Source organism: Pandoraea sp. XJJ-1, assembly GCF_026802345.1.
Classification (GTDB): Bacteria; Pseudomonadota; Gammaproteobacteria; order Burkholderiales; family Burkholderiaceae; genus Pandoraea; species Pandoraea cepalis.
Genome location: NZ_CP113827.1, coordinates 4,859,677 through 4,915,815, shown reverse-complemented (window position 1 = coordinate 4,915,815; position 56,139 = coordinate 4,859,677). Strand labels below are relative to the sequence as shown.

Sequence of the window (56,139 nt, the reverse complement as noted above, 5' to 3'; positions counted from 1 at the left end):
CCGCTGGCCGATCCCGCCGGGTGGATCGACGTCGATCAGGAGACGCTGCAGCACAAGCACTTCAGCAATATCTTCGGACTGGGAGACGCCAGTAATTCGCCCAACGCGAAAACTGCTGCGGCCGCGCGAAAACAGGCGCCGGTGGTGGCGCACAACGTGCTCTTCAACCTTGGCCTCAAACGCGGGCAGGCACGCTACGACGGTTACGGATCGTGCCCGCTGACGGTGGAGCGCGGCAAGATCGTGCTGGCCGAGTTCAAGTACGGTGGAAAGCTCGCGCCCAGCTTTCCTTCCTGGCTGATCGACGGCACGCGCCCCTCGCGTCTGGCGTGGCTGCTCAAGGAGCGCATTCTGCCGCCGCTCTATTGGGAAGGCATGCTCAAAGGCCATGAGTGGATGGCACAGCCGGAAATGGTCGGCTGATGCGCGCTCGTTCCATGACAACCCATCGAGATCCTTTGCCATGACTGTCAGTCTGTTGCTGGGCGCCATCGTCGGCTGCATCATGGGCCTGACCGGCGCCGGCGGCGGTATCCTCGCGATTCCGCTGCTGGTGTTCGGCCGGCATCTGAGCGTGCCGGAGGCCGGTCCGATCGGCCTGCTGGCCGTGGGCATCGCGTCTGCCATGGGCGCATGGATGGGCGTGCGCGCCGGTATCGTCCGTTATCGCGCGGCAATGCTCATCGCCACCATTGGCATTGTGCTCACGCCGTTGGGTTCATGGTTGGCGCATCACATGAATACCCGCTATCTGACGCTATTGTTCGCGGCAATCATGATTTGGGTGGCGCTCAAGGGGTTATGGGAAGCCCGCCGCGGCAAGTCGCTGGCGCCGGTGCAGCCCGATTGCCCTTGTTTGCGCGACAAAAGCGGCCGCTTCGTCTGGACGCCGCGCTGCGCCAGCCGGCTCGCGGTGATGGGCGGCGTGGCGGGGGTGCTCTCCGGTCTGCTCGGTGTGGGCGGCGGATTCGTCATGGTGCCGGCGTTACAACGCTTTACCGATCTGGCGATGCACTCGGTCATCGCGACCTCGCTGGCTGTGATCGCGCTGATCTCGCTGGTGAGTGTCGGAACCAGCATCTACGGCGGCCATTTCGATCTCACGATCGGATTGCCGTTCTCGGCAGGTGCGGTGGCCGGCATGCTGGTCGGCGGCAGACTGCTGACTCGATGGCATCCCTCCCATCTCAAGCAGGCGTTTTCCGTGGTGTGCATGATTGTCTCGATCGGTCTGATCGCCAAGTCGATCTGAGCGTTGCCCCGGTGTTCCGCGAAGATCCGTCGGAGCGCCTCTTTCGGAATCCGGAAAACAGTGGTGCGTTCTGCACTGGCGGCCTCAGCGCGACGTGGCGAAGCCGATACGTTGAACGTGGCGGTTATCGGGAGCGTAGCGAGCCAGTCAACTGAACGTCGGGCATCGGGTACCGCTGTATCGCCTCATCGCACTCAGGCCGCCTGCTCCGGCGTCTCACGCCGGTGCCAGTGCGGCGGCGCGTCCAGCGGCTCCAGGGCGCTTGTCTCGTCCAGATGAAACACTGCATCGAACTGGTGGGCGAGTGATGTCCAGAAATAGTGACTTTCACGTTCGCTCTGAGGCAGATAGATCACGCCGATCGCCCGTTCAAGCATGGCTTCGCAAAGCGGCTCCGCCGCAACCTCGTTGAGTGGCAGGAAAAACCGGTCTAGCCCGGTGCTGTGAAACAGGTATTCATAGCTGTCGTGCAATGCCGGACGCACCCACTTGTGCTCGACGTCGCCGTCCCATTGAGACGCGGCCGACACGTGTCCCGTGTAGGTGCTGAAGCCGACCAGCAGCGCTTTCGCACCGGCCGCTTCACGCACCAGTTGACCAAGATTCCACTCGCCGCGCCAATGGGAGTCCGTCGCGCGTGCATCGCCCAGGTGCGAATTGTGTGCCCAGACGACAATTCGCCCCCGTCCACCACGCTGTAGACGATAGCGGGCGAGGGCGGATAGCGTGCGGTACATGTGCGCATCACGCAGATTCCAGGTGTTCAGGCGCCGCCCGAACATCGACCGATAGTAATTCTCCGCGTCGACGACAACTTCAGCATTCTGTTGCGCAAAGAACTGCGCATCGAGCGCTGCGAGGCCGTCCTGCAAGAGATGGAGGCGCGCGTCGGCCCGCAGTTGCAGTAACTGGGCGACCACGCCTTCGCGGGCATCCGGCCGGGCGCCGACCGCAGTGGCGTACCCATACGCCTGAGGCTCGCGCACGTGATCGAGCGCCGCGTACCGATCGCGCGCCATGGCAGCCTGCTCGGGATCGACCCGCTCAAGATAGCGGATCACCGCATCCGCCGACTGGTACATGCTGTAGAGGTCGAGTCCATAAACGCCGACCCGTGCTTCGGGCGACAGCGAGGCGTTGTGCTCACGTAGCCACAGGATGAAGTCGCGCATCTCACGATTGCGCCACATCCAGGTAGGGAAGCGCTTGAAATCCGCAAGTGCGGCCTCCGCATCGGCATCGCCTTCGCCTTGCACGAAACAGTTCACGCGCCAGGTATCCGGCCAATCGCCTTCGATGGCGACAGCGTCGAATCCCCCCTCCACGATCAAGCGGCGGGTGATCTGTGCTCGCATCCGGTAGAAGTCTTGCGTGCCGTGCGTGGCTTCGCCAAGCAGCACGAATTCGCGATCGTGCGCCATCTCCAGCAACGCATCGTAATCGCCATCGTTGTCATTGAGCCGTTGCGCGAGCTCGCGCACGGCGAGAAAGGGTGTTGTGGCGGGATGCATCATTGAACATCCTGATGTGCGCGGGCGAGGAGCGCGCGTACTTCGGCGTCGCTCGTCTGCCCAAAGTCCCGATAGAACCGGCCAACGCCACCGAACTCGCGCTCGCTGTGCGGGCAAACGAATTCATCGGCGAGCCCATCCAGTCGTTCCGCTGTGCCCTCCGGTGCGACCGGCACGGCAACAACGATCCGCGCCGGCTTGCCAGTACGCAACGCCTCGATGGCGACGCGCATCGAGGCGCCGGTGGCGATGCCATCGTCGACAACGATGACGGTGCGCCCCTCTATTTTCAATGGTGGTCGATGCCCGCGGTATAACGCTTCCCGTCGCGCCAGTTCGCGGCGCTCATCGCTCAGTACGGCGACGATCTCCGGCTGGGTGATGCCGGCGGTCCGGATCGTTCGTTCGTCGAGGTAAAGTACTCCGCCAGACGCGATCGCGCCCATTGCCAACTCGGGATAGTGCGGCACGCCCAGCTTGCGCACGACCAGCACGTCGAGTTCGACCCCCAGCGCGTGCGCGACCTCATAGCCAACCGGCACGCCACCGCGCGGCAGTGCCAGTACGATCACGTCGCTGCGTCCCGCATATGGGGCCAGTTGTCGTGCAAGCACGCTTCCGGCCTCGGCGCGATCGCTAAATCGCGGCGCGTTACCCACCCGGTACGAATTCATGAGATCACCGCTTCGGCTGTGGACCTTGCTCCGAGGGGAGCGTTCGCCACGTTGGCGCTCCCTTTGAGGTACGCGGTTCGGCACGAAGCTCGATGCGATCGCCGAGAGCGCGATTCCCCATAGGCGAATTGTGGGCGTCCGGTCGAGGCAATCGTTGAGGTTGATCAACAAAGTGGTACAACGAGGCGCCCCTGCCGACGCTGAATGCAACCTGGGGCAATCTCGACCCCCGTCGACGATCGTGTGAAACTGGATCGCTAGCGTGCCGCCCAGCAAGCCGTGACACCGGCGACCCGTGGGGCATCGGGAATGGAAGCGGCCCACCGCATCGGATGGGCCTCGACCTGAGCTATCTCACCAATCGGGGTTTCTCGCCCCGTTTTGCCGAGTGAAGAATGACGCAGGGGCGCATTACGCGATTCGCCGCGACCATCGCCTCCGCGAACCCACCAAAGTAAATCGCGTGGTCGGGGCTGGGCACGTGGGCCCGCTGCGCCCGTCGATCCGACCATGAAGCGACCCGCTTCGGGAGATCGGTAGATCGACGTCGTGTGCGCTCTAGGGACCGAGGTGAACTCCAGTGCAGGAACGACGCGAATGGTTTCGGTCAACGTCTCTGTTGTATCCACGCACGCCCCCGACCTTTGACAGGGTTTTCGGGTAAACGCGTATGCAAGATCTTGCACCCCGGCCGTAAACAGCAAGTGCAAGGGGCAATGCCTTGATCGCGTTTCGAAATATCAGGCCTGTATGGACTGATCTGAAGGCCGAACCCCCTGCATTCCGGTAAAACAAGCGCGCGCGACATCACGTCGAAAAGCATCAGCCTGTGCCGTACGGCCTCCCTTGGCGGTACGTTTCATGGCGCTGCCGCGTCGCCACTCACGAAGGAAGAGAAGTGCAGCGATTTGTCTTCACGATCCGATTCAAGTTGATGCTTGCCTTCGGCGCCTGGGCAACCCTGATGTTGGTCGTCGGACTGGTGGCGCTCACCTCGCTCTGGGGCCTCGACGCGAACGCGGCGTCGTCATACCGCCTGTCGCTGACCAGCCTGATCGCCGTGGCGTCGATGGGCGGTGCCGTCGCGATCTATTGCGGTGTGCATCTGAACCGCGTGGTATGCGGTGGGTTGAACCGCATGGGCAAAAAATTCGAGGACATCGCGGTCTCCCTTGACCTGTCAAAGCGCTCATCCAGCCCGCGCATGGACGAGTTCGGCCGCGCCGCCGTGGCGTTCGACAAGTTGATGCGTCGTGTCGAAGCGACTGTGTCCGCCGTGAATGTATCGACCGAATCGGTCGCCACCGCGACGCGCGAAATCGCGGCCGGAAATCTCGACCTTTCCGCGCGCACGGAAGAGCAGGCCGCGTCGTTGGAGCAGACCGCCGCCAGCATGACGCAACTGACCGAGACGGTGAAGCAGAACGCCGACAATGCACGCCAGGCGAACGTACTGGCTACGAACGCCACGGACATCGCCGGTACCGGCAGCAACGCGGTGCAAACCATGGTGGCCACCATCGAGCGAATCAACGGCAGCTCGAACAAGATTTCCGAAATCACGAGCGTGATCGAGGGGATTGCGTTCCAAACGAATATCCTCGCGCTGAATGCCGCCGTGGAAGCGGCGCGGGCCGGCGAGCAGGGACGTGGCTTCGCGGTGGTGGCCAGTGAGGTGCGTAGCCTGGCCCAGCGATCGGCGTCGGCGGCAAAGGAAATCAAGGACTTGATTTCCTCGTCGGTCGCCACGATTCAGGATGGCTCGCAACAGGCCGTCGAAGTCAGCGCCGCGATGGACGAGATCAAGAGCGCAATCAAGCGGGTGACGGAAATCGTCGGCGAAATCGCCGGGGCGTCGGAAGAGCAAAGCCGTGGCATCGAACAGGTCAGCCAGGCCGTCACGCAGATGGACCAGGTGACGCAGCAGAACGCCGCGCTGGTCGAGCAGGCGGCCGCGGCGACCCACTCGCTCGAAGACCAGGCGGCCAAGCTCAAAACCGCGGTCTCGTCATTCAGGATTACCGAGTCAGCGCACCTCGCGGTTGCCATCGCCGCATAGCCGCGTGTAGCCGCGTCGTCGCGAACGTCACCATTTCGCCGGTGCGGGCACGGCGCACGGCCCCTCGACGCCCACGCTGGTGAATTCCGCAGGGCCCACCACTTCCAGGTATTCCATATCCGGCGAATAGTCGAAAAGGAAGTGGCGGATGCCGGGTCGTTGATGCACGCAATCGCCCGCTTCCACGAGCGTTTCCTTGTCTTCATACATGAACTTGGCCCAGCCTTTGAGCATGTAGACGATATGGAAATCGGCACCGTGGATATGCCACCCCGTACCCGCCTCGGGTGCCTGATTGGCGCGAACCAGATGCGCGATGACTTTGCCGCCGGTGGCGTCGGCAATGCCAAGGTCGCGATACATGAAGAAGTCGCGCAGACCGCCGCTCACAAATGCGGTGTCGCCCGGCTTGACGTGGGAAAAATGGCTTTCGTTGCTGTTCATGATGTCGATGACAAATCAATGAAAACTGCGGGTTAGGAATACGAAGTCGCCGTGCCTTGTACTCACGTCACAGCACGTGGGCCCATCGCGCCTCTCGGTCTGCGAGGGCCCGTACCACCGGCCAAGCCTATTGCGCGGTCCAGCCACCATCCGCGGCCCATGTGGCGCCGCGCACCTCAGACGCCAGAGGCGAACAAAGCATCAAGGCAAGGTTGCCAAGCGCCTCGGGCGACACGAATTGGCCGGACGGCTGCTTTTCCCCCAGCAGGCGAGCTCGCGCGTCGTCGGGAGAAAGGCCGTCGCGCAGCGCCAGGTCGTCGATCTGTTTCTGCACCAGCGGCGTCAACACGAATCCCGGGCAGATGGCGTTGCATGTCACGCCGGTCCTCGCGGTTTCCAACGCCGTGACTTTCGTCAGCCCCACCAATCCGTGCTTTGCGGCCACATAGGCCGACTTGCCCGCGGAGCCAACGAGGCCATGCACCGACGCAATGTTGATGATGCGCCCCCAGTTGCGAGCGCGCATGTCAGGTAACGCGTGGCTGGTCGTGTGGAACGCCGAACTCAGGTTGATGGCGATGATGTCGTCCCATTTGTCGAGGTCGAACGTCTCGATGGGCGCCACGTGCTGAATGCCGGCATTGTTGACGAGAATGTCCACGGTACCGAAGCGATCCCGCGCCGCAGCGAACATGGCGTCGATGGCTTCGGCGCTACGCATGTCGGCCGGATGGTGCATGACCTCGGCACCCTCCGATGCGATCGTCGAGACGGCGGCATCCACATCGCCGAAGCCATTGAGAATGAGGTTGGCACCGGCGTGTGCCAGTGTCCGTGCGATACCCAGGCCAATGCCGCTGGTCGAGCCAGTGACAAGCGCGGTTTTTCCGTTCAGCGTCGTCATGGAATCCATCGTTCACACCAATCCAGTCGTGTAATAGAGCGCGATCACGAAGAACACCGCCATCGTCTTGATACACGTCACCGCGAAGATGTCGCGATACGATTCGCGGTGCGTCAGTCCGGTGACGGCGAGCAGGGTGATGACAGCGCCGTTGTGCGGCAGCGTGTCCATGCCGCCGCTGGCCATCGCCACCACGCGATGCAGCACTTCGAGCGGGATGTGCATCGTTTGCGCCGCCTTGATGAACGTATCGGACATGGCCGCGAGCGCAATGCTCATGCCACCGGAGGCCGAGCCCGTAATCCCCGCGAGCGTCGAGACGGACACCGCTGCGTTCACGAGCGGGTTGGGAATTCCCTTGAGCGCATTGGCGACCACGAGGAAGCCGGGCAGGGCGGCAATGACGCCCCCGAATCCATACTCGGAAGCCGTATTGAGCGTGGCGAGCAAGGCGCCGGACACGGCGGCTTTGGTGCCGTTCGCGAAGCGGTGGCGCACCTTGCCGAAGGCCGTCAGCAGCACGAGCAGAATGCCGGTGAGCAGCGCGCCTTCGACAGCCCAGATCGCCACCACGCCATTGATCGATATCGTCAGCGGGGCATGAATGCCGGGAAGAATGTCCGGGGTCACGTCAAAGCGATCGCCATACCAATGCGGAATCGCCTTCGTGAGCGCGTAATTGACCACGCCCACCAGGACCAGCGGCGTAATGGCCAGAATGGGATTGGGCAGGTTCTCGGTGTTCACGCGCTCGGGCTCGTTGTGCAGCGAATCGCCGTAGCCTTCGCCGTTGGCCGCGGCAATGCGGCGACGCCACTCGAGGTAGCTCAGGCCAACCACAACGATGAAGACCGCCCCGGCAACCCCCAGCACAGGCGCTGCCCAGGCCGTGGTCTTGAAGAACGTGGTCGGGATGATGTTCTGGATCTGCGGCGTGCCCGGCAGCGAATCCATCGTGAAGCTGAATGCCCCCAGCGCAATGGCACCGGGCATCAGGCGCTTGGGGATATTGCTCTGTCGGTAGAGTTCCGCTGCAAACGGATAGACGGCAAATACCACCACGAACAAGGAGACGCCGCCATAGGTGAGCAGCGCACACACCGCGACGATCACGGCGTTTGCCCGTGTGCGGCCAATGTACTTGATCGCAGCGGCAACAATGGACTCGGAGAAGCCGGACAGTTCGATGACCTTGCCGAATACGGCCCCGAGCAGGAATACCGGCAGGTAGAGCTTGACGAAACCGACCAGCTTTTCCATGAAGATGCCGGAAAAGACGGGTGCAACGGCGTCGGGCTGGATCAGCAGCACAGCACCCAGCGCCGCGATCGGGGCAAAAAGAATCACGCTATAGCCGCGATACGCAACAAACATCAGAAACGCCAATGCGGCGAGCACGATGAGAAACGACATTTTGTCTCCAGTATGTTTGCCTGCACGTTGTTGTGCAGGCCGAAGTTCTTACGACCGGCAGCCGCTTACGCAATAACCGTGCCTTCGTTGCTTAAGTCCTTGATCGGGAAGGACTCCGGCATGTCGTGGCCTGCGTTGCACAAGGCATCGACCGACGAAGCGCGATGAATTGGCGTTGGATTGTCTCGATTTGGAGACGGATGGCGAGCGTCGTTTGCCCAATGACGGCTGAAAATTGCCTGGCGTGATTGCCGGGAAGGCGTTTTCACGGATGGAGTTGGTGTCTCTGTTCGTGGAATAATCGTCTCGAAATATGGACAAATGACGATTTCGAGATGACTGATACCAACAATCCGGACGCCATCGCGGTCGGTAAGGCGCGTGGCTTGCTTTCCGATTACGGGTTCGTTCGCAAGCAAGCCATGCAGTCGCTGTTCGAGACGCTGGACAATTCCAGCGAAGGCACTGTCGTCGTCGACAGCGACGCACGGATTGTCTGGATCAATCGAAGTTACGCGGCCCGCTTCGGGTTCACCAATCCAGACGAGGTGATCGGCCTGGATTGCGAAACCGTGATTCCCAATAGCCTGATGCGCGAAGTCGTGGCGACGGGCCGGCCAATCTTGCTCGATATTCTCGAAACCGGGCAGGAGCCGCTGGTGGTCACGCGCCTTCCAATCCGTGACTCGCAAGGGGGAACGATTGGCGCGGTGGGGTTCGCGCTATTTGACGAGCTGAAGGCGTTGACGCCGATGTTCAGCAAATACTCGCGACTGCAGTCGGAACTCGTTGCGACTCGTCAATCGCTGGCGCAGGCGCGGCGGGCGAAATACAGCTTTTCGAGTTTTGTCGGCACCAGTGCGGCAAGCCTGGAGACCAAGCGCCTCGGGCGTCGCGCCGCGCAGCTCGATTCGCCGGTGTTGCTGTTGGGGGAAACGGGTACCGGCAAGGAGTTGCTGGCCCATGCGATTCATGGCGCATCCGCGCGCGCGGACAAGCCGCTGGTCACAGTGAATGTCGCCGCGATTCCCGATGCGCTGCTCGAAGTGGAGTTCTTCGGCGCAGCGGCCGGTGCCTATACCGGAGCGGACCGTAAAGGCCGAACGGGCAAGTTTGAACTGGCGCACGGCGGAACACTCTTCCTTGACGAAATTGGCGACATGCCGCTATCCCTGCAAGGCAAACTGTTGCGGGTCTTGCAAGAGCGCGAATTCGAGCCGATAGGGTCGAACCGTGTCGTCCAGACGGACGTGCGCATCATCGCCGCCACGTCGGCGGATTTGCCGAACCTGGTCGCACAAGGGAAGTTCCGGGCCGACCTGTACTATCGCCTCAACGTGTTGATGATTCGGGTTCCGCCGCTGCGCGAGCGTCCGTCGGACATCGAGGCCATGTCATATGCGATTCTGGACAAATTGAGTTCGCGCCGCGATGCGGGTCATCTGGAATTGAACGAAGACGCCATCGGGCGACTCAGGGCCTATCGCTGGCCGGGGAATGTCCGCGAATTGCACAACACGCTCGAGCGCGTGGCGTTGCTCTCCGAGGGGGGGCGCATCGACGCGCGTTCATTGGCGCGCTTCATTGGCGACGGCGTCGGCGCGCAAAGCGAACCCGATGGGGCAGCGGATGCGGAGACGGTCGTCGGTCAGGCGAACGGCGATCTGGGCGCGGATGACGTGCCGCGATACGACGAGGCGATGAAGGCGTTCGAGCGTCAGCTGTTGATCGACGCGTTGCGTGCCGCAGGCGGGCGGGTCGCGGAGGCTGCCGCGCGATTGGGTATCGGGCGCGCCACACTGTACAAAAAGATGGCACTCCTGGAGATCGGCGCGTAGCCGCGCCAGCCGAACGACGATCGTTCAATGTCGGAACGTGTGAAAGCCCCGCCGGCAGTGACGCCGGCGGGGCTGTTTCCAACGTATCGCAGGGGACGTTGCAATACGATCAGAAAATGACGGCCATGCCCAGCATGCCGACGAACTGGCCGGACGTGCTCGACCCGGTCAGGTTCTGCGAGTCGCCGACGGCCGGCGAGGCGGCGATGATGTTCCCCGCCCCGTTCTTGCCCAGCGTCTGCCCGCTCGCGTGCTGATAGGCCTGAAGCGCATACAGCACCGTGCGCTTCGACAACCGGTAGTACTCACGCAGCGAAAACTGATGATAACGCGCGCTGTCTGTCACGCCGTTCGCACTCGTCGCGGCGGTGTACGAATAGCCCGCGCCGACGTCGAAGGCCGGCGTGAGCTTGTACACGCCCAGCACGCCCACCGTATTGAAGATCGCCGAGTCGGTGAAGATCGAACGGCTGCCAGGCAGATACGTGACGTGCGAGATGTTCGCGCCGAGAACGAAGTTGCCGAACGAATAGTTGCCCGCCGCCGCCCACTGCTCCAATGCCCGCGCACTGACATATCCCTGGTTCAACACGGACGTGCCGAAAGAGCCCGTCGACGCACTGTCGAACCCGGTCGTCGTGGCCGCATTGTTCAGGCGCAAATAGCCCGCACCGACGGACACCGGCCCATTGTCGTAACGCAAGGCCGCGCTGATCGTGCTGCCCTTGCCCGTGCTGCCCGCCTGGCCGCCGAACGCATACATCACGCTGGCTTGCAGGCCCGCATACGTTGGCGTCGTGTAGACAATCGAGTTGTTGATGCGGATCGTCGTGTCGAGGCCGTCGATATCGCCCGGATGCGCGCCGGTGGCGCCCGTCAGCAGGTTGCTGCCCGTGAGCGGGCCGACGAACTGGTAATACGGCGTGTACTGACGACCGATCGTCGCCGTGCCGAAATTGTTGTCCTGCAGGCCGACGAATGCCTGGCGATTGAACAACTGACCGGCGCTCGCGGCTGCGCCCGTGTTCAGGTCGAAGCCGGCCTGCACGTCGAAGATTGCCGCGGTGCCGCCGCCCAGATCCTCGCGTCCGCGCAGGCCCCACTTCGATGCGTAAAGATTGCCCTGCCGCAGATAGACGTTCGACGCGCCGTTTTGGTTGTTTACGTAGGTGACCGCGCTGTCGACCATCCCGTAAAGCGTGACGTTCGATTGCGCGGCGGCCGCGCCGGCAATCGTCATCCCGGCCGCAAGTGCGACCGCGCGCCTGCACTGACGTGCATTCCTCATGTGTGTCTCCTTCTTGGTGATTGACGTGGGTGGTGCTTGTTTTTCTGGAACCCAGTGATTGCGCGACGCCGCACTCAGCTACGCAGTGCCGACTGCGCGGCCAACCGCACGGACGCATTGGGGGCGCCGTAGCCGTCATAGCCGCCGCGCCGCTCGACCAGTTCGAAGAAGAAGCGGTGATCGACTTGCGCCGTATAGGCGTGCAGGAACTCGCCGCCGCTCGCATCACGGTCGAACAGAATGTTGTGCTTGCGCAGGGTGTCGACGAACGCCTCGTTCAGGCCGAAGCGCGCGGCAATGTCGTTGTAATAGCTTTGCGGAATTCGCAGGATCGGCACGCCGTCGCCTTCCAATCGACGAACCGCCAGGGCGATATCGTCGGTGCGGAACGCCACGTGGTTCAGCCCGGAGCCCTTGTAAGCGGAAATCGTCTCCGAGTGGATCGTGCGCGGATCGACCGACGCGTTGAGCACAATGCGCACCGATCCGTCATGGCTGCGGATCGCCTGGCTCTGGATCTGCCCGTAAGGATCGTGCAACACGACGCTGTGCTCCGCCTGGAATCCGAACACCGACCGGAAGAACAGCGCCCAACGTTCGAGCGAGCCGCCCGGCACCGACAGCGCCACGTGATCGACCGCCGTGATCGGGCCGGTCTGAGTCGGCCCGTCGATGTCTGTGAGATGGAAGTCGGACTCGAACAGTGTCGGCGCATCGGGCAACTCGTCGACGAGATAGAAGAGGCTCTGGTCAGGGGCGAGCACGGCGGGCACATTGCGCTCGTTCGGTCCCACGCGTCCTTCGAAGCGCGCGTAGCCGACTTGCGTCGCACGCGTCACGGTGTCGTGCGCCGACGGCACGCGAAAGGCCGATGCGCACAGCGATACGCCGTGGTGCATGAAGAACGCACTGGCGAACGAATCGGACTCGGCGTTGAGGATGATGGACGCGCGGCCGTGCTGAAACAGCGTGACATCCTTGGAGCGATGGCGGCCCATGCGCAGGAAGCCGAGCTTTTCGAGCCACGTCGTGAGCGTGGCGCGCGCGTTCGCATCCACCGCAAATTCCAGGAACTGAAGGTCGATGGCCGCCGGGGCCGGGGGCAGGCTCGTCAGCGTGTCGAGTCCGCGCGTCGCCTTGTCGTCGACCAGCACATCGCGCACCTGGGATTCGAGATAGCGCAGCGAGCGAATGCCATCCTTGGCGGTCGACTCGGCCGGGGCAGCCCGGAATCCGTCGTTGAAAATCTCCAGCGACAGCGGACCCCGATAGCCTGCCGCCAGCGCGGTGGCGACGAAGCGCGTCACATCGAGGTCGCCCTGGCCGGGGAAGCAGCGGTAATGGCGGCTCCATTCGAGCACGTCCATCTTGCGCAGCGGCGCGTCGGCGACCTGCAGGAAGGCCAGCTTCTCGCCGGGGATCGATGCCAGGTCGGCGAGGTCGTCACTGATGGACAAGGTGTGGAAGCTGTCGAGCCCGAGCCCGAGGTGCGGGCTGTTCACCGCTTTCACGTACTGCCAGGCGTGGCGATACGAGTTGACATGGGCGCCCCAGGCAAGCGCCTCGTAGGCGATGACGATGCCGGCCTGACGGGCGAGTTCCGCAAGCGCGCCAAGCTGATCGATCGCCAGGCGATCGTCCCGAATCACGTTCGGCGACACATTGCTGCACACCAGCATCGTGTCGACCCCGAGCGCGTGCATCACGTCGAACTTGCGCCGCGCCCGCTCGAGGTTCTGATCCAACTGGGTCGGCGACACGCCTTCGAAGTCGCGAAACGGCTGATACAGAAAAATCGCAAGCCCGAGATCGCTGGCCATCGAGCGCACCGTCCTGGGTGCGCCGTCGAAGTACAGCAGGTCGTTCTCGAACAGTTCGAAGCCGTCGAAGCCGGCGGCGGCAATGGCCGTCAGCTTGCTCGGAAGCATGCCCGACAGCGATACGGTGGCAATGGATGTCTTCATGCGCGGTGCGATCCGATCGCCCCATGGCGGGGCTGAAAGCTACGTGATTCGATGATCGATGATTGGTTATACCCACCAGTTAGATCATGCATAACTAAAGGTAATCCAATTGATGTAACGGTTGTGAGGCAAATTATAGTAACTAACTAGATGGTTAAAATTATAGTTAACCCCAGATGACGCCCGACGTTTTTGTTCTCAGAATCGGTGGCCTGATGAGCGTGAATCGGTGCTGTGCCGCCGAATGGCGACCCGCCCCGACCCTCCCCCCTGAGTGCTGGAGGGTGTCGCGCCAGCAGGTAACGTGAAGAGGAGTGAAGGGATGTCGAATGGAATGAGGCCGTCGGTATGGGTGCTGAACGGGCCAAATCTGAACATGTTGGGAACGCGTGAGCCGACCATCTACGGCTCGGAGACGCTTGCCGATATCGAGGCGAAATGCCGTCGCGTCGGCGACGCACTGGGCGTGGACATTCGTTTCCATCAATCCAACGCCGAGCACCAGATCATCGACTGGATTCATCAGGCCCGTGTCGAAGCGCACGGTATCGTGATCAACCCCGCCGCCTACACGCATACGTCGGTCGCCATTGGCGACGCGTTGCGCGCATCCGATCTGCCTGTCGTGGAGGTGCATCTCTCGAACGTGCACCAGCGCGAGGCGTTTCGCCATCGTTCCTATGTGTCCGCGGTGGCGCGCTGCGTGATTTGCGGCGCGGGCTCCGACGGTTACGAGTATGGCTTGCGCTACCTGGCCAAGCTGCTGGGCGACGCGACGGAGTGAGTATGAAGAACGATCTGCGAGTCGAGCCGAAGTCGTGGCTCATCGGCCTCATCGGCGACGGCATCGGTGCCTCGATGTCCCCGGCCATGCACGAGGAGGAGGCGCGCCGCATGGGCGTGTCGTATGTCTATCGCCGTATCGATATGGCGGAACTCGGGCGCGGCGCCGCGGACCTGCCGGCCACGGTGAAGGCGCTGGAGGCGGCGGGCTACGATGGCTTCAACGTCACGTATCCGTACAAGCAGGCCATCATCGCGCAGCTCGACGAGTTGTCCGAAGACGCGAAAGCGCTCGGTGCCGTGAACACGGTGGTGTTGCGAGGCGGGCGCCGGATCGGCCACAACACCGACTGGTCGGGCTTCTACCGTGCATTCCGCGAAGGCATGCCGGGCGACGTGGCGATGGCGCGCGTGGCGCTGATCGGCGCCGGTGGCGCGGGTTGCGCCGTCGGTCATGCCGCCATGAAGCTTGGCGCGCAGGAGCTGCGTGTGTTCGATGTCGACGCCGCGAAGGCCAACCACCTTGCGCAGGATCTCGCGGGGCGCTTCCCGAAGGCGCGCGTGCTGGCCGTCACCAGCATTGCACAGGCGCTGGACGCGGCCGACGGCGTGATCCACGCGACCCCCACCGGCATGACCAAGCTACCGGGCATGCCGATTCCGGCGACGTTGCTGCGCGCCGCGATGTGGGTGGCCGACATTGTGTATTTCCCGCTGGAAACCGAACTGATCCGTACCGCCCGGTCGGTGGGCTGCCGCACGCTCAACGGCGGCGGCATGGCCGTCTTCCAGGCGGTGGATGCCTACGAGATCTTTACGCGGATGGCACCGGATCCCGATCGAATGCTCAATCACTTCCGAAGTCTGCTGTCGAGCTGATACCCTTTCCCTAGGAGGAGACATGTCTTACCCATCACAAAGCGCCGGATCTCAAGGCGTAGAAGCACGAGCGAAGGGCGGCCCGAACGTGGCGGCCGGTACGAAACGAACCAACGCGCGCTACAAGATTCTCGCGCTGCTGGCGATCGGCACCATGATCAATTACCTCGATCGCACGGTGCTGGGCGTTGCCGCACCGCAGCTGACCAAGGAGTTGGGGCTGTCGGCCGCCGTCATGGGCATCGTGTTCTCGATGTTCTCGTGGAGTTATGTGCTCGCGCAGGTACCGGGCGGCATGTTCCTCGACCGCTTCGGCAGCAAGATTACGTACTACCTGGCGATGACGCTCTGGTCGATCTGCACGCTCGCGCATGGCCTCGTCACCGGACTGTCGGGGCTGATCGCCTGCCGGCTCGGACTGGGGCTGGTCGAAGCGCCTTGCTTCCCGGTCAACAGCCGCGTCGTTGCCACATGGTTCCCGCAGACCGAGCGCGCGATGGCGACCGGCACCTATACCGTTGGCGAATACATCGGCCTGGCGTTCTTCTCGCCGGTGCTCTTCGCCATCACGGGCGCCTTCGGCTGGCGCGTGTTGTTCATCACCGTGGGTGTAGCGGGGGTGTTGTTCGGGCTGGTGTGGTGGCGTTTCTACCGTGAACCGCAGGATCACCCGGGGGCCAACGCCGCCGAGCTGGCCTACATTCGCGGCGATGAAGCGGCCACGCCGGCGGTTGCCGTCGAACGGCAGCCGTTCAGTTGGAAGACGGTCGGTCAGCTGATTCGTCGCCGCCAGTTGCTCGGCATCTGTATCGGCCAGTTCGCGGGCAACTCGACGCTCGTGTTCTTCCTCACCTGGTTCCCGACGTACCTGGCGACCGAGCGTCACATGGGCTGGCTCAAGATCGGCTTCTTCGCCATCCTGCCGTTCATCGCGGCATCGGTGGGGGTGATGTTCGGCGGCTCGCTGTCCGACTGGTTGCTGCGTCGTGGCCTCTCGGCCAACGTGGCCCGCAAGCTGCCGATCATCGCAGGGTTGCTGGGCGCATCGAGCATCGTGGCGGCGAACTATGTCGACAACAATGCCGTCGTCATCGCGATTCTGTCGGTAGCGTTCTTCGCGCAAGGCATGGCGGCGCTGGGCTGGACGCTGGTCTCGGACATCGCGCCGAAGCACCTGTTGGGCCTGACGGGCGGTATCTTCAACTTCGCGGCGAACCTCGCCGGTATCGTGACGCCGCTCGTGATCGGCTTCATCGTCGCCGCAACCGGATCGTTCGTCTGGGCGCTCACGCTCATCGGCGCCATCGCGATCATCGGCGCGCTGTCCTACATCTTCGTGGTGGGGGACATCAAGCGGATCGATCTGGCAAGCTGATCGACGTGGCACGCCAATGAAACGCCCCGGCACGCCGTCAAGGCGTCCGGGGCGTTTCGCATGTCTTCGACCACGGATCGAATCGAGCGAGTGCGCAATTGGCGTCGTGTGATTCGCGCGATGGCCGGGCGATTAACTGTACGCGCGATGCTACCGCTCAGGCGGCGACGTAACGCTGCACGACGTCGACGAGCGTGTCGCGATGCTGCGTGCGCAAGCGCGCGTGAGACGGGTCTCGCCCGAAGGCCGCCGCCCATGTGTAGCGGTTCGAAATGCGATGGAAGCAGAACGAGCTGATGATAAGGTGCAGGTCGACCGCGTCGATGCCCGCGCGGAACTCGCCGGACGCGGTGCCGCGCGCGAGCAACGATTCCAGCGTGTTGATGATGGTGGCGTTGCGGTTCTTGAACGTCTTGAGTTGCTCGACGTACTTCGCCTGATGAATGTTTTCGATGGCCACGAGGCGCACGAAGTCGCGATGCTTATCGTGGTAATCAAACGCGAACTCGACCAGTGTGCGCATGCCCTCGGCGGGATCCATGGCATCGACGTTCAGTGCCTGCTCGAGTACGCGGATGTCGCTGTACACCTTCTCGAGCACGGCTTCATACAGCTTCTCCTTGCTCTCGAAGTAGTAATAGATCATGCGCTTGGTCGTGTGCGTGCGCTCGGCGATCGCATCGACGCGCGCGCCCGACAGACCCATCGTGGAAAACTCGTGCGTCGCGATATCCAGAATGTTCTGCTTGGTCTGTTCGGCATCGTACTTGCGCCGGCCGTCGGCGGCGGGCGCCGCCGCGACAGACCCCGGACTCTCAGATTTCACCGCGCGCTTCATAGCTATTGGCTGGCAACGAAAATGAGAATGTTAGCACGCAACAATCTCGGCCAACGCCCCGTGTCGCCAGCGTCGTCGATGCCTGCAATCCCTTGAGCGTCCGGCACAGCGGCGCCTCGATCGCTGCCTGTTCTGCCGGCTCATCGCATGGCGCGCGGGTCAGCGCGCCATGCGTCGCACATCGCCCGATGACTCAGAAGAAGCCGAGCGGATTGACGTCGTAGCTCACCAGCAGATTCTTCGTTTGCTGATAGTGATCGAGCATCATCTTGTGCGTCTCGCGGCCGATACCGGACTTCTTGTACCCGCCGAACGCGGCGTGCGCCGGATAGAGGTGGTAGCAGTTGGTCCACACGCGTCCGGCCTGAATGCCGCGGCCCATGCGATACGCGCGATTGATGTCGCGTGTCCAGACCCCGGCGCCCAAGCCGAACTCGGTGTCGTTCGCGATCGCCAACGCTTCCGCTTCGTCCCGGAACGTGGTCACCCCAACGACCGGGCCGAAGATCTCTTCCTGGAATACGCGCATGCGGTTATCGCCCTTGAGCAACGTCGGCTGAATGTAAAAGCCCGACGCCAGCGGTCCGCCCAGCGCTTCGATGCCCCCGCCCGTCAACACCTGTGCGCCTTCCTTGCGGGCGAGATCGAGATACGTGAGGATCTTGTCGTACTGCTGCTGCGACGCCTGCGCGCCGACGGCCGTGTCGGTATCGAGCGGATCGCCGCGCTTGATGCGCGCCACCCGCGACATCACCACTTCCATGAAGGGCTCGTAGATCGATTCCTGCACGAGTGCCCGCGACGGACACGTGCACACCTCGCCCTGATTCAGGAAGCCCAGCACGAGACCTTCGGCCGCCTTCTCGATGAACGCCGGCTCGCCGTGCATGATGTCGTCGAAGAAGATATTCGGCGACTTGCCGCCCAGCTCGACCGTGCTCGGGATCAGGTTGGCCGCCGCCATCGACAGAATGTGGCCACCGACCGGCGTCGACCCGGTGAACGCGATTTTCGCGATGCGACGGCTCGTCGCCAGCGCTTCCCCGGCTTCCTTGCCGAAGCCCTGCACGACGTTGAGCACGCCGGGCGGCAGCAGATCGCCGACCAGCTCGGCGAACAGCGTGATCGAGAGCGGCGTCTGCTCGGCAGGCTTGAGCACCACGCAGTTTCCGGCCGCGAGCGCCGGCGCGAGCTTCCACGCGGCCATCAGCAGCGGGAAATTCCAGGGAATGATCTGGCCGACGACACCCAATGGCTCATGAAAGTGATACGCGGCCGTGTGCTCGTCGATCTCGGCGGCGGTGCCCTCCTGCGCGCGAATGCAACCGGCGAAGTAGCGGAAGTGATCGATCGCCAGCGGCAGATCCGCCGCGAGCGTCTCGCGCACCGGCTTGCCGTTGTCCCACGTCTCCGCCACGGCGAACCGTTCGAGGTGCGCTTCGAGCCGGTCGGCAATCTGCAACAGAATGCGCGAGCGCGCCTGCACCGACGTCTTCCCCCATTTGGGCGCCGCCGCGTGTGCCGCATCGAGCGCCAGCTCGATATCCGCCCCGTTGGAGCGTGGGAACTCTCCGATAACACCGCCGGTGACGGGCGATGTGTTGGTGAAATAACGGCCTTCCACGGGCGGAACGAACTTGCCGCCGATGTAGTTCTCGTAGCGCGTCTGCAAAGTCAGCAGGGCACCGGGGGTGCCGGGCGGGGCGTATCGCATGGTGTGTCTCCGGATAATTGTCGTGTCGGTGGCGCGGCGGCCACACAGGGCAATAAGCAAGTCGCGGGCCACCCGGGGCCGGTCGCCGATTCACGGGCCAGACGCCGGTTCGACAACGGGCGATGTGTGCCGAATCCGAGACAGGGTTGTCTCGTGCCATGACACGGTTGTCTCATCCTCATGACAGGCAATCGCCCAATGGCCATCGATTGACATACCGCATTGCAATCGCCTCCGGCATGGGACATGCTTCGGGAACGACTACGAGATCATCCGGCACGGGGGAGACGACCAATGCCAGCCAAGACAGAATCCGCGCACGCGCGTCGTGTGCAGGATGTCGTACAAGGTCACCTGTCGTCCGTCGCGACGGCGACGGACCCGAACATCGCGAGTTCATGGCGCCGATGTCTCGACACCTACGCGCTCGATCCGGGGGCGCGCATGACGCCGCGGGTGTTGGCGTCGTCGCAACTGCGTGAGCGGCGCAGCGCGATGGAGCGGCTGTGTCATGTCTCCATGCCGGTGCTCGAGCGTTTGCAGCGTCAGTTGATGAATCCGCGCCAGGCCGTGCTGCTCACGGCCCCTGACGGCGTGATCGTCGACTCCCGGCTGCACGACGACACGCGCGACGACTTCCACCGCGCAGGCTTGTGGCCGGGCGCCGACTGGAGCGAGTCGTGCGAAGGGACCAACGGCATCGGTACCTGCGTGGTCGAGCGCGCGCCCGTCATCATCTGCCAGCAAGATCACTTCCGCGCGCTGCACACGCCGCTCACCTGTACGGCAAGCCCTGTCTTCGCGCCGCAGGGGGACTTGCTTGCCGTGATCGATGTCTCGTCGACGAGCGCCGATGAGACCCGGCAAAGCCAGTTTCATACGCTGGCGCTCGTGAACCTGTCGGCCAAAGTCGTGGAGCGCGACTATTTTTTCCAGCACTATCGCGACGAGTGGCTGCTGCAGTTGCAGGAACCTGGCGACCATTTGGGTGACTTCGCGCAAGCATTGCTTGCGTTCGACGACGCCGGCCATATTCTCGCTGCCAATCAGAGCGCACTGAATCGCCTCGGCGCGACGCGCGACGCGCTGGTGGGCACGCGCGTGGATCGATGGTTCGCGCAAGCGCTCGACACCCTGCTCGCGCAAGCGCATCCGGCGCCGAGTGCGTGCTGGCCGATTCGGACGCATACGGGCGAGGCGCTGGTGGCGATGGTGCGTTCGCCGTTGCGTGCGGCGCGCCGGGCAACGCGTGCGGTGAGCGTGCCGCATGAGGCGGCGGTCGAGCCGTTTTCCGATCCGGTGCTGGCGCGTGAATTTTCGCGTGCGTGCCGCGTTTTCGCGCATGACGTGCCGGTGCTGATTCGCGGTGAGACCGGCAGCGGCAAGGAAGTCTTCGCGCGCGCCGTGCATGCGGCAAGCGCACGGGCCAGCGGCCCGTTCGTGGCGTTGAATTGCGCGGCGATTCCGGAGTCGCTGATCGAGAGCGAACTGTTCGGCTACGTGGGCGGCAGCTTTACCGGGGCGCGCAAGGAAGGGATGGCCGGAAAGCTATGGCAAGCCAACGGCGGCACGCTGTTTCTCGACGAAATCGGCGATATGCCGTTCGCCATGCAAACCCGTTTGCTGCGCGTGCTCGAAGACCGCAGGGTGTCGCCGCTCGGCGGTGGCGAACCGGTGCCGCTCGATATTCGCGTGCTCAGTGCAACGCACCGAGATCTGTCCGAACGGATTGCCGAGCGGCAGTTCCGCGAAGATCTTTTCTATCGGTTGAGTGGCCTCGAGGTTCGCGTGCCGTCGCTGCGCGAGCGCGACGACAAAGTCGACGTGATGCACACGCTGCTGGCGCAGGCCTGCCCTCAAGGTCCCATCGGCCTGACGGACGCCGCGCGGGATCGGCTGTGCGCGTATCCGTGGCCCGGCAATGTGCGTCAGATGCGCAGCGTGATTCGAACGCTGGTCGCGCTCAGCGAGCGCGGCGTCATCACGCTGGACGACCTGCCGGACGCATTGCGCGACGCATCGGGGCTTCCCCCGGTCGACCCGCCGGCGGAGGCGCCCCTGGAAGCGGCGGAACGCCAGGCGTTGCGCACAACACTTGATGCCTGTCAGGGGCAGGTCAGTGCCGCAGCGCGCAAGCTCGGCGTGAGTCGGAATACGCTTTATCGAAAGTTGAAGCGATTCGGCCTGCTGCGCGGATAACACCGGTCGCGCAGCCGCCGAGCGGGGCATTCACTTCATCGGGATCGGCGTTGCGCGATCCACGGGAACGGCGGTCACGCTGTTCTGCGGGGAGCCGTCGATGAGCTTGTCGGAGTAGGTGAGATAGACGAGTGTGTTGCGCGCCTTGTCGACCATGCGCACGATGCGCAGCTTCTTGAAGAGCGGAGACAGGCCTTCCGAGAAGACTTCTTCCTTCTTGGGCAGTGGCCCTTCGAACGACACCGGCCCGACCGCGCGACAGGCAATCGAGGCTTCCGCCTTGTCTTCCGCAAGCCCGACCAGGCCTTTGAGTCCACCGGTTTTTGCGCGCGACACGTAGCAGGTCACGCCATGTACCTTCGGATCGTCATAGGCATCGACGACAATCTTGTGATCCGGCCCCACGAGCTTGAACGCGGTATCGACGTCGCCGATCTTCTCGGCATGCGCCCAACTCGTGGCGACCATCAGTGCCAGGGCGGCGGCTTTCTTCATGAGAATGTCTTCCGTCAGGAGTCTACGGCGGCTGCGACCGCATCCGCCACGCGTCGCCCGAGTCGGGCGCCGTGCGGCCGATTCTACCCGCGTCGCGCGATCTTCAACATCCTGCCAGGGCGCCTGCCGTGCTGGGGTCGAGCAGTTGCCGGTCGCGATCAAATGCGCTATAGTCACGCCTCTTCGCGCGGGGGTATAGCTCAGCTGGGAGAGCGCTTGCATGGCATGCAAGAGGTCAGCGGTTCGATCCCGCTTACCTCCACCAAACGAATGACGGTTTACGTCCCCTTCGTCTAGAGGCCTAGGACATCACCCTTTCACGGTGAGTACAGGGGTTCGAATCCCCTAGGGGACGCCATCTCACGGCAGCGGTGTGACATCGACACATCGACGCCCGCCGGCGTCAGATTCGGCAAATCGCATCATGAAGCCGGCTGTCTTTCACGACATCCGGCTTCTTGCGTTTACGGACGGTCTTTCGCGAAGGGCGGCAAGATGGCGACGTGCGCCGCCGTGTGCGGCAGGCCGCGGCCGTTGCCCGGTGTCAGGGGATCAGCGGGCGTTGCCGGTACAATACCGGCTTTGCGCACGCCATGTCGACGCGCGCCGTGGTGAATTCCTCATGAGCAAACCTGCCCTCACTCTCAAGTTCAAGTGCACCCAGTGCGCCAAGCCGGTCACGTTGTATCTGCAGAAGACGACCGCGTGTTCGCACATCACGCCGTATCAGGGCTGGTGCAAGTGCGGTCAGTTGATGCGTCATGCCACGGGCGACAAGAGCGCAGTGGCGTCGTTCGTCGACTCGATGGACCCGCTATGGTCGCATCACCATCACCATTGAGCGCTGCGCCCCGCATTGTGCGTGCCGCCAGTGCGGCCCGAGCCGGCGGGGTGTGCCACCCATGACATCCGTGCTCACGCCGTGGCGTCCCGCGCCGAAGGACCCCATGCGCTTCATTGCGGCCTATCCGGCGGGCGTGCTGGCACAAGTGCGCGAACTGATCGACGCGGGCCAGCTGGCCGCGCATCTTGACCGGCGCTATCCCGAGCGCCACACCGTGCAGACGGACCGCGCGCTGTACGACTTCACGGCGCAAATCAAACAGGACTACTTGCGCAGCGCACCGCCCATCCACAAAGTCGCTTACGACGCCAGGATCGACGTCGTGCATCATGCGCTGGGGCTGCACACGGCGATTTCGCGGGTGCAGGGTGGAAAGCTCAAGGCCAAGAAGGAGATTCGGGTCGCCTCATTGTTCCGCGAAGCCCCGCCCGAGTTTCTGCGCATGATCGTCGTGCACGAACTCGCGCACCTCAAGGAAAGCGACCACAACAAGGCCTTCTATCGCCTGTGCGAGTTTATGGAGCCTCGGTACCGTCAACTCGAGTTCGATACACGGCTGTTTCTCGTTCGGCGCGAGATCGAGGCGGCCTCACCCGCTGACGATTGAGCATTGCGCGCGGGTCAAACGACAACGCCCGCCGGCATGACACCGGCGGGCGTTGATTTTGGCGATTGCCGTTGCTATAACGCGCGAGCGATCAGTACGGATACACCATATCGTTCGCGACGGCAGCCCGCTGGCCCTGCTGAACGCGCAGCGGCGGCGCTTGCGTGACCGTCGCGACGCGACCGTCGTCCAGGCGCACGGTAATGCGGTACAGCACGTTCGGCTGACCCATGCCGTTCTCGATGCGATTCCCGGCGATGGCGCCGATCACGGCACCCCCGATGGTGGTCGCAGTGCGCCCACGCCCGCCGCCCATCGTATTGCCGAGCAGGCCGCCCGCCGCGCCGCCGAGCACCGTCCCGAGGATGTTCGGGCTGTTATTGGCGCCGTTCACTTGCTCGATCGATTCGACGCGGCCATACAGTGCTCCCGGAATCTGCTGCTGTTGCGGCTGCTGATACCCCTGTTGGTAGCCCGGCTGCTGCTGATAGCCCTGTTGATACCCCGGTTGCTGATAGCCCTGCTGGTATCCCTGTTGCTGATACCCATACTGCGGGCCCGGTGCAACGCAACCGGCCAGCATGAGGGCGGCCAGTGCCGCGCTGATTCCCGTAAGTGTCTTGATGTTCATTTTGGTTCGTCCTCGTGAGCGTGAGGTAAATGCGCCATCACCGACGTTCGCGGTGACACTGCGCACCCTGTGGTGAGTCTATTGCGACCACGACGCGGAATGTAGGGTTCCGCAGACCTTTGTGCTGTAAGAAAAGGTAAGCGTTTGTAATGGCGTGGCGCGTACCGCGACGACGGTTTCAGGCGCATTGTCGCCCTTTCGGGGCGCCCATCGATTATCGTCTCGCCAGACGAGGCATGCGGGCATGTTCTGCACATGCGTCACGAAAAGTGGGAACTTACTAACGATTTACGATTTGAGCGCTGTTTGAGGTCGTTATCCAACAGGGGGGGCGGCCGCTCCTGACCGCCGAGGCGACGATGCCACGGGCCTGCCCGTGAGCGGGCGGGTGCCGACATTTTGAGGCGCGACCCGAAAAAAGCGCCTCGAATGAGGCGCTGTATCCCTGATTGCGCTGCCGTGATCGTCAGGTCAGCTCGGCCGCGACGGTGTGCGGCCCGCCAGCGCGGCGCCACCTCCCATGATGTAATTCTCCAACTGGTCGATGGTGAACTGCTGTTCAGTGATGATCGCCTTGACCAGGTCGCCGATGGAAAGCAGGCCCATCAGTTCGCCGTCTTTCATGACAGGCAGGTGACGAATGCGATGTTCTGTCATCAGCGACATGCATTCGTCGTTGGTCTGCTCGGGGCCGACGTAACGCACGGCTGAGGTCATGACGTCGCGCACCGGGGTATTGACTGAGGTGCGCCCCATGAGGGCGACTTTTCGCGCGTAATCGCGCTCGGTGAAGATGCCGACGATCGTGTGATCGTCTTCGCTGACCAGCACCGCCCCGATGCGTGCTTCGGCCATCAGGGTCAAGGCATCGAGTACCGAATCGGACGGGCGCACCTTGTACACCGTGTCGACCGATTTGGACTTCAGGATCTGAGCGACTGTTTTCATGGTCATCCTCCTGCGGGCTGCGGGTACTTACAGCATAGTTGAGGGCGGACCGCGCGTCATGTTCGCGTTGTCCCCGAGTGAATCCGCGCGCGGCAGACCCGCGCGGGCGCCACGACCGGCCACTTTTTGTGCATTGCGGAACCCAGCGGTGGCCGGGGCCCTCCAGATTGTTGCCCGAATGCCATTTTTTTCCCACGAGCAACGTAGAAAGGCGTATCCTAGCGGGATCGGCGAAAATTCGTCGATCATCGCCTGACGATCGCGAAAAGCTTTATCGGCGTCGCTGACAACCATGTCTTGCGAGCCGGATCACTCGCTGTGCCGATGGCGCAGACCCCACGGTCTTCGCCCTCCCGACACACACTGCTCGTCATTGTGGCACTGCCGCAATGTGCCTTGCTCCTTCGAACCATCGCCGCGTTTCGGTGCACCGCCATGCTGTCATGGCCAGTCCACCGGGTAGGCTCCTTTTGGCGTTCGATGTGCACCCGGTCACCGCCAGGGTGCGGCGACGGTATTGGCGAACGAACCTTCAGTAACATCGGTGCTGCGCTCTCGCGAGCGGTACCCTCAAGAGGACACGATATTGGCCAAGGAAGAACTGATCGAATTCAGCGGACACGTTTCGGATGTATTGCCGGACAATCGCTTTCGCGTCACGCTCGAAAACGGCGTGGTAGTGATGGCATATGCGAGCGGCCGTATGCAGAAGAACCGCATCCGCATTCTCGCGGGTGACCGCGTGACGCTGGAAATGTCGCCCTATGACCTGAGCAAGGGCCGCATCAACTATCGTCACAAGAATTAAGTCAGCGAAAACGTCTGGCTTTTGCGCGTCGCAAGGCATCGCCTCGACGCGCACGGAAGCGATGCGCGGCGACCCGACGGTCGGTCGCTGCCCATCACTTCGCATTTTCTGCCGAATTTCCCCTCGCGTTTCCCTTCACATTCCCCCTCGGATTTCCCCTCCCGAGTTGTTGCCCGGATAGTCCCCGTATTGCTCGCAGAACGTGCTGCCTGAGCGGCCGCCCGAGCGTCTGCCATTCGCACCCGCCCGACGTCAGCGAGGCATAGGCGAGGCATAGGCGAGGCATAGGCGAGGCCGGCGGTGCGCGGGTGTCGTGCCGTCAGAGTTGCTCGAAGCGGTCGAATCGGCGGCCCGTGTATTCCACTTCGCTTTCGAAAGCCGTCACGCGCGCGCCAGGCGGGCCGTGCCGCATCCATTCGAGCATTTTGTCGACTTGATCGGGCGTGCCTTGCACCAGCGCGAGAATGTCGCCCTCGGGCAGTGCCTGCACCCAACCGCGCACGCCAATCAGGTGCCCTTCGCGCACGGCCGCCTGCCGGTACCCCACGCCTTGAATCTTGCCGCGCAAACGCACGGCAACGGTTTCTAGCGTGGAACTGGGTGAGAGTGACTTCATGGCGGCGAGCAGCGGAAAAAGCAACGACAAGGATTCGAAAGACGAGCCTTCAGGGAAGCGGCGATTGTAGCGCCATCGTTTGACGCTTGCCCGCCCGGTTGTCCGTGCGCGCGCTCAGTCCTTGCCCGTGACCAGCCGCAGACGCGTGATCTCCGACGGGGCGCCGAAGCGCTTGGGTGGCCCCCAGTAGCCCGTCCCCCGACTGACGTAGATGGCCAGCCGGCCGAGCCGGTGCAGGCCATGCACGTAAGGCTGTTGCAGCGGCACGAAGTACATCCACGGCCAGAACTGCCCGCCGTGCGTGTGTCCCGAGAGTTGCAGGTCGAAGCCGGCTTCCTGCGCCGCCGGCGCGCTGCGTGGCTGATGCGCGAGCAACACACGCGGCACGCCTTCGGGGGCTCCGGCCACGGCCGCGAGCGGGTCGCTCGACTTTTCCGGGTCGAAATGGTGCGCGGTGAAGTCGGTCACGCCCGCCACAGTCAGCGACGCGCCTTCGTGAGCGAGCACCACGTGTTCGTTTTCGAGCACCGTCAGGCCGATGCGCCGCAATTCTTCGACCCAGGCCGGCGCACCCGAGTAGTACTCGTGGTTGCCGGTACACACGTAGGTGCCGTGGCGCGAGGCAAGCTGCGCGAGCGGTGCGATATGCTCGCGCAAGGCGGGCACCCCACCGTCGACCAGGTCGCCGGTAATGGCGATGAGGTCGGGCGAGAGGTCGTTGGCCGCCTCGACGATGGCCTCGATATAGCTGCGGCGAATCGTGGAACTCACATGAATATCGCTTAACTGCACGATCGTGAATCCATGGAGTTCGGGTGGCAGGTTGGCGATGGGTACGTCCACGTCGACCACGCGCGCGAGGCGTCGTGCATTGTAGAAGCCCAGCAACGTGGCGATGGCGGTGAGCATCAGCACGATCACCGCCGAGCGGACGACGAGTTGCGCGTCGAGTGCCGAGATGAGCATCGCCACGCCGAGCACGACGTCGCGCAGCACCGTGAGCACGAACAGTGTCGAGAAGATGCCGATGGCCGTCATGCCGGTCCAGGTCAGCAGCGTTGCGAGCGGCTCCCGTTGGATCGCGCGGCTCATCAGGCCGAGCGGAATGAGCGCGACCGAGGCGGCGAGCCACAGTCCGCCCACCACCTTCCAGCCGACGGCGACCGGTAACGGCGTTAGCAAACGCCAGCCAATGTAAGCATGCAACAGCGCGATGAGCGCGAGCATCAACCAGCGCGGACGCGCGGGCAATGTGCGCCGTGGCGATTTACCGTGCGCCTGGGCGGCGTCTGGCGAGGGTCGGGATGCGGTTGAAGCGTGTGGGGTTTGCGACATGGCGTTGACTGTTCGAAATTCGGGGGCGGACGAGCTCACTATCGGGGCGCGCGTCGCAATCGCAAGGGCGGCAGACGAATTACGCAGGCGGTGCCGGGTATTTCTGCGCGTTCATGACGAGCTTGTCTGCCACGGCGCGGTTCAGGTCGACACCAAGGACCGACGACAATCGCACGAGATACATGGCGATATCGGCCAGTTCCTGCTCGACGTGTCGGGCTTCGGTCGTCTGCATGACGGCCCGGGCTTCGGCGTCGGTCTGCCACTGGAAGATTTCGACCAGTTCTGCCACTTCGACGGACAACGCCATCGCGAGGTTCTTGGGCGTGTGGTACTGCTGCCAGTGTCGCGCATCGGCGAACGCCTGCAGAGCCGTTTCCAGTCCGGCCGTCTCGATGAGACGCGCGTGGGGGGCGTCGACGTTACCTTGTGCAGAAGCTTCGTTCAGAGCAGCGGTCATGGGGTGCGAAGTTCGGAGAAGGTCCAGAGGCGACCCACCGGCAGCCGGCGGGCCGACGGCGGACTGGGCAAACGCGACAAAAAGCCGTGCGAACGGAGTATGGTAGCGCGTTGGCGCTGGATGCGCCGTGCACCATCCTCGTTCCTGTCCCTCCCGAGCTCGTCACCCTTGGACCGTTTTACGCCCGACCCCGCGCCATCCGACGCAAAGCCCGAGCCGGTCTCCTGCCGCGTCACGCTCGTGCCGTCGGGCTGGCACTTCGACGCCCCGGCCGATACGCCGATTCTGCTCGCGGCGCAATCCGCCGGCATCAAGCTGCCGAGCCTGTGCCGCAACGGCACCTGCCGCGCCTGTCTCTGCCGGGCCCAGACCGGCGGCGAGCCCGCCCCGGTGGCTTACCGCATCGCGTGGCCCGGGCTGTCGCGCGAGGAGAAAACCGACGGATGGCTGCTGCCGTGCTGCGCCTATGCCCGTGCTGACCTCGTCATCGACGCGCCCGACGCCACGCTTTGTTAAACTTGGCGCTATCTGACGCTCGCCCCCGAGCCGACATAACCGATTCAGGATCAGGAAAGCCGAATGGCACAGTACGTATTCAGCATGAACCGCGTGGGCAAGATCGTGCCGCCCAAGCGTCACATTCTCAAGGACATCTCCCTGTCGTTCTTCCCAGGCGCCAAGATCGGCGTGCTGGGCCTGAACGGTTCGGGCAAATCGACCCTGCTCAGGATCATGGCCGGCGTCGACAAGGAGATCGAGGGCGAAGCGGTCCCGATGCCGAACCTGAACATCGGTTATCTGCCGCAGGAGCCGCAACTCGATCCGGAGCAGACCGTGCGTGAAGCCGTTGAAGGCGGCATGGGCGAAGTCTTCGAGGCCCGCACGAAGCTCGACGAAATCTACGCCGCCTACGCCGAACCGGACGCCGACTTCGACGCGCTCGCCGCCGAGCAGGCCAAGTACGAAGCGATTCTCGCCGCGAGCGACGGCAACAACATCGAACAAACGCTGGAAGTGGCCGCCGACGCGCTGCGTCTGCCGCCGTGGGACGCCAGGATCGGCGTGCTCTCCGGCGGCGAGAAGCGCCGCGTGGCATTGGCACGTCTGCTGCTCTCGAAGCCCGACATGCTGCTGCTCGACGAACCGACCAACCACCTGGACGCCGAATCGGTCGATTGGCTCGAACAATTCCTCACGCGCTTCCCGGGCACTGTGGTGGCCGTCACCCACGATCGCTACTTCCTCGACAATGCCGCCGAGTGGATTCTCGAACTCGACCGCGGGCAAGGCATTCCCTGGAAGGGCAACTACAGCTCCTGGCTCGACCAGAAGGAGCAGCGCCTGAAGCAGGAAGAGGCAACCGAGTCGGCGCGTCAGAAGGCGCTGCACAAGGAACTGGAGTGGGTACGTCAAAACCCGAAGGGCCGTCAGGCGAAGTCGAAGGCGCGTCTCGCCCGGTTCGACGAACTGAATAGCCAGGAATACCAGAAGCGCAACGAAACCCAGGAAATCTTCATCCCGGTGGGTGAGCGTCTGGGCAACGAAGTCGTCGAGTTCAAGCACGTGTCGAAGGCGTTCGGCGACCGTCTGCTGATCGACGACCTGAGCTTTAACGTGCCGCCGGGCGCTATCGTCGGCATCATCGGCCCGAACGGCGCCGGTAAATCGACCTTCTTCAAGATGCTGACGGGCCGCGAGCAGCCGGACAGCGGCGAGATCAAGATCGGGCCGACGGTCAAGATGGCCTATGTCGACCAGAGCCGCGACGCGCTCGATGGCAGCAAGACCGTGTTCGAAGAGATCGCGGGCGGTGCCGACATGCTGACGGTGGGCAAGTATCAAACGCCGTCGCGCGCCTACATCGGGCGCTTCAACTTCAAGGGCTCTGACCAGCAGAAGCAGGTCGGGTCGCTCTCGGGCGGTGAGCGCGGGCGCCTGCACATGGCCAAGACGCTGATTTCCGGCGGCAACGTATTGCTGCTCGATGAACCGTCGAACGATCTGGACGTCGAAACCCTGCGCGCACTCGAGGACGCCCTGCTCGAGTTCGCCGGGTGCGTGATGGTCATCTCGCACGACCGCTGGTTCCTCGATCGTATCGCCACGCATATTTTGGCCTTCGAAGGCGACTCGCACGTCGAGTTCTTCCCGGGCAACTATCAGGAATACGAGGCGGACAAGAAGAAGCGCCTTGGCGAGGAGGGCGCAAAACCGACGCGAATCCGCTACAAGCCGATCGCGCGGTAAGGCACGAGAGGGCGCCGCAAGGCGCCTTTTCTGTTTGAACGACGGTTCGGCCGAGCGCATGACAAGTGCGTGGCAGTAGGCCGGCTGTCATTACCCGTGTTCGACGTGCCATGCCGGCGCCCGGTGCGCCGCATGACCCGCCATTTTGACGAATCAGGAGTGTGCAAATGAGCCAGTCAGTGAATCAGTTGAATGGGAAAGTCGCCGTGGTGACCGGTGCCGCCAGCGGCATCGGCCGCGAAATTGCGCTCACGCTCGCGCGTGCCGGTGCGGCCGTGGCCATTGCCGATCTGAACCAGCAGGGCGCGGACGCCGTGGCGCAAGAAATCGAGGCCGCCGGTGGCCGCGCCATTGGCGTGGCGATGGACGTGACCAGCGAAGAGGCGGTGAACAGCGGCATCGACAAGGTGGCGGCGACCTTCGGGTCGGTCGACATCCTGATCTCGAACGCGGGCATTCAGATCGTCAATCCCATCGAGAACTATTCGTTCGCCGATTGGAAGAAGATGCAGGCGATTCACGTGGACGGTGCCTTTCTCACGACCAAGGCGGCGCTCAAGCATATGTACAAGGACGACCGCGGCGGCATCGTCATTTACATGGGCTCGGTGCATTCGCACGAGGCGTCGCCGTTGAAGTCGGCCTACGTGGCGGCCAAGCACGCGTTGTTGGGGCTCGCGCGCGTGCTCGCGAAGGAAGGCGCGAAGCACAACGTGCGCTCGCACGTCATCTGCCCTGGCTTCGTGCGCACGCCGCTCGTCGACAAGCAGATTCCGGAGCAGGCCAAGGAATTGGGGATTTCGGAAGACGAGGTCATCAAGAAGGTCATGCTCGGCGGTACGGTCGATGGCGTATTCACCACGGTCGACGACGTTGCGCAAACCGCGCTCTTCCTCGCCACATTCCCGACGGCCGCATTCACCGGCCAGTCGTTCGTGGTGAGCCACGGCTGGTTCATGCAGTAACGCGCGGACGGTGCGGGGGGCGCCGGCCGCGTCATGCGCCGGCGCCGTCCCGTTCGGTCGCGCCTCGATTCAGCCTCAGAAAGCTTCAGGAGAACGGTCATGACGGCCAACCCGCCGAAAGTCCCCAAACGTGCCATCGACCTCCCGCCTTACGAGACGGTCGCGCTCGTCTTGCAGGGCGGTGGTGCGCTCGGGGCCTATCAGGCAGGCGTATACGCCGGTCTGTTCGAGGCCGGCATCGCGCCGAACTGGATTGCCGGCATTTCCATCGGGGCGCTCAATACCGCGATCATCGCGGGCAATCCCCCCGAGCGTCGTGTGGCACAGCTCGAAGCGTTCTGGCGCACGATCTGCGAGCCCGCTGTTTTCCCGCCGTTGCCGGCACCGCTGGAGGCGGCCATCCTCAATGGCCCCGAGACGGGACGCATCGCCTACAGCGCATGGCAGGCATGGCGCGCCGTCGCCGAAGGCCAGAAGGGCTTCTTCACGCCACGCTGGCCGCAGCCGTTGCCCGCGGCGATGGGCGACCCGGCGCACGCAAGCTACTACGACACCTCGGCGCTGCGCGGCACGCTGGAGCGTTTCGTCGACTTCGACCGAATCAATGCATGCGAGACGCGCGTGTCCGTGGGCGCCGTCAATGTGCAAACGGGCAATTTCGTCTACTTCGACAACACGCGTGAAAAGCTGCGCGCGGAGCATTTCATGGCATCGGGGGCCTTGCCGCCGGGGTTTCCCGCCGTGGAGATCGACGGACAGTATTTCTGGGACGGCGGCCTTGTGTCGAATACGCCGCTCTCGGAAGTGCTCGGCACGTCGCCGCGCCGCGACACGCTCGCGTTCCAGGTGGATCTGTGGAGTGCGCGCGGGCCACTGCCTGACAATCTGAACGATGTCGCGGGCCGCCAGAAGGACATCCAGTTTTCGAGCCGTACGCGCTTGGTGACCGACAACCTGCAGCGCGCCCAGCACTATCGTCGCGTGTTGCGCGAAGTGCTCGAGCGTGTGCCGGCCGACGTTCGCGCGCACGACCCGTGGTGTCACGCGGCGCAGGAGATCGCCTGCAGCAAGCGCTATAACGTCATCCAGCTCATCTATCGCAACAAGGAAAACGAGGGGCACTACAAGGACTATCAGTTCGGGCTCGCGACCATGCTCGATCACTGGGCAAGCGGACTCGACGACGTGCGCCGCACGCTCACGCATGCCGACTGGCTGTCCATGCCCGACGACACCTCGGGCTTCGTCACGCACGACATCCATCGTCACGAAGTCGTCTGACCCGTCGTTAACGGGCCTCATCCCGTTCGAACTACCCCTGTGGCGTGCCCCCCGACACGCCACAGGGCCCCGCGACCGGCTCGTGCGAATCGCCGGCACTTCGTTGAACCGATCCGCTCACACCGCCGACTGCGCAAGCGCCGTCGCCATCCGCTGCTTGAGCGGTTGCAGATCGAGCAGCATGGCCGTGCGCGCGGTGCCGTCTGCGGCGGGCAGCTCGACGGCTTCGCGCATGTCGTTGCGCATTTCGTGCGTGGCGCGTCCGAGCAGCATGGCGGGCACCGGCAGCTTGTCCGCCTCGTCGAGCGTGACGATGTTCTCGATGGCGTCGACGAGCAGCCCGAGCTTGTCCTTTCCATGTTCGATGACGAGAATCTTGCGCGCCTGCGCATCGTCCGGGGGCGGCATGCCATACAGCGTGCGCAGATCGACGATGGCGACCAGTTCGCGTCGCAAATTGAGCATGCCGCGTACAAAGGGCGGTGCGCCCGGCGCGGGCATGATGTCCGCCGAGTCGTGAATGATCTCGCGCAACTGATCGAGACGCACGGCCAGCATGTGTTGCAGACGGAACGACACATACGCGTGGCGTGTGCCGCGTGACGACCTGGCCCCGGTGCCGCGCCATGCCGAATCGCCTGGCGTCGCGCGCTGTGCGCTGTCCGTCTCCCGGTATAGCTCGCGATGGCCGCGCGTGAGCTCGAGCACCTGCGAATGCGTGAAGAGTTCGTCGGCGTTGAGCAGCACGATGTCGTCGGCTTGCTCGCGCGCGATGCAGCCCGAGAAGAGCTGCGCGTGCGAGGCGCTGAAGGACGGCATGGCGAGCAACTCGTCGGCGAAGTACGTCACGATGCTGTCAACGGCGTCCACCAGCAGACCGAAATGCACGTCTTCCTGCTTGACGATCAGAATCCGTCGCGGGTCCGACGCCGTGCCCGCGATTTCGGGCTCGGGGCGGCAAGGGTGCAGGCCGAGGAAGTGAGCGAAGTCGATGACCGGCACGACGGTGCCGCGCAGATTGAGCATGCCGACGCAAAACACGCTGGCGAGCGCCGAATTCTGCAAGTCGGGAATACGGATGATTTCGCGAATCGCACTCATCGGCAGCGCCAGGCGCGATTGCTCGACCGTGAACGACACGCATTGCAGGCGCTGACGCTGCTGGCGGCGCTGTGGCGCGCTCAGCGCCTGACGCGCGAGCAATTGCGGCATGTTCTCGATGCGCACGAGGGCACGCGGCGCGAGAATCTGCAGGATGCGGTCGCCGTCGTCGAGCTTGATGGCGCCGCAGACGACCTGCGGCGCCGTGTGCGACGGGGCGTATTCGAACCCGGTGCGCTGCGATGCGCGCACGCGCAGAATCTCGCTCGTGGTGTCGAACAGCAATCCCACCCGTACGCCCTCGACGTCGACAATCGCGATCTTCTCGCTCGCGGGTGCTGGCCTGTCCGGCGCGTCGGCGACCATTGCCAGCAGCGGCTTGAGATCGACGATGGGAATGAGCGTGCCGCGCAGGTTGAACAGGCCAAGCAGAAAGGGCGGCGAAAGCGGCACGGGCGTGACGCGCGCCGGGTAGTTCACCACCTCTTGCAATGCCGCGATGGGCAGCGCGAATTCCACGTCGCCCAGATGAAACGAGCCGAAGACTTCGACGTCGTCCGGCGTTGAAGCGCGCGGCAGCACCGTGGTGTCGGCGACGGCGTCGCGCTGCGGGAGCGGAAATTCTGGTGTCGGTGCATTCATGATGGGGGTCCCGGGCGTCAGAGAGCGGGCGAGGTCGGTGCCGCCGCCGCCCCATGGGTACCGATCGTGCGCACATGAAAAGTGTGGTGCGCGCAGTGGATCGTCAGTTGCCGACCGATTTCGCCGCCGACCTCGACGTGCACGATCGGAATGCCGGTCTCGGCCATCAGGGACTGTGCCATCGCGGCGTTCGCCACGCCGATCAGCCCGTGCCGGGCGGGCGGCTGGTGCGGCATCATGTTGCCGCCGCCCGCGATCACCGCCTCGATTTCGCTGCGGCGTGCGCGGTCCGCCCGCATCAGCGCGAGGAGCGACGGCACGGCTTGCGTGACGTACTTCGCCCCGATAGCGAAGGTAGGGTTCGGCGCCTCGGGCAACAGGCAGTGCGCGAGGCCGTAGAGTCCGCGCGCGCGCCACATCAGACCGATACCCACGCACGAGCCGAGGGTAGCGCGCAGCACGTCTTCGCCGCGCCCGATGCGCACCTCGCCCATCAACACCTGGATGTCATGCGACGGCCCCATTCGATGCCCCCTGGTTCCGGTAAATGAGCGGTTGCTCAAACTGGTAGCCGGTCGAGAGCCGCGTCAGCGACTCCGATTCCCCGACAATCAACACGCCATCGGGGGTCAGCGTGTGGCGTACGTTCTCGAGAACGCGTTCCTGATCGGCGGATTCGAAATAGATCAGTACATTGCGCAGCATGACGAGATCGAACGCGTCGCGACGTGGCATGCGCTGGTACAGGTTGTGCTCGGCGAACGTGATGTGCGCTCGCAGTTCGGGGGCGACGGTGAAGCCGCCGGCGCCCGGGCGGAAGTACTTTGCGAGCATGGCCGGACGCTGCTGCTTGAGCCCGTCGATGCTGCGCCCGCTGAAGTTGCCGGCCATGGCCACCGCCAGCACCTGGCTCGAAATATCGGTGGCGTGAATCTGGTACTGAAAGCCGCTGTGCCGCGCGCGGAATTCCTCGCAGAGCATCGCGGCAGAGTAGGACTCCTCGCCGGAAGACGCAGCTGCGGACCACATCCGGAACATCCGGCCGGGATTCGCGGCATGCCAGCGCGGCAGGTAGTGTTGCGCGAAATAATCCCAGACGCGCGGCGTGCGAAAAAACGTGGTCTCGTTCGTCGTGACCAGGTTCACGAAGTTGCGCACTTCGTCGGGCGTGTTCTCGAGCAGCGCCAGATAGTCGCGGTAGCTGCACAGCGAGAGCGTGCGCAGACGCGGGCGAAGGCGGCCCTGCAACATCGTCCACTTCTTCTCGTTCATCGAGATGCCGGTGTGCCGGTGGACAGCGCGCAGAAGCGCCTGCTGGGTACCGGGATCGGCGTCGGCTTCGATTTCCATATCGGCCCCTCGTGGCGGACGTGTGATCCGGCGCGGTACGAACGACCGCAACCGGGAGATCCCGGCGAACCGCCCGGGCCGATGCCCGTGGTGTTCGCCGGATGGGGCTTACACCTTGAATCGCGACACGGTCTGGTCGAGGTCTTGCGCACCGTGGTTGAGTCCGGTGGTCGCCTGCGCGATGGTCTCGCAGGCGCCCGCGGATTTTTCCGTCTCTTCCGCCACGTGCTGAATGGCAAGGCTCACTTCGCGAGCGGCAACGAGTTGCTCTTCCGCCGCGCAAGAGATTTCGGAGATCGCCTGCGTGGTACGCGATACGCCGCCGACGATCTTCTCGAACGCCTCACCTGCCTGTCGCGACACGTCGCTACCCTGCGCCACGCGCTTGGTCGACTCGTTGATCAGCTTGGAGATTTCCTTGGTCGCCTGCGACGAGCGCTCGGCGAGCTTGCGCACTTCGTCGGCCACGACCGAGAAGCCGAGGCCGTGTTCGCCGGCGCGAGCCGCCTCGATGGCCGCATTGAACGCGAGCAGATTGGTTTGCCCGGCGATCTCGCCGATCACTTTCACGATCTCGCTGATGTCTTCCGACGACTTGTTGATCAGCTCCATGGCTTCGACCGACCGCGCGATCGCACGGGCGCCGGTTTCGGCTTCCTGTTGCGTTGCCTTGGCGAGCTGGTCGGCACCCTTGGTGTTGTCCGCAATCGAGTTGATCGATGCCGTCAGCTCCTCGATCGACGCGTTCATTTCCTCTACCGTAGCACCGAGCGCTTGTGCGCCGGTGGCGACGGTATTGGCACGGTCGGCGATATCGCGCGAGGCGCCCGAGAACTCGCCCGCCGATTTGACCACCTTGCCGATCACCCCGCGCAAGTCGTCCATCATGTGGCGAATGCCGTCGGCCAACTGGTCGATGGGGTCGTTGCCCGCCACGGCGATCTCGCCCGTGAGGTCGCCCGCCGCCGCGCGATTGACCGTGTCGAGCAGCAGCGCCACCTTGCGCTGGTCGTCTTCGGCGCGGCGCTTCACGCTCGCTTCCAGTTCGACCTGCTGGGTGATATCGGTGGCGAACTTCACAACCTTGTAGGGGCGGCCGCTCGCGTCGAGGATCGGGTTGTAAGTCGCCTGGATCCAGACTTCCCGCCCGCCGCGCCCGATGCGCTTGTAGCGGCCCGCGTCGAACTCGCCACGATTGAGCTTCCCCCAGAAATCGCGATAGGTCGGCGACGCGGCGTAGTCCGCCTCGCAGAACATGCGATGGTGTTTGCCGCGAATCTCGTCGAGCGAGTAGCCGAGCGTGTTCAGAAAGTTGTCGTTGGCGGCGATGACCGTGCCGTCGAGGTTGAATTCGATGACGGCCTGGGCGAGGTCCATGGCGCGCACCTTACCTTCGAATTCGGCCTGGCGTGCGCGATCCGCCGTGATGTCCGTGGCGAACTTGATGACCTTGTACGCGGTGCCATGGGCGTCGAACACCGGGTTGTACGACGCGCGGATCCACACCTCGCGGCCGCCTTTGCCGATGCGCTTGTATTCGCCGGCGTCGAGCTCGCCGCGGCCCAGCTTGGCCCAGAAGTCGCGGTACGCACCGGACGCCACGTAGTCGGACTCGCAGAAGATGCGGTGATGCTGCCCCCGTATTTCGTCGAGTTGGTATCCGACGGTCTGCAGGAAATTCTCGTTGGCGTGCAGGATCTGACCCTGCAAATCGAACTCAATGACGGCCTGCACGCGATTGAGCGCCGCGCTGACGGCCTGTAGTTCCTGTTGTTCCATCTGTAAATCAGGCGTGGCGATTTCCATGACGTTCTCCCTTGATACGCTTGCCCCGGCGCGTGTCGTGCGGCCGTCACGAAAGGGATGCTGCGCTAACGCTGCGTTGGCGTGCAGTCCTCTATAGACGCGATTACGACAGGGAAGGCGGCAACTTGAGATCGGGCCTACCCGCATGGCGTTTGTTGCCGCGAACGGTGAATTCCGTCGAAAGCCGCGCCAAATAAGACGCTCACGATAAAGCAACCGTGTGAGAAGTCGACGCGCTTATGTCGTCGATACATTTCAAACGCTCAAATGAAGTGGAATTCGGAGGAGGCTTGCACAGTGGGCGATGCAGGCAAGGCGCGCGACCCGGTGTTGGGCTTCCGGAGGCATGCAGGGCGGAGGATCGGGAAAAAGCCCTCCTCCCGCGTCTGAAACGGGAGGAGGGGTAGACGCAAAGTCGCTCTCTTCGGGGCATTTGAAAGAGCGACCTTCAATCTTCACGCAAGCCTCGTGCCAGATGCGCCGACACTGGAAACCCGCGTCGCTATTGATGCGTTGGGGGGGCGCAGTGGGGCGATGTTACGGTGTCCGGTCTGATCTGTTACGTAACAAAGTGCGACGCGTTCGCCGTTTTGGCAACCTTCGCTTACACGGCTTACAGACGTGTGATGGGATTCCTGCCAGCGCGGCGATATAAAGAAGGCGAGCAGAGTCACGTTTCCCCTTCCAGGAGTCAGATCATGAAGTTAGTCGTTGCTGCGCTACTCGCCGTCACGCTTGCCGGGTGCGTTGTCGTGCCGGCCCAACCGTATTACGGCGGGGGCTACGGCCATCGGTGCTGTTATCGCTATTGATCGATGACGCGATTCACGAATGACAAAAATGAAGCCCCGCCGGTTCGACCTTGCGGGGCTTTTTCTATCGTCGCTCGTGATCACGCGGGGCGAGGAAGCTCGCGGGGCGGCGTGGGCGGCGCGACGATGCTGCGAAGTACGAAGGGCGCCGCAAGTCCTGCGTGTCGTTCGGTGAGCGCCAGTAGGGCGTGCGCGGTGTGCCGAGCAGGTCGCCTGGACGATGGGGCGACAGCGGGGGCACCGACGCGGGCCAGACCATCTGACGCCAACGGGCACCGGCAGGCACTACGAGAATCAGCAGGACGAAAACGAGCGTCACGACGGCATAGACGACAACAGGCGAGAGGTGGGTCTCCATCACAAACTCCAGTCGCAAAGATGTCACGCCACGGGAATGCGGTTCGGCAGGCAGCGCGTGGCGCTTTCACTATAGGCCATGGCGGCGCTCACCGATCCTGAGCGTCGGTCTCCCTGCCCAGGCCGCTCCAGCTCGTGGCGACGGGGGGCGCGATCCCGAACAGATCGATCACGCGTGCAACCGTGTCGTCGACCATCGCGTCGAGCGATGCGGGGTGGTTGTAGAACGCGGGAAGGGGCGGGTAGACGATGCCCCCCATTTCCGTGACCGCCGTCATATTGCGCAGATGCGCGAGGTTGAAGGGCGTTTCGCGCACCATCAGCACGAGGCGGCGCCGCTCCTTGAGCGTGACGTCGGCGGCGCGTGCGATCAGGTTGTCCGACAGCCCGTGGGCAACGCTCGCGAGCGTTTTCATCGAGCAGGGGGCCACGACCATGCCCGCCGTGGCGAACGAGCCGCTGGCGAGGTTGGCGCCGACTTCGCGCACGCTGTGATACGCATCGGCCAGTGCCTGCACGTCGGCGCGTTCCAGGCCCAGTTCGTGGCGCAATGTCAGCCAGCCCGCACTCGACACCATCAGGTGGGTTTCGACGCCACCCATCGCGCGCAGTCGCTTCAGCAGGCGCACGCCATAGACGGCACCGGTCGCGCCGGTGATGGCAACGACCAGACGCGTGGGCTGCGAGGCTCCCGTCGACACCATCGTCAATCAGTGGCGTATTACGCCAGGTCGGCGAGGACCTGCTTGAGTTCGCCGCTCTGGTACATCTCCATCATGATGTCCGAGCCGCCGACGAATTCGCCGTTGATGTAGAGCTGCGGGATGGTCGGCCAGTTGGCGAATTCCTTCACGCCTTGACGGATCTCCTCGTCTTGCAGCACGTCCACGGTGAACAGGTTGTCGACGCCGCATGCCTTCAGGATCTGCACGGCACGGCCCGAGAAGCCGCACATCGGGAATTGCGCGTTGCCCTTCATGAAGAGCACGACAGGATGTTCGGTGACGATTTGCTGGATACGTTGCTGGGTGGTCATGGTGGAAAGCCCGTGGAGATACCGGAAAGTCGGCGTATCCGGCATTTTAGCGGTTTTCCGCCGCGTCCGTCGGTGCGCGCTCAGACGCGCCACCCCCCCGTGGTGCGCTCGATACCCGCGAGATCGCGTTCGGAGGTGACGTCGGCCAAGCCTGCTGCTCGACAAAGCGCGCGTACGTCGGCGGCCTGATGGTAGCCGTGCTCGCAGAGCAGCCAGCTGTTCGGCAGCAGGCGCGACGGCGCACCGGCCACGATCGTGCGCAGGGCGGCGAGACCGTCCGCGTGATCGGTCAGCGCATCGACCGGTTCGAAGCGCAGATCGCCTTGCGAGAGATGCGCGTCGTCCGACACGATATACGGCGGATTCGAGACGATGATGTCGAATGGCGCGGCATTGCCCGGCAATGCGGCATACCAATCGCTGGCGAGGAAGGTGACGGAGGCCGCTAGCCCAAGCTGCCGGGCGTTTTCGCGGGCGACGTCGAGCGCGTCGGCCGAGCGGTCGAGCGCCGTGACGTGGGCGTCGGGGCGGCAATGCGCAATGGCCAGCGCAATTGCGCCGCTGCCGGTGCCCAGATCGAGCACGCGCGGCGCCGGCCGGCCTTCCAGACGCGCCAGCGCCAGTTCGACGAGCAGTTCGGTTTCGGGGCGGGGAATCAGCACGGACGCGCTGACCGTCAGCGTCAGGCCGAAGAATTCGCGTGTGCCGGTCAGGTACGCGATGGGTTCGCCCGCCACGCGACGCGCATGCAGCGCACGGTAGACAGCGAGCGTTTCGGGCGCCAGCGGCTCGCGGTCGCGGGTGATCAGCTGCGTGCGGGACCAGCCCAGCACGTGCGAGAGCAGGATGCGCGACTCCATCGGCGGCAATCCCGGCTCGCGCAGCAGCGAGGCCACCGTGGCGACGTCGTGCCCGGCGTCGGGCGCACCCAGCGACATCAGGCGGCCTCGCCCAGCGACGCCAACTGCTCGGCCTGATGCTCGGTGACGAGCGCGTTGATCATGTCGTCGAGATCGCCGTCCATGATGTATTCGAGCTTGTAGAGCGTGAGATTGATGCGGTGATCCGTCATCCGCCCCTGCGGGAAGTTGTACGTTCGAATGCGTTCCGAGCGGTCGCCCGAACCGATCAGGCTCTTGCGCGTGGCGGCTTCCTTGGCTTGCTGGGCGCGCAGTTGGGCGTCCTTGATGCGCGCCGCGAGTACCTTGAGCGCCTTGTCCTTGTTGCGGTGCTGCGAGCGATCGTCCTGGCATTCGACGACGATGCCCGTGGGCAAGTGCGTGATGCGCACCGCCGAGTCCGTCTTGTTGACGTGCTGGCCGCCGGCACCCGACGCGCGGAACGTGTCGATACGGATGTCGGCCGGGTTGATGTCGACGTCGGCGACGTCATCGGCTTCCGGCATCACGGCCACCGTGCAGGCGGACGTGTGAATGCGGCCCTGCGTTTCGGTGGCCGGTACCCGCTGCACGCGATGGCCGCCCGACTCGAACTTGAGGCGGGAATAGGCCCCCTGACCGATCAGCCGAACGATGACTTCCTTGTAGCCGCCCAGATCGGATTCGCTGGCCGACATGATCTCGACCTGCCAGCGGTGGCGCTCCGCATAGCGCGTGTACATGCGCAGCAGATCGCCGGCGAACAGCGCCGATTCGTCGCCGCCGGTGCCCGCGCGGATTTCGAGGAAGATGTTGCGTTCGTCGTTGGGGTCGCGCGGCAGCAGCATGCGCTGCAGCGAGGCTTCCATGTCGTCCATGCGTGCCCGGGCGCTGGCGGCTTCGTCGTCCGCAAAGTCGCGCATCTCGGGGTCGAGCGCCATCTCCTGGGCCGCGGCGACATCGCTCTGGGCCTGGCGGTAGTGACGATACTGCTCGACGACGGGCGCCAACTCGGCATGTTCGCGCGTGAGCTTGCGATAGTTGTCCAGATCGCGCGTGACGTCGCCCTGGCTCAATAGGCCGTCAAGCTCGACCAGACGTTGCGTCAACTGGTCGAGCTTGGCTTGCATGCTCGCTTTCATCTATTTGTCGGCGTTTCCCGAGGTGCGGAACAGTTCGGGAATGAGGTGAAGGATTTGCTCGCGCGAATCGCCGCGCGCCGTGTTCAGCGCGTGCGTCGGGCCGTGCAGGAATTTCTTGGTGAGGGACTGGGACAGCGCTTCGAGCACGGCGGCGGGGTCGTCGCCGCGCGCGAGCATGCGCTGGGCACGCTCGAGTTCGGCGAGGCGCATGGCCTCGGCCGTGCCGTGGATGTCGCGGATGACCGGCACGACGCTGCGGGCGTCGAGCCATTGCATGAAATGCTGAACGCGCGTCTCGATGATGGCCTCGGCCTGCGCGACCGCTGCCTGACGCAGCGCATTGCCTTCGCGCACGACCGCGCCGAGATCGTCGACGGTGTACAGGAAGATATCGGTCAGACGGCCGACTTCCGGCTCGATGTCGCGCGGCACCGCCAGATCGACCATGAACATCGGCTTGTGCTTGCGGGCCTTGATGGCGCGCTCGACAGCGCCCAGACCGATCAGCGGCAACGTGCTCGCCGTGCACGACACCACGATGTCGAATTCATGCAGGCGCTGAGGCAGCTCGGACAGGCGGATGGCCGAGCCGCCCAGCCGCTCGGCGAGCTTCTCGCCGCGCTCGGCGGTCCGGTTGGCGATGTACAGGGCTTTCGGGTTCTGCGCGGCGAAGTGCGTGGCGCACAGGTCGATCATCTCGCCCGCGCCAATGAACAGCACCTTCTGCGTGCTGATGCTTTCGAAAATGCGCTGGGCGAGTCGCACCGCGGCGGCCGCCATCGAGACCGAATGCGCGCCGATCTCGGTCTGACCACGCACTTCCTTCGCCACCGCGAACGTGCGCTGGAAAAGCTGGTTGAGATAGGTGCCCAGTGCGCCCGCCTCGGCGGCGGTGCGCACGGCGTCCTTCAACTGGCCGAGGATCTGCGTCTCGCCCAGCACCATCGAGTCCAGCCCGCTCGCCACGCGAAACGCGTGACGCACGGCGTCGGATTGCGGCAGGGCGTACAGATGCGGCGCCAGATCGCTGGCCGGAATGTTGTGAAATTCGGACAGCCAGTGCACCGCGCGCTCGCGGGCCGCGGCGTCATCGGTGACGCAGTAGATTTCCGTGCGGTTGCACGTCGACAGGATGGCGGCCTCGGGGGCGCTCGACCTGCCCGTCCACAGCCCCTTGAGCCCCGCCAGTGCCGGCTCGATCCGCTCGAACGGAAACGCCACCCGTTCGCGCAGCGAGACGGGCGCCGTGTGGTGGTTCAGGCCGAGAGCGAGCAGTTGCATGATATGGGGGATCTAATAACCGCTGATTATAGCGCGTCGACGTGATGCCCGTTTCGGAGGCGCCACGCGCCCCGCGCGCTGGGACAGCGATGTGCCATGATCGCGCAGCCGCCCGATTTTGACAAATACGTGTCGCTTATACCCGGCATATCGTTGGTTTTCGGTCCCGGGCCCCCCGGGAGGCCTATTGCCGGCGTGCCTTGCCTCCGCGTGCGACCGGCGGTGGCGGGCGGATGTCGCGACACGCTTGCCGAATCGTCCGATTTCGGGGCTATACTGCGTTCGGGTTCCCATCCTTGGAGAGACGTCATGGGCATCATCGGCACTATCGTTGTCGGTCTGGTCGTCGGTCTCATTGCACGCGCCCTGCATCCCGGAAGGGACAGCATGGGCATCATCGTCACCATCATCCTCGGCATCGGCGGCGCGCTGCTCGCCAAATATGTCGGACAGTTCCTCCATCTCTACACCGAAGGCCAGTCGGCCGGTTGGATCGCATCGGTCATCGGGGCCATCGTGCTGCTGGTGATTTACGGCGCCATCAAGCGCAGCCGCGCCGCCTGACATGGCACCCCGGAGCCGCTCATGAACATTCTCGTGCTCTTGCTTGTGGGGTTGGTGGCCGGTTGGCTCGCCGGCCTCGTCGTGGGCGGCGGCTACGGCATTATTGGCGACATGGTCGTCGGCGTGATCGGCGCGTTCGTCGGCGGCTGGCTGCTGCGACACTTGGGCATTGCCGTCGGATATGGCACGCTCGGGCGCATCATCACGGCGACTATCGGCGCCATCGTGCTGCTTGCTCTGCTGCGTCTGGTGCGACGATAGGCCGCACTTGGCGGGTGTCGTACGCATTTTCCCGTGTTCAGCTATCCTTGACGCCATCGCCTGGCCCAAGTCGTCTTGACGACGCGTGCGGCATTGCCGCCACGTTTGATCCCGCCTTCCGCCATCCGGCGTGACCGCCGCGCCCGACAGGGGGGCGGCGGTCACGCCTCGCAAGTCGCTTCGCCCGATCCCCCACATCAAAAGAACACATGTCTGCGACACGCCCTTCCATGCGGCCATTCATCGTGGCATCCGTCATGGCGGCGACCTCCATGGTTGCCATCGAGGCCACGATTATTTCGACGGCCATGCCGCAAATCGTCGCCCAGCTTGGGGGGCTGTCCCTATATAGCTGGGTTTTCTCCGCCTTTTTGCTGGCGCAGACGGCCATGACCGTGGTGTTCGGCAAACTGGCCGATCTCTACGGCCGCAAGCCGGTCATGCTCGTGGGTATCGCCGTGTTTCTGGTGGCCTCGCTTGGCGGCGGACTCGCCTGGTCGATGCCGGCGATGATCGTCTTCCGCCTGTTGCAGGGCGTGGGGGCGGCGTGCATCCAGCCGGTCAGCCTGACCATCATCGCCGACTACTACCCGACCAGCGAGCGCGGCAAGGTGCAGGGTTACCTGGCGAGCGTGTGGGCCATCTCGGCCGTGCTCGGTCCGATGCTTGGCGGCATCATCATTCGTGACCTGTCGTGGTCGTGGATTTTCTGGATCAACATCCCTATCGGCCTGTTGGCCGCGGCGGGCTTCGTCGCTTATCTGCACGAGGCTGCGCCGCGCCAGCGGCCGAGCATCGACGCGCTGGGGGCCGTGTTCTTTGCGATTGCCGTGGCGGCACTGATGATCGCGCTCACCGATGCGAACGCCTTCTCCGACACGCACGTCTGGGGTGGGGGGCTGGTGTGCGCCGTCGCGGCGCTGCTGTTCGTCTGGCAGGAGCGGCGTGCTCCGGACCCGATGATTTCGTTCGCGCTGTGGAAGCGCCGGCCGATTGCGGCGGCGAATGCGGCGACGCTGCTCTCGGGCATGGTGCTTATGGGGTTGACGACCTTCCTGCCGATGTACGCGCAGGGGGTATTGCGTCAGACGCCGGTCGTGGCGGGCATGGCGCTCACGATGATCATGGTCGGCTGGCCGATCGGTTCGACGTTCGCCGCGAAAACCTTCACGCGCTACGGCTTGCGCCGCATTCTCGTGGGCGGCAGCCTGCTGATGCCGGTGGGCGGGATTGTCTTTGCGCTGCTCGGGCCGAACAGTTCGCCGCTGCTTGCCGGGTTCGGTTCGTTCCTGATGGGATTTTCGATGGGCACGGGCAGCGTAAGCGCGCTCGTGCTGATTCAGGAGCTAGTCGATCCGTCGCAGCGCGGCAGCGCCACGGCGTCGAACATCTTCTCGCGGAATCTGGGCAGCACGCTCGGCGCGACGCTTTTCGGCGCCGTGCTCAACTTCGGGTTGACGCAATCGAGCGGGCTGGCGCCCGTCACCTCCGATCAGTTGCGGCACGTGCTGGAAGACCGGGGCGTGTCGACGCTGGCGGACCAGGCGATTCGCGCGGTGCTGCAACATTCGCTGCACCTCACGTTCCTGTCGATCCTGGCGATCTCGATCGGTGTCGTGGTGTTGCTGCTGTTGGTGCCGACCAACGCCGTCGACCGTTCGCGCGATACGCCGCGGGACAAGCCAGAGTTCGTGCCTGGCAGTCATTGATCGACGTGGCGGTGCCGCCTCAACGCGCGACAACACGTCGTGCACGCGAGGCAGACGACTGGCCGGCCTTGAGTCGTGCGCCGAACGGCTTGCGCGCCGTCGGCATGCGGGGGCTCGATGGGTGCAACGGCGCGCGTGACGGCAGTTGGCTCACCTTCGCGCTCGACGGGTAGCGGCGTCGCACCAGATACAGCGGCCGTCCTTTCGCTTCGTAGTAAATCCGGCCGACGTATTCTCCGATCACCCCGATGCCGACGAGTTGGATGCCGCCGAGGAACAGCGTGCCGACGAGCAGCGAGGCGTAGCCGGGCACGTCGATGCCGTGAATGAGCGTGCGCAGCACGATAAAGCCGCCGTAAGCGAGCGAGACGAGCGCGAGCGAGACGCCGATATACGTCCAGCAGCGCAGCGGCACGGTGCTGAAGCTGGTAATGCCTTCAAGCGCGAAATTCCACAGGCGCCAGCCGGAGAACTTCGACTCACCCGCGCGACGCGGCTCGCGCACGTACTCCACGATTTCCGTCTGAAAGCCGACCCAGGCGAACAGCCCCTTCATGAATCGGCGGCGTTCGGGCAACTGCTTGAGCGCGGACACGACGCGTCGATCGATCAGGCGGAAATCGCCAACGTTCTCGGGCAGCTTCACTTCCGAGAGGCGATTGTGAATGCGATAGTAGAGTCCCGCCGCAACTCGTTTGGTGACGCGGTCGCTCGCGCGATTCGTGCGCTTGGCGAGCACGACTTCCGCGCCGTTGCGCCAGCGCTCGATCATTACGGGAATGAGTGCCGGCGGATCCTGAAGGTCGGCGTCGATAGGGATGACGGCATCGCCACGCGCTTCCTCGATGCCCGCGCTCAGCGCCGCTTCCTTGCCGAAGTTGCGCGTGAAGTCGATCACGCGGATGCGCGCGTCGGCGCGGCGAAGGGCAAGCAGGGTGCCAAGCGTGTCGTCGGTGCTGCCGTCGTTCACGCAGACGATTTCGAAACGCACGTCCGCGACGGCATCGAGCACCGGGGCCAAGGCGCGGTAGAACGTGTCGAGCACCGGGGCTTCGTTGTGACAGGGCACGACGAGCGACACAAGCGGCGTTCGCTGCGCGACGGACGACTGACGACTCTCGGTGGCGCGGGGCATGGCGATTACCTCGTGGGTGCGGGCGCGGTGGCCGACGCGCGGCGATCGGCGCAGGCAGGGTCGACGGCGTGCGGGGGCACAGCGACATGGGACACGGCGGGTACGTCGGACATTTCCGGCACGTGAGCGAGTCGGCGACGGCGGCGCCACAGCATGGCGAGCGTGGCGAGCGTGATGAGCGGCATGAACTGAAACCCGAGGGGCAGCACGCCGATCAGACCGAACGCGGGGGTGAGCCACAGCACGACGAGCCATTCGCGCTCCCCGCGCAGCCAGCCGCGCGCGATGCCGTCGCGCACATACCAGGCGATGACGAGCGAGAGCATCGCGAGATCGTAGTCGTAGAGATAGGGGCTGACCAGCGTGGTGGCGCACACGAGCGTGGCGGCGCGCAGTGCGAAGGCCGCCGGACGGCGCCAGACGTCGATCATTGCCGCCACGGCGCCAAACGCCACGCCAGCATGGACGATGGCGGCCAGCGTGACGGGTGCGCCCAGCATGCGTGCCATCACGAAAAACGTCGGCATGCGGGCAAGTCGCGCCTCGCCGTCGACGAGGCTTTGGCGTGCCAACGCCGTCGCGTGCAGGAACGTCGGATAGACGTCGAGACCGAAGACCACGCCGGCGAGCAGGGTGCTTCCGATGCCCACAGCGATGCATGCGGCCAGCGCGCGCCACTCGCGAGCACAGAGAAACGCGAGCGGAAAGAGCAGGGCGACGTGCGGCTTGACGAAGAGCAATCCGGCGAGCGCGCCCGCCCATGCGGGACGCTTGCGCAGCAAGAGCAGTGAGAAGCCTGCGAGGGCGGTGGTGTAGAGCGCGATCTGTCCGGCGGCGATCACGAGCAGCACGCCGGGAAAGCTCATGGTGGGCAGACGGGCGTCGCGCCAGGGGGCCGTGCGTCGCAGTGCGGCGTAGTACAGGCCGAAGCCGATGCAGGCATACGCGGCGTACGCGTAAGAGAAGGGCAGCAGCGCGACCGGCGCGAGCAGAATCATCATCACGGGCGGGTAAAGCCAGGGCATGATGCCGCCCAGCTTTGCCGTCCATGGCTGGGCGGCCATCTGTGCACTCGTCATCAGATCGACGTTGTAGGCGTCGAGCGGATGCCCGTGGAGCACGAAGTAGGACGCTCCCCAGAATGGCAGGAAGTCGAGGCCGATGGGGCCGAGCTTCGGGGGCACGACGAAAAAATGCTGATAGGACCAGATGGCGAACACAGCGAGGGTGACGAACAGGCCTGCACCGCTATAGAGGCGGATGCGGGCGCGGTCGTCGGACCAATGCCGGCGCTCGGACGACGCCACTTCATCGACGGCCGACGGCTTCGATGCCATGCATGAACCTCCCGGTGGGCGCATGAAAACGGCTATGCTCGATTACGGAGACTGCTTTGTCGGGCGTGCGGTGCGGCCGCCTGCGCCAAGCAGGCGATGTGCATGATTGCGACTATCGACGCATTGCACGCGACGGAAAACACGACGCCATATTAGACGAGACGGTCTCCGAACGGATCAAAATTCCAGCGTGTCGCGACGACGGCGCTACAGCACGTCGTCCGATGCTGGATTCTCACGGGGGCGACGTCGGGGCAAGCGGTTTGCCAAGCGGTGTCGGGCGGGGGAGGTGGCTCGGTGAATCCTCCGCATTTCATCCCTCAGAAACAAAACACCCCGGCGCGATGGCCGGGGTGCTCGTTGTCTTGGTCGACGATCGCGTCAGACGTTGAACAAGAAGTTCATGACATCGCCGTCGTGAACAACGTACTCCTTGCCTTCGGCGCGCATCTTGCCGGCTTCCTTCGCGCCTTGCTCGCCCTTGTACTGGATGAAATCGTCGAAGGCGATGGTTTGCGCGCGGATGAAGCCGCGTTCGAAGTCGGTGTGGATCACGCCAGCGGCCTGCGGGGCCGTATCGCCCACATGGATCGTCCAGGCGCGCACTTCCTTCACCCCCGCGGTGAAGTATGTCTGCAGACCCAGCAGCTTGAAGCCCGCGCGGATCACGCGATCCAGGCCCGGCTCGTCCATGCCCATGTCGGCCAGGAATTCCGCCTTGTCGGCGTCTTCCATATCCCCAATCTCTGCCTCGATGGCCGCACACACCGCCACCACCGGCGCATTCTCGCTCTCCGCGTACTTGCGCACCGCGTCCAAATGCGGATTGTTCTCGAAGCCGTCGTCCTTCACGTTGGCGACATACATCGTCGGCTTGGCCGTAATCAGGCAGAACGGCTTGATCAGCGCCAGCTCGTCATCCGACAGCTTGATCGAGCGCACGGGACGCGCTTCGTTGAGCACCGGCACCACCTTTTCCAGTACCGCCACGAGCTTGGCGGCTTCCTTGTCGTTGCCCGACTTGGCCGCCTTCGAGTAGCGTTGCAGCGCCTTTTCCGTCGTGGCCAGATCCGCCAGCGCCAGTTCCGTGTTGATGACTTCGATGTCCGAAATCGGATTCACCTTGCCGGCCACGTGGATGACGTTTTCGTCCTCGAAGCAGCGCACAACGTGCGTGATGGCGTCCGTCTCACGGATGTTGGCCAAGAACTGGTTGCCCAGCCCTTCACCCTTGGACGCGCCCGCCACCAGGCCGGCAATGTCAACGAACTCGACCGTCGCCGGCATGATCCGCTCGGGCTTGACGATCTCGGCCAGCTTGCCCAGACGCGGGTCGGGCACCTCCACCACGCCGACGTTCGGCTCGATGGTGCAAAACGGATAGTTCTCGGCAGCGATGCCCGCTTTGGTCAGCGCGTTGAAAAGGGTCGACTTGCCGACGTTGGGCAAGCCGACGATGCCGCATTTGAGGCTCATGCTAAATCCTGTCTAATCCGATAAATGCGCCGACAAATGCCCCGGGGGTGCGCCGGGTGGCGCCGTGGAATGCGCCGGTGATTGCGTCGCGGAAAGTCCGCTATTGTACCCGTTCTGCCGCTAACGGCGCCTCGGGTGCCTAGGGTAACGAGGGTGCCGGCGTCGCGACGACCCCCGCCCATGCCGTACTCAACTCAGCGACTTCGCCGAGAACGTATCGCACTTGCGCATGTCGCCGTACTGCAACCCCTGGCGCAGCCAATACACGCGTTGGGCGCTCGTCCCGTGCGTGAACGACTCCGGCACCACGCGGCCTTGCGCCTGCTGCTGCAGCCGGTCGTCGCCGATCGCCGACGCGGTCTTCAACCCCTGCTCGACGTCGCCCGGCTCCAGCAACTGCTGATTCGCCTTCTCGGCATTGTTCGCCCAGACGCCGGCAAAGCAGTCGGCCTGCAGCTCCAGGCGCACCGACAACGCATTGGCCTGCGCTTCGCTCATGCGGCGCCGCGCCTCGTCGAACTTCTCGGAAATGCCCAGCAGATTCTGGATGTGATGGCCCACTTCGTGCGCGATCACATACGCCTGCGCGAAATCGCCTCCCGCGCCGAAGCGCTGACGCAATTCGTCATAGAAGGCGAGATCGATGTAGACCTTGCTGTCGCCCGGGCAGTAAAACGGCCCCATCGCTGTTTGACCGGTGCCGCATGCCGTGGGCGTTGCGCCAGAGAACAACACCAGTTTCGGTGGCACGTATTGACGGTTCACTTGCTGCGGGAACACTGTTCCCCAGGTGCGCTCGATGTTACCGAGCACCTTGCGGGTGAAGACGGTCTTCGGATCGTGAGCCGGCGTGGTGTTCGGCGCGGACTGGGGCTGTGACGATGTCTGCCCCTGAAGCATCTGCGAGCCCTGGATGATGACGCGCGGGTCGATGCCGAAGAAATACGAGGCGGCCAGCGCCACCACGATCGTGCCGATGCCGAGCGTGGTGCGTCCCCCGAAACCGCCGCCCCGTCGATCTTCGACGTTGTCGCTTTCGGATTCGTTGTCGAGGCGCATTGGAGGACTCCCTGTCTGATAATCGGTATGCGCGCAAGTATAGCGCCGGGCTGTGGCACGCGACGCTGTGCCACAGCCGCCCCCGGGGCGACCGGGCGTCGCTTGCGCGGCAGGCGTGCGACAATACGCCATCTCGTTTTCTGAACCAGCCGGCTCGCGCGATTCAGGCGCTGGCGCTGCATTCGCCGCATGTCTCTAACGCAAACCTCCAGCCAAACGCACGATGTCGTCGTCGTCGGTGGCGGTCTGGTCGGCAAGGCCGCCGCCCTGCTGCTCTCGCAGGCGCGCCTGTCCGTCGCACTGCTCGCCCAGCCGGCCGTAGCCGCCCCCGCCCCGGGCGACCTGTGGGACGCCCGCATCTATTCGCTCTCGTCCAGCTCGCAAGCCCTCTTCGAGCGCATGCGCGTATGGCAGGCCGTCGATCCCGCGCGCATCAATCCGGTCTACGACATGGAAGTCTTTGGCGACGAGCGCGGCAGCCTGCATTTCTCGGCGTACCAGGCCGCCGTGCCGCAACTCGCCTGGATCGCCGAATCGTCGAATCTCGAGCGCGCGCTCGACGCCGCCCTGCGCTTCTCCCCGCAAGTGCATTGGCTCGACGCCCGGGCCGAGGCGCTCGAAGTCGACGCCGCCGCGGCCTCGGTGCGTCTGTCGGACGGCAAGGCCCTGCGCGCGTCGCTCGTGGTGGGGGCCGACGGCGCCCACTCGTGGGTGCGCAGTACCGCCGGGCTGGACGGTTCGGTGCGTCCCTACGAACAACTCGGCGTGGTGTGTAATTTCCGCGCGGAGCGCGCGCACCGCGACACCGCATTTCAATGGTTCCACGACGGAGAGATCATCGCGCTGCTGCCGCTGCCCGACCAGCACGTCTCGCTGGTCTGGTCCGCCGCTCATGATCATGCCCAGGCGTTGCTCGCGCTTGATCCCAAAGCGCTGGCCGAACGCGTCGGCACCTTCTCGAACGTTGAACTCGGCCACCTCACGCCGGTCTCATCGCGCGCCCAGGGTTTCCCGCTCGTGCTGGCGCAGGCCAAACGCCTGATCGCGCCGCGCGTGGCGCTGGTGGGCGACGCGGCGCACGTCGTGCACCCGCTCGCGGGCCAGGGCATGAACCTCGGTTTGCGCGACGTGGCGGCGCTCGGCGACGCGCTCGCCGAGCGCGAATCGTTCCGCGATTGCGGCGATGCGGCGGTATTGCGTCGCTACGAGCGCGCTCGCAAGGAAGACATCGGCAGCATGGCGCTCACCACGGACGGCCTGCACAAGCTGTTCGCCACGCACAGCCCGCTGGTCAGGTTTGTGCGCAACGCAGGGCTCGACTGCGTGAACGTGCTGCCTTTCGTCAAGAAATTCCTGATCGGCCGCGCGCTGGGCTGACCCCTCGGGGCGCCTATGCCGGGCCATGTCACCTAATTCCGGTCGATACCGGGCGTGTCCGGACGCGCCTCTCGCTCGACACACTTCTGGAGATACTCGATGTTGAAACGTTATCGCGCTGCGGCGCTCGCAGCGCTCGGTCTGGCGACAATTTGCGCCGCGACTGTCACGACGTTCGCCGTCGCGCAGAGCAAGTCCGACGCGGCCCTCGACCGCGTGAAGGCTGCCGTGCAAAAGACGCTCGGTGCCGAGGCCCCCGTCAAGTCGGTGGCACGTACGCCCATCCCCGGACTCTTTGAGGTGGCCGTTGGCGGCGACATCCTCTATGCCGACGAGAAGGCGAAATACGTGATTGTCGGCGGTAACCTCGTCGATACGAAAACGCGTCAGAACCTGACGGAAGCGCGTCAGTCGGAACTGAACAAGATCGACTTCGCCAAGCTGCCGCTCGATCGCGCCATCAAGTACGTGAAGGGCAACGGCAGCCGCAAGGTCGCCGTGTTCTCGGATCCGAACTGCCCGTACTGCAAGCGCTTCGAGGAAACGCTCAAGACGTCGAAGCTCGACAACATCACCGTCTACACCTTCCTGTACCCGGTGCTCGGCCCCGACTCGGACGCCAAGTCGAAGGCGATCTGGTGCGCCCCCAATCCACTCACCGCGTGGCATGACTGGATGCTCGACAAGAAGGCGCCGCCGACCCCCTCGGCCAAGTGCGACGACACCGCGGTGGTGCAGAACGTGGCGCTGGGGCATCAGTTCAACGTGACCGGAACGCCGACGATCATACTGTCCGACGGCCGCCGTCTGCCGGGCGCCGTGCCCGCGGAAGCCCTGGAAAAGGCGCTCGCCACGGTCAAGTAACCGTCCATTCGCCAGTCTGGCCAACGCCCGACCGTTCCGACAACAAGAAGCCGCCACCTCATGAAAGCCACGTCTGCCCAGCCTGCCATCCGGTATGCGATCGTTCCGAAGTCGCCTGCCGCGCATCTGTTCGAAGTGACCGTCACGGTCTCGAATCCCGCCCCCGAAGGGCAGCGTTTCTCGCTGCCCGCGTGGATTCCGGGCAGCTATATGGTGCGCGAGTTTGCCCGCAATATCGTGACGATCGGGGCGACGTGCCGCGGCCGCAAGGTGGCGCTCGACAAGCTGGACAAGCACACGTGGCAAGCGGCGCCGTGCAAGGGCACGCTGATCGTGACCTACGAGGTTTACGCATGGGATCTGTCGGTGCGCGCCGCGCATCTCGACGACACGCATGGCTTCTTCAACGGCACCAGCGTGTTCCTGCGCGTCGAAGGCCAGGAACAGGCGCCGTGCGAAGTCGACGTGCTGCGCGCGCGTGGCGCGGCGTTCAAGGCGTGGCGCGTCGCGACCGCACTCGCGCCGGCCGAAGGCACGGCGGCGCTCGACTTCGGGCGCTATCTGGCCGCCGACTACGACGAGTTGATCGACTCGCCGGTCGAAATGGGGACCTTCGTGCATGGCACGTTCAAGGCTTGCGGCGTGACGCACGAAGTCGCCATTACCGGACCGGTGCCGAACCTCGATCTCGATCGGTTGCTGCGCGACATGAAGAAGATCTGCGAAGCGCAGATCCGTTTGTTCGAGCCGGGTGCGAGTTCGCGCTCGCGCGTGCCGATGTCCCGCTACGTCTTCCTGCTCATGACGGTCGGCGAGGGGTACGGCGGTCTGGAGCACCGTGCATCCACGGCGCTGCTCGCGAGCCGCAACGATCTGCCGGTGCAGGGACAGGCGCGCATGAGCGAAGCCTATCGGGGCTTTCTCGGCCTGGTGAGCCACGAATACTTCCACACGTGGAACGTCAAGCGCATCAAACCGGCCGTGTTCGCCCCGTACGTGCTCGATCGGGAAGTCTATACGCGGCTGCTTTGGCTGTTCGAAGGCTTTACGTCCTATTACGACGATCTGATGCTCGTGCGCAGCGGCGTGATTCCGCCTGCCGATTACTACGAACTCGTCGCCAAGGCGGTGGCGGGTGTGCTGCGTGGCAGCGGCCGTCTCAAGCAGACCGTGGCCGAGAGTTCGTTCGATGCCTGGACGAAGTACTACCGCCAGGACGAGAACGCACCGAACGCCATCGTCAGCTATTACACGAAGGGGTCGCTGGTCGCGCTCGCGCTCGATCTGACGATTCGTTCGAAGACGCGCGGACAGAAGTCGCTCGACGACATCATGCGTGCGCTGTGGCAACGCTTTGGCCGCGACTTCTATCGCGGCGCGCCCGTGGGTATCGACGAAGACGCCGTGCAGCCGTTCTTCGAGGACGTCTCGGGACTCGACCTGTCGGAATTCTTCGCCACCGCCATTCACGGCACGCGCGATCTGCCAATCAAGACGCTGCTCGAACGCGTCGGACTCACGCTGGAACCGGTCAAGGCCGAGGACGGCCGTCCTGCATTGGGGGTGAAGACGGCAAAGCGCGGCGACGACCTTACGCTTTCGCAGGTGCTCGACGGGGGCGCGGCGCAAGCGGCCGGATTGTCGGCGGGCGATGTGCTGGTCGCCATCGACGGTCTGCGCGTCACGCAGGCCAATCTCGACAAGCTGCTCGACCGATATCGCCCGGGCGACCGGGTGACGGTCCACGCGTTCCGCCGCGACGCCCTGCGCGAGACCGCGCTCACGCTCGACGCGCCGGAGATTTCGAAATACCGCATCGCCGAGACGCGCGATCGCGCCGCGGCACAGCGTCGTGACAAGTGGCTGTCGGCCTGAGCGGCCGAGCGCTTTATCCTAGCGCCGGGCCCGGCACGCGCGGGTCCCGGTTTTCCTCCGGGCACGACTTGGCAACCGCGAGCATGTGCTCGATGAAGACCTGTGTCTTGCGCGGGAGGAAGCGTCGCGACGGCGTGACCAGATGCACCGGACTGGACGGTAACGACCACTCGGGCAGCACCTTGATGAGACGGCCGGTGCGCAACGCATCCTCGGCCAGGATATCCGTCAGGGCGGCGATGCCGCTGCCCGCCACCGTCATTTCCTTGACCATCCCCATGCTGTTGACCTGAATCGCCCCGTGCATGGTGATGTCGGCGCGCTGACGTCCCTTGTGCAGCGTGTCCGAGTTGAACAGACGCCGCGCGCCTTGCAGGATCACGAAGCGATGGCCCGCCAGCTCGTCGGGCGTGGCGGGCAACCCCGTCGCACTCAGATACAGCGGGCTGGCATACAGACTGCGTGTGAGCGCGAGGAGGGGGCGCGCCACCAGGGTGGAGTCGGAGAGTTGTCCGGCGCGGATGGCGACGTCGATGCGCTCGGCGATCAGATCGACCTGTCGCGAACTCAGATCCACATCGACCGTAATCTCGGGATAGGCCGCGCAGAACGTGGCAAGCGGGACCGCCAGCCACTGCGCCGCAAAGTCGCCGGGCGCCGTGATGCGAAGCCGTCCGCGCGGCTTGCTCGAGAGCTGCGAGGCGAAATCTCGCGTCTCTTCCACTTCCTCGAGAATCGGCAGGCAACGCTCGTAATAGGCCTCGCCGACTTCGGTCAGCTCCAGCCGCCGTGTGGTCTTGTGCAGCAACTTCGTGCCAAGGCGCATCTCCAGTCGCGACAGACGCCGACTCACCGTTGCCTTGGGCAGATCGAGCCGCTCGCCGGCCCGGGTGATGCTGCCCGAACGCACGACCTCGGCGAAGATCAGCATGTCATTCAGATCGTCAATCATCGCGCGCTCCTCGGTGATGCGGCCATCCAGCAAGGGGAAAGGGATGGCGCGCATTGTTCCAAAATAGGAACAAACAATTCGATTTTACCGGCTTGTTTCATTTTTGTGGGTAACTAGAATTCATACCAAGCCGACGCGCCATTCACGGCCATCCCGAGACGGGGCCCAGCGCGAACGGATTTTCGAACCCCCAGGCTCAGGAGCCAGAGACATGACCACGATTCTCCAAATCAATTCCGCCGCCCGCTCGCAAGGTGCCAACTCGACCACGCTCGCCAACGAATCCGTGGCGCAACTGGTTGCGAAGCACGCGGGTGCCAAGGTTGTCGTGCGCGACCTGCTGGCCGATGGCGTACCGCATCTGGACGAAGCCGTCATCGGCGCGTTTTTCACGCCGGAAGACCAACGCTCGGCCGAACAAAACGCCATCATCGCCCGCAGCGACGAACTGATTGCCGAGATTCAGGCGGCCGACTACGTGGTGTTCGGCGTGCCGCTGTACAACTTCCAAGTGCCGTCGCAACTGAAGGCGTACTTCGACTGGATCGCCCGTGCCCGCGTGACTTTCCGCTATCGTGAAGACGGCACCGTGGAAGGGCTCATCCAGGGCAAGAAGGTGATCGTGGCATTCGCCCGCGGCGGCAACTACAAGGACACGCCGGCCGACAGCCAGACGCCGTACCTCAAGACGATTCTCGGCTTCCTCGGCATGACGGACGTGACGTTCATCTTCGCGGAAGGTCTGGCTCGCGG

Annotated in this window: 52 protein-coding genes and 2 tRNA genes (2 of these 54 cut by a window edge); 24 read left to right on the top strand and 30 right to left on the bottom strand. The window is 64.2% G+C overall.

Annotated features, from left to right (window positions below):
* Both OYT13_RS22675 and OYT13_RS22670 read left to right on the top strand, forming a co-directional pair.
* Positions 1–423, top strand: the 3' end of a protein-coding gene (locus OYT13_RS22675; protein ID WP_017234614.1) for a bifunctional protein tyrosine phosphatase family protein/NAD(P)/FAD-dependent oxidoreductase. It extends 1,245 nt beyond the left edge of the window; 423 of the gene's 1,668 nt are visible here — the last part of the coding sequence; the start codon falls outside the window, past its left edge; the stop codon is at positions 421–423.
* A 40-nt stretch (positions 424–463) separates the two neighbouring features.
* A complete protein-coding gene (locus tag OYT13_RS22670; protein ID WP_268566975.1) occupies positions 464–1,252 on the top strand; it encodes a sulfite exporter TauE/SafE family protein in 789 nt (262 codons plus the stop codon).
* Between the two features lie 194 nt (positions 1,253–1,446).
* Here the strand turns inward: OYT13_RS22670 and OYT13_RS22665 are convergent, their stop codons facing one another.
* Positions 1,447–2,763 (bottom strand): erythromycin esterase family protein, encoded by a 1,317-nt coding sequence (locus OYT13_RS22665; protein ID WP_268567922.1) that lies wholly within the window; start codon positions 2,761–2,763, stop codon positions 1,447–1,449.
* Positions 2,763–3,437 carry a phosphoribosyltransferase gene (locus tag OYT13_RS22660; protein ID WP_017234617.1) on the bottom strand — a complete coding sequence of 225 codons (675 nt, stop codon included), beginning with the start codon at positions 3,435–3,437 and terminating at the stop codon, positions 2,763–2,765. Before OYT13_RS22660 ends, OYT13_RS22665 begins: the two co-directional genes overlap by 1 nt.
* Before the next feature lie 898 nt (positions 3,438–4,335).
* Here OYT13_RS22660 and OYT13_RS22655 point away from each other — a divergent pair.
* The gene (locus tag OYT13_RS22655) at positions 4,336–5,496 is read left to right on the top strand and encodes a methyl-accepting chemotaxis protein (RefSeq protein WP_286798284.1); all 1,161 of its coding nucleotides are present in this window, start codon (positions 4,336–4,338) and stop codon (positions 5,494–5,496) included.
* A gap of 27 nt (positions 5,497–5,523) precedes the next feature.
* Here the strand turns inward: OYT13_RS22655 and OYT13_RS22650 are convergent, their stop codons facing one another.
* From OYT13_RS22650 to OYT13_RS22640, 3 genes are all read right to left on the bottom strand, one after another.
* Entirely contained in the window at positions 5,524–5,940 is a 417-nt protein-coding gene (locus tag OYT13_RS22650) for a cupin domain-containing protein (RefSeq protein WP_017234619.1), read from the bottom strand.
* A 127-nt stretch (positions 5,941–6,067) separates the two neighbouring features.
* Entirely contained in the window at positions 6,068–6,844 is a 777-nt protein-coding gene (locus OYT13_RS22645) for a 3-hydroxybutyrate dehydrogenase (protein WP_268566974.1), read from the bottom strand.
* Between the two features lie 12 nt (positions 6,845–6,856).
* Positions 6,857–8,257 (bottom strand): GntP family permease, encoded by a 1,401-nt coding sequence (locus tag OYT13_RS22640; RefSeq protein WP_017234621.1) that lies wholly within the window; start codon positions 8,255–8,257, stop codon positions 6,857–6,859.
* Between the two features lie 335 nt (positions 8,258–8,592).
* Between OYT13_RS22640 and OYT13_RS22635 the strand changes: the two genes are divergently transcribed.
* On the top strand, positions 8,593–10,095 hold the full coding sequence (locus OYT13_RS22635) for a sigma-54 interaction domain-containing protein (RefSeq protein WP_268566973.1): 1,503 nt from the start codon (positions 8,593–8,595) through the stop codon (positions 10,093–10,095).
* 109 nt (positions 10,096–10,204) lie between these two features.
* On the opposite strand, the gene OYT13_RS22630 is transcribed toward OYT13_RS22635, so the two are convergent.
* Both OYT13_RS22630 and OYT13_RS22625 read right to left on the bottom strand, forming a co-directional pair.
* Positions 10,205–11,383 (bottom strand): porin, encoded by a 1,179-nt coding sequence (locus OYT13_RS22630; RefSeq protein WP_442796434.1) that lies wholly within the window; start codon positions 11,381–11,383, stop codon positions 10,205–10,207.
* A 74-nt stretch (positions 11,384–11,457) separates the two neighbouring features.
* Complete coding sequence (locus OYT13_RS22625) at positions 11,458–13,347, bottom strand: bifunctional sugar phosphate isomerase/epimerase/4-hydroxyphenylpyruvate dioxygenase family protein (protein WP_261939671.1); 1,890 nt, start codon at positions 13,345–13,347, stop codon at positions 11,458–11,460.
* A 322-nt stretch (positions 13,348–13,669) separates the two neighbouring features.
* On the opposite strand from OYT13_RS22625, the gene aroQ reads away from it, so the two are divergent.
* Genes aroQ through OYT13_RS22610 form a run of 3 tightly spaced genes read left to right on the top strand, consistent with a single transcriptional unit; the run spans position 13,670 to position 16,384 of the window.
* Complete coding sequence (gene aroQ, locus OYT13_RS22620; RefSeq protein WP_017234626.1) at positions 13,670–14,131, top strand: type II 3-dehydroquinate dehydratase; 462 nt, start codon at positions 13,670–13,672, stop codon at positions 14,129–14,131.
* Positions 14,132–14,133: 2 nt separating this feature from the next.
* Positions 14,134–15,009 (top strand): shikimate dehydrogenase, encoded by an 876-nt coding sequence (locus OYT13_RS22615; RefSeq protein WP_017234627.1) that lies wholly within the window; start codon positions 14,134–14,136, stop codon positions 15,007–15,009.
* Positions 15,010–15,031: 22 nt separating this feature from the next.
* The gene (locus tag OYT13_RS22610; RefSeq protein ID WP_268566972.1) at positions 15,032–16,384 is read left to right on the top strand and encodes an MFS transporter; all 1,353 of its coding nucleotides are present in this window, start codon (positions 15,032–15,034) and stop codon (positions 16,382–16,384) included.
* 157 nt (positions 16,385–16,541) lie between these two features.
* Here the strand turns inward: OYT13_RS22610 and OYT13_RS22605 are convergent, their stop codons facing one another.
* On the bottom strand, positions 16,542–17,222 hold the full coding sequence (locus OYT13_RS22605; protein ID WP_017234629.1) for a TetR family transcriptional regulator: 681 nt from the start codon (positions 17,220–17,222) through the stop codon (positions 16,542–16,544).
* Positions 17,223–17,415: 193 nt separating this feature from the next.
* The gene (gene exaC, locus OYT13_RS22600) at positions 17,416–18,936 is read right to left on the bottom strand and encodes an acetaldehyde dehydrogenase ExaC (protein WP_268566971.1); all 1,521 of its coding nucleotides are present in this window, start codon (positions 18,934–18,936) and stop codon (positions 17,416–17,418) included.
* 294 nt (positions 18,937–19,230) lie between these two features.
* Between exaC and OYT13_RS22595 the strand changes: the two genes are divergently transcribed.
* Positions 19,231–21,135: a sigma-54-dependent Fis family transcriptional regulator gene (locus tag OYT13_RS22595; RefSeq protein WP_268566970.1), complete on the top strand. Its 1,905-nt coding sequence runs from the start codon at positions 19,231–19,233 to the stop codon at positions 21,133–21,135.
* Between the two features lie 30 nt (positions 21,136–21,165).
* Here the strand turns inward: OYT13_RS22595 and OYT13_RS22590 are convergent, their stop codons facing one another.
* Positions 21,166–21,630 (bottom strand): CreA family protein, encoded by a 465-nt coding sequence (locus tag OYT13_RS22590; RefSeq protein WP_268566969.1) that lies wholly within the window; start codon positions 21,628–21,630, stop codon positions 21,166–21,168.
* Positions 21,631–21,819: 189 nt separating this feature from the next.
* Here OYT13_RS22590 and OYT13_RS22585 point away from each other — a divergent pair.
* The 4 genes from OYT13_RS22585 to OYT13_RS22570 all read left to right on the top strand — a co-directional run bounded on the left by OYT13_RS22585 (position 21,820) and on the right by OYT13_RS22570 (position 23,081).
* Positions 21,820–21,895: transfer RNA gene (locus OYT13_RS22585), tRNA-Ala, on the top strand.
* Between the two features lie 17 nt (positions 21,896–21,912).
* Positions 21,913–21,988, top strand: a tRNA-Glu gene (locus OYT13_RS22580).
* A gap of 264 nt (positions 21,989–22,252) precedes the next feature.
* A complete protein-coding gene (locus OYT13_RS22575; protein WP_017234634.1) occupies positions 22,253–22,471 on the top strand; it encodes a hypothetical protein in 219 nt (72 codons plus the stop codon).
* A 106-nt stretch (positions 22,472–22,577) separates the two neighbouring features.
* On the top strand, positions 22,578–23,081 hold the full coding sequence (locus OYT13_RS22570; RefSeq protein WP_026132079.1) for a M48 metallopeptidase family protein: 504 nt from the start codon (positions 22,578–22,580) through the stop codon (positions 23,079–23,081).
* 91 nt (positions 23,082–23,172) lie between these two features.
* Here OYT13_RS22570 and OYT13_RS22565 read toward each other — a convergent pair whose 3' ends face one another.
* A complete protein-coding gene (locus tag OYT13_RS22565) occupies positions 23,173–23,712 on the bottom strand; it encodes a glycine zipper 2TM domain-containing protein (RefSeq protein WP_017234636.1) in 540 nt (179 codons plus the stop codon).
* 471 nt (positions 23,713–24,183) lie between these two features.
* A complete protein-coding gene (locus OYT13_RS22560) occupies positions 24,184–24,660 on the bottom strand; it encodes a CBS domain-containing protein (protein ID WP_017234637.1) in 477 nt (158 codons plus the stop codon).
* A gap of 586 nt (positions 24,661–25,246) precedes the next feature.
* Between OYT13_RS22560 and infA the strand changes: the two genes are divergently transcribed.
* A complete protein-coding gene (gene infA / locus OYT13_RS22555; protein ID WP_017234638.1) occupies positions 25,247–25,468 on the top strand; it encodes a translation initiation factor IF-1 in 222 nt (73 codons plus the stop codon).
* 319 nt (positions 25,469–25,787) lie between these two features.
* Here the strand turns inward: infA and OYT13_RS22550 are convergent, their stop codons facing one another.
* From OYT13_RS22550 to OYT13_RS22540, 3 genes are all read right to left on the bottom strand, one after another.
* A complete protein-coding gene (locus OYT13_RS22550; RefSeq protein WP_026132080.1) occupies positions 25,788–26,084 on the bottom strand; it encodes an acylphosphatase in 297 nt (98 codons plus the stop codon).
* Positions 26,085–26,198: 114 nt separating this feature from the next.
* Positions 26,199–27,311 (bottom strand): metallophosphoesterase, encoded by a 1,113-nt coding sequence (locus tag OYT13_RS22545; protein WP_017234640.1) that lies wholly within the window; start codon positions 27,309–27,311, stop codon positions 26,199–26,201.
* Positions 27,312–27,498: 187 nt separating this feature from the next.
* Entirely contained in the window at positions 27,499–27,879 is a 381-nt protein-coding gene (locus OYT13_RS22540; RefSeq protein WP_017234641.1) for a nucleotide pyrophosphohydrolase, read from the bottom strand.
* 168 nt (positions 27,880–28,047) lie between these two features.
* On the opposite strand from OYT13_RS22540, the gene OYT13_RS22535 reads away from it, so the two are divergent.
* The 4 genes from OYT13_RS22535 to OYT13_RS22520 all read left to right on the top strand — a co-directional run bounded on the left by OYT13_RS22535 (position 28,048) and on the right by OYT13_RS22520 (position 32,372).
* The gene (locus OYT13_RS22535; RefSeq protein WP_017234642.1) at positions 28,048–28,395 is read left to right on the top strand and encodes a 2Fe-2S iron-sulfur cluster-binding protein; all 348 of its coding nucleotides are present in this window, start codon (positions 28,048–28,050) and stop codon (positions 28,393–28,395) included.
* Positions 28,396–28,458: 63 nt separating this feature from the next.
* Positions 28,459–30,126: an energy-dependent translational throttle protein EttA gene (ettA, locus tag OYT13_RS22530; protein ID WP_017234643.1), complete on the top strand. Its 1,668-nt coding sequence runs from the start codon at positions 28,459–28,461 to the stop codon at positions 30,124–30,126.
* Between the two features lie 167 nt (positions 30,127–30,293).
* A complete protein-coding gene (locus tag OYT13_RS22525) occupies positions 30,294–31,091 on the top strand; it encodes a 3-hydroxybutyrate dehydrogenase (protein WP_130027320.1) in 798 nt (265 codons plus the stop codon).
* 99 nt (positions 31,092–31,190) lie between these two features.
* Entirely contained in the window at positions 31,191–32,372 is a 1,182-nt protein-coding gene (locus OYT13_RS22520) for a DUF3734 domain-containing protein (RefSeq protein WP_017234645.1), read from the top strand.
* A gap of 117 nt (positions 32,373–32,489) precedes the next feature.
* On the opposite strand, the gene OYT13_RS22515 is transcribed toward OYT13_RS22520, so the two are convergent.
* The 10 genes from OYT13_RS22515 to hemA form a co-directional block, all read right to left on the bottom strand.
* Positions 32,490–34,115: a chemotaxis protein CheW gene (locus tag OYT13_RS22515; RefSeq protein ID WP_017234646.1), complete on the bottom strand. Its 1,626-nt coding sequence runs from the start codon at positions 34,113–34,115 to the stop codon at positions 32,490–32,492.
* Between the two features lie 17 nt (positions 34,116–34,132).
* Positions 34,133–34,639, bottom strand: a complete 507-nt coding sequence (locus tag OYT13_RS22510; RefSeq protein WP_017234647.1) for a chemotaxis protein CheD — start codon at positions 34,637–34,639, stop codon at positions 34,133–34,135.
* A complete protein-coding gene (locus OYT13_RS22505) occupies positions 34,623–35,465 on the bottom strand; it encodes a CheR family methyltransferase (protein ID WP_017234648.1) in 843 nt (280 codons plus the stop codon). Before OYT13_RS22505 ends, OYT13_RS22510 begins: the two co-directional genes overlap by 17 nt.
* 108 nt (positions 35,466–35,573) lie before the next feature.
* A complete protein-coding gene (locus OYT13_RS22500; RefSeq protein WP_017234649.1) occupies positions 35,574–37,271 on the bottom strand; it encodes a methyl-accepting chemotaxis protein in 1,698 nt (565 codons plus the stop codon).
* An 876-nt stretch (positions 37,272–38,147) separates the two neighbouring features.
* Positions 38,148–38,441: a hypothetical protein gene (locus OYT13_RS22495; protein ID WP_017234650.1), complete on the bottom strand. Its 294-nt coding sequence runs from the start codon at positions 38,439–38,441 to the stop codon at positions 38,148–38,150.
* 88 nt (positions 38,442–38,529) lie between these two features.
* A complete protein-coding gene (locus OYT13_RS22490) occupies positions 38,530–39,144 on the bottom strand; it encodes a UbiX family flavin prenyltransferase (protein ID WP_017234651.1) in 615 nt (204 codons plus the stop codon).
* A 17-nt stretch (positions 39,145–39,161) separates the two neighbouring features.
* Complete coding sequence (grxD, locus tag OYT13_RS22485; RefSeq protein WP_026132086.1) at positions 39,162–39,476, bottom strand: Grx4 family monothiol glutaredoxin; 315 nt, start codon at positions 39,474–39,476, stop codon at positions 39,162–39,164.
* Between the two features lie 80 nt (positions 39,477–39,556).
* Complete coding sequence (gene prmC / locus OYT13_RS22480) at positions 39,557–40,414, bottom strand: peptide chain release factor N(5)-glutamine methyltransferase (RefSeq protein WP_268566967.1); 858 nt, start codon at positions 40,412–40,414, stop codon at positions 39,557–39,559.
* Entirely contained in the window at positions 40,414–41,496 is a 1,083-nt protein-coding gene (gene prfA / locus OYT13_RS22475) for a peptide chain release factor 1 (protein ID WP_017234654.1), read from the bottom strand. Before prfA ends, prmC begins: the two co-directional genes overlap by 1 nt.
* A complete protein-coding gene (gene hemA, locus OYT13_RS22470; protein ID WP_017234655.1) occupies positions 41,497–42,777 on the bottom strand; it encodes a glutamyl-tRNA reductase in 1,281 nt (426 codons plus the stop codon).
* 309 nt (positions 42,778–43,086) lie between these two features.
* On the opposite strand from hemA, the gene OYT13_RS22465 reads away from it, so the two are divergent.
* The 3 genes from OYT13_RS22465 (at position 43,087) to OYT13_RS22455 (ending at position 45,311) form a co-directional block, all read left to right on the top strand.
* Positions 43,087–43,341 (top strand): GlsB/YeaQ/YmgE family stress response membrane protein, encoded by a 255-nt coding sequence (locus tag OYT13_RS22465; protein ID WP_017234656.1) that lies wholly within the window; start codon positions 43,087–43,089, stop codon positions 43,339–43,341.
* A 21-nt stretch (positions 43,342–43,362) separates the two neighbouring features.
* Positions 43,363–43,602 (top strand): GlsB/YeaQ/YmgE family stress response membrane protein, encoded by a 240-nt coding sequence (locus tag OYT13_RS22460; RefSeq protein ID WP_017234657.1) that lies wholly within the window; start codon positions 43,363–43,365, stop codon positions 43,600–43,602.
* Between the two features lie 209 nt (positions 43,603–43,811).
* Positions 43,812–45,311, top strand: a complete 1,500-nt coding sequence (locus OYT13_RS22455) for an MDR family MFS transporter (protein ID WP_026132087.1) — start codon at positions 43,812–43,814, stop codon at positions 45,309–45,311.
* Between the two features lie 19 nt (positions 45,312–45,330).
* Here OYT13_RS22455 and OYT13_RS22450 read toward each other — a convergent pair whose 3' ends face one another.
* The 4 genes from OYT13_RS22450 to ypfJ form a co-directional block, all read right to left on the bottom strand.
* Positions 45,331–46,446, bottom strand: a complete 1,116-nt coding sequence (locus tag OYT13_RS22450; RefSeq protein WP_268566966.1) for a glycosyltransferase family 2 protein — start codon at positions 46,444–46,446, stop codon at positions 45,331–45,333.
* Between the two features lie 5 nt (positions 46,447–46,451).
* Positions 46,452–47,783: a glycosyltransferase family 87 protein gene (locus OYT13_RS22445; RefSeq protein ID WP_017234660.1), complete on the bottom strand. Its 1,332-nt coding sequence runs from the start codon at positions 47,781–47,783 to the stop codon at positions 46,452–46,454.
* A 381-nt stretch (positions 47,784–48,164) separates the two neighbouring features.
* Complete coding sequence (gene ychF / locus OYT13_RS22440; RefSeq protein ID WP_150563354.1) at positions 48,165–49,259, bottom strand: redox-regulated ATPase YchF; 1,095 nt, start codon at positions 49,257–49,259, stop codon at positions 48,165–48,167.
* A 189-nt stretch (positions 49,260–49,448) separates the two neighbouring features.
* Entirely contained in the window at positions 49,449–50,318 is an 870-nt protein-coding gene (ypfJ, locus tag OYT13_RS22435; RefSeq protein ID WP_017234662.1) for a KPN_02809 family neutral zinc metallopeptidase, read from the bottom strand.
* A gap of 189 nt (positions 50,319–50,507) precedes the next feature.
* On the opposite strand from ypfJ, the gene OYT13_RS22430 reads away from it, so the two are divergent.
* The 3 genes from OYT13_RS22430 to OYT13_RS22420 all read left to right on the top strand — a co-directional run bounded on the left by OYT13_RS22430 (position 50,508) and on the right by OYT13_RS22420 (position 54,434).
* The gene (locus tag OYT13_RS22430; protein ID WP_261939680.1) at positions 50,508–51,695 is read left to right on the top strand and encodes a UbiH/UbiF family hydroxylase; all 1,188 of its coding nucleotides are present in this window, start codon (positions 50,508–50,510) and stop codon (positions 51,693–51,695) included.
* Between the two features lie 99 nt (positions 51,696–51,794).
* Positions 51,795–52,559: a DsbC family protein gene (locus OYT13_RS22425; RefSeq protein WP_017234664.1), complete on the top strand. Its 765-nt coding sequence runs from the start codon at positions 51,795–51,797 to the stop codon at positions 52,557–52,559.
* A 60-nt stretch (positions 52,560–52,619) separates the two neighbouring features.
* A complete protein-coding gene (locus OYT13_RS22420) occupies positions 52,620–54,434 on the top strand; it encodes a M61 family metallopeptidase (RefSeq protein WP_268566965.1) in 1,815 nt (604 codons plus the stop codon).
* A gap of 13 nt (positions 54,435–54,447) precedes the next feature.
* On the opposite strand, the gene OYT13_RS22415 is transcribed toward OYT13_RS22420, so the two are convergent.
* Complete coding sequence (locus OYT13_RS22415) at positions 54,448–55,386, bottom strand: LysR family transcriptional regulator (protein ID WP_198288709.1); 939 nt, start codon at positions 55,384–55,386, stop codon at positions 54,448–54,450.
* 211 nt (positions 55,387–55,597) lie between these two features.
* On the opposite strand from OYT13_RS22415, the gene OYT13_RS22410 reads away from it, so the two are divergent.
* On the top strand, positions 55,598–56,139 hold the 5' portion of the coding sequence (locus OYT13_RS22410) for an FMN-dependent NADH-azoreductase (RefSeq protein ID WP_017234667.1). 58 nt of this gene lie beyond the right edge of the window; 542 of the gene's 600 nt are visible here — the first part of the coding sequence; it begins with the start codon at positions 55,598–55,600; its stop codon lies off the right edge, out of view.

What these genes read in the sequence shown, in the direction of transcription:
- OYT13_RS22490 (WP_017234651.1), bottom strand. Translation starts at nt 39,144, where the DNA reads ATGGTGTCGACGGGAGCCTCGCAGCCCACGCGTCTGGTCGTTGCCATC.
- OYT13_RS22520 (WP_017234645.1), top strand. Translation starts at nt 31,191, where the DNA reads ATGACGGCCAACCCGCCGAAAGTCCCCAAACGTGCCATCGACCTCCCG.
- OYT13_RS22525 (WP_130027320.1), top strand. Translation starts at nt 30,294, where the DNA reads ATGAGCCAGTCAGTGAATCAGTTGAATGGGAAAGTCGCCGTGGTGACC.
- OYT13_RS22540 (WP_017234641.1), bottom strand. Translation starts at nt 27,879, where the DNA reads ATGACCGCTGCTCTGAACGAAGCTTCTGCACAAGGTAACGTCGACGCC.
- OYT13_RS22515 (WP_017234646.1), bottom strand. Translation starts at nt 34,115, where the DNA reads ATGAATGCACCGACACCAGAATTTCCGCTCCCGCAGCGCGACGCCGTC.
- OYT13_RS22500 (WP_017234649.1), bottom strand. Translation starts at nt 37,271, where the DNA reads ATGGAAATCGCCACGCCTGATTTACAGATGGAACAACAGGAACTACAG.
- OYT13_RS22665 (WP_268567922.1), bottom strand. Translation starts at nt 2,763, where the DNA reads ATGCATCCCGCCACAACACCCTTTCTCGCCGTGCGCGAGCTCGCGCAA.
- aroQ (WP_017234626.1), top strand. Translation starts at nt 13,670, where the DNA reads ATGTCGAATGGAATGAGGCCGTCGGTATGGGTGCTGAACGGGCCAAAT.
- OYT13_RS22460 (WP_017234657.1), top strand. Translation starts at nt 43,363, where the DNA reads ATGAACATTCTCGTGCTCTTGCTTGTGGGGTTGGTGGCCGGTTGGCTC.
- OYT13_RS22660 (WP_017234617.1), bottom strand. Translation starts at nt 3,437, where the DNA reads ATGAATTCGTACCGGGTGGGTAACGCGCCGCGATTTAGCGATCGCGCC.
- OYT13_RS22415 (WP_198288709.1), bottom strand. Translation starts at nt 55,386, where the DNA reads ATGATTGACGATCTGAATGACATGCTGATCTTCGCCGAGGTCGTGCGT.
- OYT13_RS22545 (WP_017234640.1), bottom strand. Translation starts at nt 27,311, where the DNA reads ATGCTCGCGCTCATCGCGCTGTTGCATGCTTACATTGGCTGGCGTTTG.
- OYT13_RS22590 (WP_268566969.1), bottom strand. Translation starts at nt 21,630, where the DNA reads ATGAAGAAAGCCGCCGCCCTGGCACTGATGGTCGCCACGAGTTGGGCG.
- OYT13_RS22610 (WP_268566972.1), top strand. Translation starts at nt 15,032, where the DNA reads ATGTCTTACCCATCACAAAGCGCCGGATCTCAAGGCGTAGAAGCACGA.
- OYT13_RS22570 (WP_026132079.1), top strand. Translation starts at nt 22,578, where the DNA reads ATGCGCTTCATTGCGGCCTATCCGGCGGGCGTGCTGGCACAAGTGCGC.
- OYT13_RS22560 (WP_017234637.1), bottom strand. Translation starts at nt 24,660, where the DNA reads ATGAAAACAGTCGCTCAGATCCTGAAGTCCAAATCGGTCGACACGGTG.
- OYT13_RS22495 (WP_017234650.1), bottom strand. Translation starts at nt 38,441, where the DNA reads ATGGAGACCCACCTCTCGCCTGTTGTCGTCTATGCCGTCGTGACGCTC.
- OYT13_RS22615 (WP_017234627.1), top strand. Translation starts at nt 14,134, where the DNA reads ATGAAGAACGATCTGCGAGTCGAGCCGAAGTCGTGGCTCATCGGCCTC.
- OYT13_RS22645 (WP_268566974.1), bottom strand. Translation starts at nt 6,844, where the DNA reads ATGACGACGCTGAACGGAAAAACCGCGCTTGTCACTGGCTCGACCAGC.
- OYT13_RS22635 (WP_268566973.1), top strand. Translation starts at nt 8,593, where the DNA reads ATGACTGATACCAACAATCCGGACGCCATCGCGGTCGGTAAGGCGCGT.
- hemA (WP_017234655.1), bottom strand. Translation starts at nt 42,777, where the DNA reads ATGCAACTGCTCGCTCTCGGCCTGAACCACCACACGGCGCCCGTCTCG.
- OYT13_RS22670 (WP_268566975.1), top strand. Translation starts at nt 464, where the DNA reads ATGACTGTCAGTCTGTTGCTGGGCGCCATCGTCGGCTGCATCATGGGC.
- OYT13_RS22565 (WP_017234636.1), bottom strand. Translation starts at nt 23,712, where the DNA reads ATGAACATCAAGACACTTACGGGAATCAGCGCGGCACTGGCCGCCCTC.
- OYT13_RS22650 (WP_017234619.1), bottom strand. Translation starts at nt 5,940, where the DNA reads ATGAACAGCAACGAAAGCCATTTTTCCCACGTCAAGCCGGGCGACACC.
- OYT13_RS22420 (WP_268566965.1), top strand. Translation starts at nt 52,620, where the DNA reads ATGAAAGCCACGTCTGCCCAGCCTGCCATCCGGTATGCGATCGTTCCG.
- grxD (WP_026132086.1), bottom strand. Translation starts at nt 39,476, where the DNA reads ATGACCACCCAGCAACGTATCCAGCAAATCGTCACCGAACATCCTGTC.
- ypfJ (WP_017234662.1), bottom strand. Translation starts at nt 50,318, where the DNA reads ATGCGCCTCGACAACGAATCCGAAAGCGACAACGTCGAAGATCGACGG.
- exaC (WP_268566971.1), bottom strand. Translation starts at nt 18,936, where the DNA reads ATGCGATACGCCCCGCCCGGCACCCCCGGTGCCCTGCTGACTTTGCAG.
- OYT13_RS22430 (WP_261939680.1), top strand. Translation starts at nt 50,508, where the DNA reads ATGTCTCTAACGCAAACCTCCAGCCAAACGCACGATGTCGTCGTCGTC.
- OYT13_RS22425 (WP_017234664.1), top strand. Translation starts at nt 51,795, where the DNA reads ATGTTGAAACGTTATCGCGCTGCGGCGCTCGCAGCGCTCGGTCTGGCG.
- OYT13_RS22465 (WP_017234656.1), top strand. Translation starts at nt 43,087, where the DNA reads ATGGGCATCATCGGCACTATCGTTGTCGGTCTGGTCGTCGGTCTCATT.
- prmC (WP_268566967.1), bottom strand. Translation starts at nt 40,414, where the DNA reads ATGTCGCTGGGTGCGCCCGACGCCGGGCACGACGTCGCCACGGTGGCC.
- ettA (WP_017234643.1), top strand. Translation starts at nt 28,459, where the DNA reads ATGGCACAGTACGTATTCAGCATGAACCGCGTGGGCAAGATCGTGCCG.
- OYT13_RS22550 (WP_026132080.1), bottom strand. Translation starts at nt 26,084, where the DNA reads ATGAAGTCACTCTCACCCAGTTCCACGCTAGAAACCGTTGCCGTGCGT.
- OYT13_RS22575 (WP_017234634.1), top strand. Translation starts at nt 22,253, where the DNA reads ATGAGCAAACCTGCCCTCACTCTCAAGTTCAAGTGCACCCAGTGCGCC.
- OYT13_RS22455 (WP_026132087.1), top strand. Translation starts at nt 43,812, where the DNA reads ATGTCTGCGACACGCCCTTCCATGCGGCCATTCATCGTGGCATCCGTC.
- OYT13_RS22505 (WP_017234648.1), bottom strand. Translation starts at nt 35,465, where the DNA reads ATGGAAATCGAAGCCGACGCCGATCCCGGTACCCAGCAGGCGCTTCTG.
- OYT13_RS22450 (WP_268566966.1), bottom strand. Translation starts at nt 46,446, where the DNA reads ATGCCCCGCGCCACCGAGAGTCGTCAGTCGTCCGTCGCGCAGCGAACG.
- prfA (WP_017234654.1), bottom strand. Translation starts at nt 41,496, where the DNA reads ATGAAAGCGAGCATGCAAGCCAAGCTCGACCAGTTGACGCAACGTCTG.
- ychF (WP_150563354.1), bottom strand. Translation starts at nt 49,259, where the DNA reads ATGAGCCTCAAATGCGGCATCGTCGGCTTGCCCAACGTCGGCAAGTCG.
- OYT13_RS22605 (WP_017234629.1), bottom strand. Translation starts at nt 17,222, where the DNA reads ATGAAGCGCGCGGTGAAATCTGAGAGTCCGGGGTCTGTCGCGGCGGCG.
- OYT13_RS22445 (WP_017234660.1), bottom strand. Translation starts at nt 47,783, where the DNA reads ATGGCATCGAAGCCGTCGGCCGTCGATGAAGTGGCGTCGTCCGAGCGC.
- OYT13_RS22625 (WP_261939671.1), bottom strand. Translation starts at nt 13,347, where the DNA reads ATGAAGACATCCATTGCCACCGTATCGCTGTCGGGCATGCTTCCGAGC.
- OYT13_RS22510 (WP_017234647.1), bottom strand. Translation starts at nt 34,639, where the DNA reads ATGGGGCCGTCGCATGACATCCAGGTGTTGATGGGCGAGGTGCGCATC.
- OYT13_RS22595 (WP_268566970.1), top strand. Translation starts at nt 19,231, where the DNA reads ATGCCAGCCAAGACAGAATCCGCGCACGCGCGTCGTGTGCAGGATGTC.
- OYT13_RS22630 (WP_442796434.1), bottom strand. Translation starts at nt 11,383, where the DNA reads ATGAGGAATGCACGTCAGTGCAGGCGCGCGGTCGCACTTGCGGCCGGG.
- OYT13_RS22640 (WP_017234621.1), bottom strand. Translation starts at nt 8,257, where the DNA reads ATGTCGTTTCTCATCGTGCTCGCCGCATTGGCGTTTCTGATGTTTGTT.